Here is a 56,045-nt window from a genome sequence, read left to right as displayed (position 1 = left end):
CTGCTCACGGGTTGGCCGTCAGCGCTTATCAACACGTCGCCGCCTTCGAGCCCGGCATCCCAGGCGGGGCTGCCGCGGTGGATTCGGCTGACACGGGCACCGGGCTGGAATGTATTCTCGCTGGCCAGGCGCAGGCTCACGTCGGACAATTCCATGCCCGCCCAGGCGCGTGTGACCTGGCCGTAATCGATGATCTGATTGCTTACGCGGCGAACCACGGAAGCGGGTATTGCGAAGGAAATTCCCTGGGCGCCTGTCTCCTGGCCCATCGATGCACTGTTGATGCCGACGACCTCGCCGTCCGGATTGATCAGCGCACCGCCGGAGTTGCCGGCATTGATGGCGGCATCGGTCTGGATGAAATCCTCGTAGCTGGTCAGGCTCAGGTGGCCGCGTCCGGTTGCGCTTACGATGCCCATGGTGACCGTATGGCTGAGGCCCAGGGCGTTGCCGATGGCGAGCACGACATCACCCGCGCGCAGATCGTCGTCATCGGCCAGGGTGGCCACGGGCAGGTCGTTCAGTTCGACACGCAGCAGGGCGAGGTCGGTGCCAGGGTCGGAGCCGACGATCGACGCCTCGGCCACTCGTCCGTCCCACAGTGCCACGAGAATGTCGTCGACCTCGGAGATGACATGCCGAGTGGTCAGAATCAGGCCGTCACTGCTGACGATGACGCCCGACCCCAGGCCGCGGCGCGGGCGGGTGACCATGCGATCGCGATAAAGCGCCTGGAACAGCGGGTCGGTGATGTTCTCGCTCATCGGTTCGGTGACCAGAGTGCGCGTGTACACGCTGACCACCGCCGGTGCGGTGCGATTGACGGCATCGGCATAGGTTGCCGGCGCCGGCTCGGTCTGCTGCTGCCAGGCCGGCAACAGGTGGGGCCAGAACCAGACGATGGCGAAAGCCACCGCCAGCCCGATGACAGCGAATCGGGCTGCGAATTGAATGATGCGCGTCATGGATATAGGGCTGCGATGGGTGGAAAATTAAATGGCTGAAGCATTATAGACTGTGACGGCCGTCGGCTTCCGGCGGCGCCGGGGGAGCGCGGACGCAGCCTCTGGCGACCCTCTGGCGGAAGAATAACAGTCCGGAATTGAGTATTTGCTTAATTTTTCGCTAAAATAGTCGGCTGATTGCCTTCTTGCTCCGGAAAATCGGCAGGTCGTGGCCGCTCTCGGCCATGGCCGGCACTTTCGGGTGAAGCGCTGCCGCTTCGACAGGCCCTGGTCGGGCACGGCGGCATCATAATGATTCTGTTATCGGGAGTGTTCCATGTCGGAAACTGATTCGCTTGCTTCCCTGCAGCCGCCGGAAAATCCGGGTCGGCGGCGGTTGTTGACCTGGACGACGGGAGTCGTCGGTGCTGCCGGTGCAGCGGCAGCACTTTGGCCGTTCGCCGCTTCCTGGAAGCCCAGTGCCCGCGCCCGCATTGTCGGTGCGCCGGTGGAGGTCAATGTCGGCGGCATGGAGCCGGGGCAGATCATGCGAGTGGTCTGGCGTGGCCAGACCATCGGCATCATGCGACGCAACGAGCGCATGCTCGATGATCTCGAGCGTCTGAACGACAAGATGGCCGACCCGCAATCGGAGGTGGAGACCCAGCAGCCGCCGTATGCCCAGAACGTGCACCGTTCCATTCGGCCGGAATTCCTGGTGGCCAATATCCACTGCACCCATTTGGGCTGCATTCCGCAGGTGCTGCCCGAAGTGGAGGCCCAGCCGTTCGACGCGGAGTGGCGTGGCGGATTCTTCTGCCCTTGCCACCGGTCGCGCTTCGATCTGGCCGGGCGGGTCTACAGCGGGGTGCCGGCCCAGCTCAACCTGCTGATTCCGCCATACTATTTCGCTAATGACGAAACCATCGTGATTGGTGTCGATCCTGAAGGAGCAGCGTGACCATGGCCAAGCCCGCGAGCAATATCAGCAAGAACGTGCAGGCTGTCGGAGCCTGGGTCGATGAACGCCTGCCGGTCAGCAAGACCTGGCGGGAGCACCTGAGCGAATACTACGCACCGAAGAATTTCAACCTGTGGTATTTCTTTGGTTCCCTGGCCATCCTGGTGCTGGTCAATCAGCTGGTGACCGGCATCTGGTTGACCATGTTTTACACGCCCCAGGCCGATCTGGCCTTCGGTTCGGTCGAGTACATCATGCGCGATGTCGAGTGGGGCTGGCTGATCCGCTACATGCACTCGACCGGTGCATCGTTCTTTTTCATCGTTGTCTACCTGCACATGTTCCGCGCGCTGCTCTACGGTTCTTACCAGAAGCCGCGAGAACTGATCTGGATTCTCGGCGTGTTCATCCTGCTGGTGCTGATGGCCGAGGCCTTCATGGGTTACGTGTTGCCTTGGGGCCAGATGTCCTACTGGGGTGCACAGGTGATCATTTCCCTGTTCGGGGCCGTGCCCTACATCGGCGACGGGCTGGTCGAGTGGATCCGCGGTGACTACATGATCTCCAATGCCACGCTCGGCCGCTTCTTCGCCCTGCACGTGGTGGCCATGCCGCTGGCGTTGCTGCTGCTGGTCGTGTTGCACCTGGTGGCGCTCCACGAAGTCGGCTCGAACAATCCCGACGGCGTCGAGATCAAGAAGCACAAGGACAGCCAGGGGCGGCCGCTGGACGGGATTCCGTTCCACCCGTACTACACCGTCAAGGACCTGTTTGGTGTGGGCGTGTTCCTGATCCTGTTTGCGTTCGTGCTTTTCTACGCACCGGAAATGGGCGGGCTGTTCCTCGAGCCCGACAACTTCGTGCCGGCTGATCCGCTGGTCACGCCCGAGCACATCGTGCCGGTCTGGTATTTCACGCCTTATTACGCCATGCTGCGTGCGATTCCTGACAAATTCTTCGGCGTGATGGTGATGGGCGGCGCGATCTTCGTGTTGTTCTTCCTGCCCTGGCTGGATCGCTCGCGCGTCCGGTCAATCCGTTACAAGGGCTTGCCGAGCAAGATCATGCTGGCTCTGTTCGTGGTCGGCTTTATCCGGCTGGGCATGCTGGCTCTGGGAGATGGCACGCCCATGCAGACCCTCGAGTCGCGCATCTGGACCGTCTACTACTTCGCGTTTTTCGCGCTGATGCCGTTCGTGACCCGAATGGAGAAAACCAAACCGGAACCTGAGCGGGTGACCAAGTGATGAGATTTCGATACCTGATTGTAGCCGTGGCGATACTGGCTTCCGGCATCGTGGCTGCCGCCGGCGGCGGCGAAGGGCTCGAGCATGCCGATATCAATATCCACGACAAGGCATCCCTGCAGCGCGGGGCCGCCCTGTATACCAATTACTGCCTGGGTTGCCACTCAATGCAGTACTTGCGCTACAACCGTCTGACCGAGGATCTGGGGCTGAGTGAGGAACAGATTCAGGAGTTCCTGCTCTACGGCGATCAGGAGGTTACCGACTACCTGGCCAACACCATGGATGCCGGCGAGGCAGAAGAGTGGTTTGGAATTGCCCCGCCGGATCTGACCCTGACGGCGCGCTCGCGTGGGGTGGACTGGATCTATTCTTACCTCAAGGGCTTCTATCTGACCGAGGATGGCTGGAACAACACGGTGCTGGAGAACGCCGCCATGCCGCACGTCCTGTGGGAGCTCCAGGGCATTCAGCGCCCGGTTATCGAAAGCCACACCGACGATGAAGGCGTGGAGCATGTCGAGATCGTGGGCCTGGAGCTCGACGAGCCCGGCAAGCTCTCACCCGAGGAGTACGATGCCCACATGAAGGATCTGGTGGCGTTTATGAGCTACGCTGCCGAACCGGCCGCGCTCGAGCGCGAACGACTTGGTATCTGGGTGCTGCTCTTCCTGGTGGTCTTCACCATGCTGGCCTGGCTGCTCTATCACGAGTTCTGGAAGGACGTAAAGTGATCTTGCCCGGATTGCGGGGGCGACCGTTAACGACGGTTTCTAATGGAGTGACTGGCTTATGATGGCGTTGTATTCATCGGAAAACTGCCTGGATTGTCACCGGGTCCGGTTTGTCCTGGCTGAGAAGGGCATCAATGTGGAGATCATCCACGTCGAACAGGATCGAGCCGCTTCGGCCGACCTCGCCGAACTCAATCCCTACGGCGAGACACCGACCCTGGTCGATCGCGACCTCAAGCTCTACGGCACCTGGGTCGTGACCGAATATCTCGACGAGCGTTACCCGCATCCGCCATTGATGCCGGTTGACCCACTCTCGCGTGCCTATCTGCGTCAGGTGATGTACCGCATCAACCGCGACTGGATCGATGCGGCCAGGATCATCGAAACTTCCGGCGGCCAGAAAAAAGTGGCGGCGGCACGCAAGCAGCTGCGCGAGGAAATCATTGCCTCGGACGAATTGTTCGGGCTCAACACCTTCCTGCTCAGTGATGAACTTTCGCTGGTCGACTGCGCACTGGCGCCGCTTTTGTGGCGCTTGCCTGCCTACGATGTCGACATCAAGCCCAAGAAGGTGCCACACATTGCTCGCTACATGGAGCGCATGTTCGCGCGCGACTCTTTCAAACGCAGCCTGACCGAAGCGGAGCGCGTTCTGCGGGAGGGCGAATAGGGAATGCTCTCGAGCCGTCCTTACCTGGTTCGTGCGATCAACGAGTGGATCGTCGATAGTGGACTGACGCCGCATTTGCTGGTCAGTGCCGACCATGCCGGCCTCGACGTTCCCGAATCCACCATCAAGGACGGGCGCGTGGTCCTCAATATTGCGCCCTCGGCCGTCCGTGACCTGCTGATTGACAGCGAAATGGTCACCTTCGTGGCCCGCTTCGGCGGCGTGTCGCGGGCGGTGACGGTACCAATCAACGCGGTCGAGGCCGTTTATGCCCGTGAAAACGGCCGCGGCATGATGTTCCCGGCCGAAGAGGGCGACGAGACGCCCGAGTCCGAGGCCGCCGATCCGGGTGACGACAACTCGGGGCCGGAGCGCAAGACCAGGCCAAATCTGAAGGTGGTCAAATAGGTTTCAGGTTTCAGGTTTCAGGTCGGCACTAGAACCCTGAACCCCTATTCCGGCTCAATCAGCCGTCCGCCGTCTTCAAGCTCACCCCATACACGCACCAGTTTCCTTCCCGTCAGCGTCAATTCCCCGGCGCGCCTTCCGGCGCCGTCCGGGCTGAATTCGAAGCGATAGCGGCGTCGCCACTCCAGGCCCCGGGTGCTGCGCACTGGCCACAGGCCGCGCAGGGCCACGGTCTGGTCGAGAAGTTGCCATCCCTGACGTTGGCAGAAATCGCGCGCCAGCTTGCGCGCGTAATCACCGGCATTGACCGCCGACCACCAGAACAGCACGGCTGCGGCCAGGATCAGCAGGGCCCCGAAGGGACCTTCCAGGCCACTCATCGGCGGGCTCTCAGCAGCACGTAGACGGCGCCGGTGCCACCGTCGTGCGGCGGCGTCGAGGTGAACGCCGCGACCCGGTCGTGCCGGCTGAGAAGGCGGGCGGTCAGCCGCTTGAGTTGCGGCCCTTCGGGCCCGGAGCGCAGGCCCTTTCCGTGAATGATGCGCACGCAACTGACCCGGTCGCGATCGGCTTCGCTGATGAAGCGTCGGATCGAGGCGCCGGCTGCCTCGAGATTCATCTCGTGCAGATCGAGTTCGTCCTCGACCCGCCAATGGCCGCGCTTGAGCCGCGTCAGTACACGATTCTGCAGGCCCGGGCGCAAGTAGCTGATTTCCTCGCCCGTCTCGACGGCGGCAAAATCGATCGGGGCGTTCGCCAGGTCGTCCATCACGCGTGCTTCGTCGCGTTCACGCTGACTCGGCCGCGGTGGCGGCGGCGCCGGCCGGGAGTTGTCGCGCTCGCTGCGAACTCGGCGCACGGGCCCGACCGCCGAGCGGAACAGGTCGGTGTCGTCGTCGAATTCGTTCATGGTCAATTCTCCCGGGCGGTGTTGGTTTATAGTTGTATCTTTGACCTTCCGGTTCAAGCATGCATATTCTTATTGCCAATGATGACGGGCTGCACGCGCCCGGAATTCGGCTTTTGTCCGAACGCCTGGCCGAGCACTGTGAGCAGGTCACCGTGGTCGCACCCGACCGCGATCGCTCCGGCGCCAGCAACTCACTGACGCTCGATCAGCCGATTCGAGTCGAAAAGCGCCACGAGGGCGTGTTCAAAGTCTACGGGACGCCGACCGACTGCGTCCATATCGCCATTACGGGCCTGCTCGGTGATGAGCCGGACATGGTGGTCTCGGGGATCAATGCCGGTGCCAATATGGGCGACGACGTGCTCTATTCCGGCACCGTGGCGGCCGCCATGGAAGGGCGTTTCCTCGGTCTGCCGGCCATGGCAGTATCCCTGGTCTATACCGACAGCGAGCCGCACCATTATGAATCGGCGGCGGAGGCGGCCTGTCTGCTGATGACTCAGCTCAAGGAGAAACCCCTGCCGGCCGATACCATTCTCAACATCAACGTGCCGGACCTGCCGTGGGAGGAGATCAAGGGATTCGAGACCACGCGCCTGGGACATCGGCATCGCTCGGATGACGTCATCCCGATCGAGGATCCGCGTGGCCGGCAGTTCTTCTGGATTGGCCCGGCCGGGGGCGAGCAGGACAACGGTCCCGGTACCGACTTTCACGCCGCACGCAATCGCTACATATCGGTCACGCCGATTCACGTTGATCTGACACGCTATCAGGCGCTCGACCAGATCAGTCAATGGATCGACGAACTCAATCGCGGGCCCTATCAGCAGCAGCGATGATGGCGGGACGCGCACATAGTGGCATCGGCATGACCTCTGAAGGCACTCGCGAGCGACTGGTTCGCCGTCTGCACGACAAGGGCATCAGCGACGAGCGCGTGCTCGAAGCCATTCGCAATACACCGCGCCATTTGTTTGTCGATGAGGCCATTTCCTCTCGAGCCTACGAGGACACGGCACTGCCGATCGGGCGCGGACAGACGATCTCGCAGCCGTTCGTCGTCGCCATGATGACCCAGGCTGTGCTGGGCGAGGGCCGGCTCGGCAAAGTGCTCGAGATCGGAACCGGCTCGGGCTACCAGGCGGCCATCCTGGCCCGGCTGGCCGACAAGGTGTTCACCACCGAACGCATCGGCGAACTGCAGCGCAGCGCCCGGCAGCGTTTTCATCGGATGGGCCTGCATAACATTTATACGCGTCATGCCGACGGCATGGAGGGCTGGCCGTCGCAGGCGCCTTTCGATGCCATCATGGTGACCGCAGGCGGCCGCATTCCCGACAGTCTGTACGAGCAGCTCGCCGAGGGCGGGGTACTGGTGGCGCCGGAAGACGCCGGGCCGTATCAACAGCTGGTCCGTATCGAGCGCACCGCCCGGGGCTTCGAGCGCGAGGAACTGGGCGCGGTCAGCTTTGTGCCGCTGCTACAGGGACTGGAGTGACGAACGGGCATGTTCAAGGGGCTTTATGATCGCGTCCTGCTCTGGTCACGCCATCGACATGCAAGGCGTTATCTGGCCGGTCTGAGTTTTGCCGAGGCCACTTTCTTTCCCGTGCCGCCGGACGTCATGCTGGCACCCATGGTGCTGGCCGACCGGGCTTCGGCCTGGCGACTGGCGCTGCTGACCACGCTGACTTCAGTAATCGGGGGGCTGTTCGGTTACCTGATCGGGCTGCTCTCGATCGAGGCGGTCCTGCCATTGATCGAGCGCTTGGGGCAACTGGATGCCTATCGGGCTGCTGTTGCCGCATTCCAGGACTACGGCGTGTGGTTCGTCATTCTGGCTGGATTCACCCCGATTCCCTTCAAGATCATCACCATTGCGGCCGGTGCGCTGGGCGCACCATTGATCGGCTTTGTGGTCGGCTCGTTAATCGGACGCGGTGCCCGTTTCTACCTGGTCGCCGCATTGATCTGGGCCGGCGGTGAACGTGCCGCCGAACGCCTGCGCGAATGGATCGATCTCCTGGGCTGGCTGGCAGTCGCCGTGGTGGCCATCGGAGCGCTGGTGTGGTGGTTGTGGTGAGCCGGTATGCGGTGCTCGCCGCGCTTGTCGCCGCGCTGGTCGTTTCGGCCTGTGCACCCTGGCAGCCGGCGCCGGGTAAACCCGGAGGGGGATCAAGGGATGAAGATACACGCCGAGTGATTCAGGCGCCTCCAGCCTTCTACGAGGTGCGCCGCGGTGACACGCTCTATTCGATTGCGTTCCGCTTCGGGCTGGACTGGCGCGCGGTCGCGAACTGGAACCACATCCAGGCACCGTTCACCATTCGTCCCGGCCAGGAACTGCGCCTGCGCGAGCCGCCGCGTGCGCGGCCGACGACTGTCGATCGGCCCGTTGCACAGCCTCGGCCGGCGGAAGAGCAAGTCGCCGAAGAGTCGTCGTCCAGACCGGTTGCCGAATCGAGAGCCGAGCCACCCCCATCGTCGCGCCAGCCTGAGAACACAGCCGCTGTCGATCCGTCGGAGCCGGCCCGCAGTGTGGCCGGGGTCAGCTGGCAGTGGCCCACCCAGGGACGCGTGACCCGCCCCTTCGATGCCGCGGCCACCCGCAAGGGTATCGGTATTGCCGGTCAGGCCGGCCAGACCGTGAAGGCCGCCTCCGGCGGCGAGGTGGTCTACAGCGGCACCGCCCTGATCGGCTATGGCGAACTGATCATCATCAAGCATTCCGACAAGCTGCTCTCGGCCTATGGTCACAACCGGCGGCGCCTGGTCGCCGAGGGCGACCAGGTCCAGCGCGGCCAGAAGATCGCGGAAATGGGGGCCAACGAGCGCGAGGAAACCCTGCTTCACTTCGAAATCCGCCGCGACGGCGAACCCGTCAATCCGCTCGATTATCTTCCGAAGAAATGATGAGCGCCGCCAGCGCGCGACGATTTTCGCTCATCAGAACGTTGAAAGTGCGGGCGGCGGCGTCGAGGGTCATACACTCCACGCCGATACCGTGGCGGATGAAGGCCAGTTGGCTTTCGTGCGGCAGAAATTGTTGTGTCGATCCGGCACCGACCACAACCAGCTCCGGGCCGAGGTCGACCAGGGCCGCGATGTGCTCCCGGTCGAGATCGGCCAGGCGGGACACCGGCCAATCGGGGTCGAGATAGCGGGCGCCCACGACCAGGCTGGCGCTGTACCATTGATCGGTCACGAACACCCGCTGCGGCTCGATACCGCGAATCTGGTGATAATTTCCGGCCGTGTGCTCGGTCAGATCCATGTCACTTCGGCAATTGAATGACGGGCTTTTCCGGGTGGCGCCGGTACAGGCATACGACCTGGCCAATGCGGTGGACCAGTTCGGCGCCGGTGCTGGAAACCAGCTGGTCGATCCAGGCATTGCGTGTTTCGCGCTCGCCACGCAACTTGACCTTGATGAGTTCGTGGTGCTCGAGTGCCTGCTCGACCTCGGCAAGGACGTTTTCGGACAGGCCCTTGTCAGCCACCATGACGACGGGATGCAGGTCGTGGCTGAGACCGCGCAGGTGCTTTTTCTGGTTGTTCTTCAGGGGCATGGGCGGTGCCGTTTGGAATGAGGGGGTAATGGTAACGTGAATTGGGGCGCCGGGCCGTGGTGCGGGGTCAGGTGTCAGGGTTCAGGGTTCAGGAGCCCGAAGCGCGAAGCCCGAAGCGCGAGTGAACTTCCGGAAACCTGAAACCTGAAACCGTTACTATTCTCGAACCAGCGAACAAGCCAACCGATGGACTGGAAAAAACGCCAACAATCCGACCCCTACGTCAAGCGCGCCCGCGAGGCGGGATATCGGGCGCGGGCGGCATTCAAGCTGCTCGAGCTCGATGACAAGGATCGGCTGTTCCGGCCAGGACAGGTCGTGGTCGATCTGGGTGCCGCTCCCGGTAGCTGGGCCCAGGTGGCCAGCGAACGAGTTGGCGAGTCCGGTCGCGTGATTGCTCTCGATATCCTGCCAATGGAGCCTGTCGAGGGGGTGGTCTTCATTCAGGGTGATTTTCGCGAGGACGAGCCGCTGGCCGAGCTGGAAGCGGCCATGGACGGGCGCCGGGCCGACCTTGTGCTGTCCGACATGGCCCCCAATATCTCGGGTATCGGGCCGTCGGACCAGGCCCGCAGCATACATCTGGCAGAGCTGGCGAAGGCCTTTGCCGACGACTGGCTGGCGAGTGACGGGGTGTTCGTGGTCAAGGTCTTCCAGGGCGAGGGCTTCGATGCCTTGCTGGCAGAACTGAGGCAGGACTACGGTGCGGTCCGGACGCGCAAACCGCCGGCCTCGCGCGGTGAAAGCCGTGAAGTCTACCTGGTGGCCCGAAATCGCCGGGCCTGAACGTAACATCGATCGCATTGTCGTAGAATCGAGCAGCCAGACTGCCGCCCAACCGGAGAATCAAGGTTTTGAGTGATTTTGCCAAGAATCTGGTGATGTGGATCATCATCGCCGTCGTGCTGATGAGCGTGTTCAATCACTACTCGCAGCCCGACGCACAGCCGCGCGAAATGAACTACTCGGTGTTCCTCGAGGAGGTCCAGAGTGGCAACGTGGCCCGCGTCGAAATCCAGGAAGGTGCATCCGGCAAGACGATTACCGGCCAGACCAGCGGCGGTGAGCAGTTCCGGGTGATGGCGCCGCGCGATGACGGCCTGATCAAGGACCTGCTCGACAACGAGGTCGAAATCGAGGCGCAGCCGCCCGAGCGGCGTTCGATCATCATCGATATTCTCATCAGCCTGCTGCCCGTGCTGGTACTGGTGGGCCTGTGGGTCTATTTCATGCGCCAGATGCAGGGCGGTGCCGGTGGCCGCGGTGGCGCGATGAGCTTCGGCAAGTCGCGCGCAAAGTTGCAGGGCGAGGATCAGGTCAAGGTCACCTTCAACGATGTGGCCGGCTGCGAGGAAGCCAAGGACGAGGTCACCGAACTGGTCGACTTCCTGCGCGATCCGGGCAAGTTCCAGCGCCTGGGCGGGCATATCCCCAAGGGCATCCTGATGGTCGGACAGCCGGGCACCGGCAAGACCCTGCTGGCACGCGCCATCGCCGGCGAGGCCAAGGTGCCGTTCTTCTCGATTTCCGGCTCGGACTTCGTCGAAATGTTCGTCGGCGTGGGTGCCTCACGCGTTCGCGACATGTTCGAGACCGCCAAGAAGCACGCACCGTGCATCATCTTCATCGACGAGCTCGACGCAGTCGGGCGCCAGCGCGGCGCAGGCCTCGGCGGTGGTCATGACGAACGCGAGCAGACGCTCAACCAGTTGCTGGTCGAAATGGATGGCTTCGAGGGCAACGAGGGCATCATCATGATCGCGGCCACCAACCGCCCCGACGTGCTCGACCAGGCCCTGCTTCGCCCCGGCCGATTCGATCGCCAGGTGGTCGTGCCGCTGCCCGACCTGAAGGGCCGTGAGCAGATCCTGAAAGTGCATATGCGCAAGGTGCCGATTGGCGACGATGTCGATGCGCGCGTAATCGGCCGCGGAACGCCCGGCTTTTCAGGCGCCGACCTGGCCAATCTGGTCAATGAAGCGGCGCTTTTCGCGGCTCGCGAGGACTGCAAGTCGGTGAACCAGCGGCACTTCGAGCTGGCCAAGGACAAGATCATGATGGGCGCCGAGCGCAAGTCGATGGTCATGTCCGAGGACGACAAGCGCCTGACCGCCTTTCACGAGGCCGGGCACGCCATCGTCGGCCGGATCGTTCCCGATCACGATCCGGTCTACAAGGTCACCATCATCCCGCGCGGTCGTGCGCTGGGCGTGACGATGTTCCTGCCCGAGGAAGACAAGTACAGCCTCAACAAGACCCAGCTCGAGTCGCAGTTGGCCAGTCTGTTCGGCGGTCGCGTGGCTGAGGAACTGATATTCGGCAAGGACAAGGTCACCACGGGCGCATCGAACGACATCGAGCGCGCCACCGAGATCGCCCGCAACATGGTCTCCAAGTGGGGGCTGTCGGATGAACTCGGTCCGCTGTCCTACGACGAGAATGAGGACGAGGTATTCCTGGGCCGGTCGGTCACCCAGCACAAGAATATTTCCGACGAGACGCATCGCAAGATCGACCAGGAAGTGCGCCGCATCATCGATAGTGCCTACGGGCGCGCTCATGAGATCCTGTCGGAATACGACACGCAGTTGCACCTGATGGCCGATGCGCTGATGCGCTACGAGACCATCGATGCCAAGCAGATCGACCAGATCATGGACGGCCACGAACCCGATCCGCCGGAGGGCTGGAACGATAGTGAGCCACCGTCCGGCGGTGATGGCGATGACAAGGGCGAGGAGCCGTCGGGAGAGCCGGCGCTCGGATAAGGGCAAGCACCAAATCCCAAGCACCAAATTCGAAACAAATTCGAAATTCCAATGATCGACCGGCCCCTGATCGGGGCCGTCGTAGGTTGGGGGTTACGCGTTCCTGCGCTCTTTTTCCAGCAAAGCCCGCTTCCGTTGGATCCCCCAGCGATAACCCCCCAGTCCGCCGTCAGCGGCCACCACCCGGTGGCAGGGCACGACCACGGCTGCCGGGTTGGCGCCGCAGGCCTGCGCTACCGCCCGCGCACCACCGGGCAACCCGACTTGCCGGGCCAGTTCACCGTAGGTCAGTGTGCGGCCGCGTGGAATCGCGCGCAGGGCGGCCCATACCTTCTGCTGGAACAAGGTGCCGCGAAGATCGAGATCCCACGCCGGCTCGTCGGCATCGGCCCGGTCGATCAGGGCGACGACCGAGTCCAGCACCGCCTGGAAATCCGCGCCCGCCGGTAAGCGCTCGGCCTTGGGAAAGCGGCTGGCCAGTTCCCCTTCGAGCGCGGATTCCTCGTCGCCGAGCAATACGGCGCACAGGCCCCGATCGGTGGCGGCGACCAGTACGCGTCCGAGTGTGCTGGTCGCCAGGGCGTAGTGCAGGCGTTCCCCGGCGCCGCCACGCGACAGGCGCGAAGGCGCCATGCCCAGACCTTCCTGCGCGGCCTGGTGCACGCGGCTGGATGATCCGAAGCCCGATTCGACCGCCGCTTGTGTGACCGGCATGCCCTGGCGCAGCTGTTCGGCGAAGCGCTCGATACGCGAGTGCCGCAGCATTTCGCGTGGACTCAGACCGAAGTGGCGCCGGAACAGCCGTTGGAAGTGGCCTTCGCTGTAGCCTGCTGCTTCGGCCATGCCTGCAACGCTGAGCTCGAAATCATGCGCTGCGGCGGCCAGAATCGCCCGGGACAATTGCTGTTTCTGTCGCTCTGCGGTATCCATGGCGCCAAGCATAGCCCTCGCCGCAGGCCGCCGCATTCCGTTTTCCGACATTCTGGTCCCGCCATCTGCTCAACGGTAGACGGCAGCGAAGGATTAGAATTCGTGTCTGGACTTTTGTCGCGATCACAGTAAACCCGATGCACTCCGAATTGATTGCCCGCATTCATCAGGCGCGGCGCGGTGGAACACCGCTGGTCATGGGCGTGGTTAACGTCACGCCCGATTCGTTCTCCGACGGTGGCCGTTTCCTGGAAGTGGATCGGGCCCTCGAGCATGCCCTGGCCCTGGCCGGGCAGGGCGCGCATTTGCTCGATATCGGCGGCGAATCAACCCGCCCTGGCGCCGAGCCGGTTGCCGAGGATGAAGAACTGGATCGGGTGATCCCGGTGATCGAGCGAATCGTGGCTGAAACCCGGGTGCCGGTGTCGATCGACACGGCCAAGCCGGGCGTGATGCGTCAGGCCGTGGCGGCCGGGGCGGCCATGATCAACGATGTACGCGCTCTGCGCGCAGAAGGGGCGATCGAGGCTGTCGCCGCGCTCGATGTGCCTGTCTGCCTGATGCACATGCTGGGCGAACCGCGCAACATGCAGGACAACCCGCAGTACGACGACGTGGTCGGTGATATCCGTGATTTCCTGCGCGGGCGAGTGGCCGCCTGCGAAGCGGGTGGTATCGGGCGCGAACGCATCGTGCTAGATCCGGGTTTCGGCTTCGGAAAGACGCTGGCCCACAATCTCGAGCTGCTTGCCCGCCTCGACGAGCTGGCCGAAGAGGGACTCCCGCTGCTGGCCGGCCTGTCGCGCAAGCGCCTGCTCGGTACGATCACCGGCCGCGAACGCCCTGACGAACGCGTCGCCGCCTCCGTGGCGGCCCACCTGCTGGCGGCGCAGAAAGGCGCCTCGATTGTGCGTGTCCACGATGTTGCCGAGACGGTCGATGCGCTGAAAGTGTGGCAAGCCGTTCGTGACGCATCCAACAGCCGCTAGAATATGGGCATGGCAGACTTCAAGTACTTCGGAACCGACGGCATTCGCGGGCGTGTGGGTACGCCGCCGATGATGGCCGATTTCATGCTTTCCCTGGGTTGGGCCGCCGGCAGCGTCCTGGTCGAGGAATTCGGCGAGGACGCCGCGGTGGTGATCGGCAAGGACACGCGCATCTCCGGCTACCTGTTCGAATCGGCGCTGGAGGCCGGCTTTTCGGCCGCCGGCGTGGACATCCTGTTGCTCGGTCCGATGCCGACCCCGGCCATCGCCCACCTGACGCGCAGCATGCATGCCGCCGCCGGTATCGTGATTTCGGCCTCGCACAACCCGTTCGAGGACAACGGCATCAAGTTCTTTGACCGCGATGGCCAGAAGCTTGGCGACAGGTTGCAGGCGGCCATCGAAGCGCGATTGGAAGCGCCGTTGATCCAGGCCGCGCCCGAACGGCTGGGCAAGGCGCGCCGCATCGACGATGCCGTAGGCCGCTACGTGGAGTACTGCAAAGGCACCGTCACCTGGGGCACGCGCCTCGAGGGCCTGAAAATCGTGGTCGACTGCGCCAACGGCGCGACCTATCGCATTGCGCCGGAGGTTTTCCGGGAGCTTGGCGCCGAGGTGATCAGCATCTTCGACCGGCCCGACGGGCTCAATATCAACCGCGAGTGCGGTTCGACTCATCCGGAAAACCTTGCCCGCATGGTCACGGCGGAGCGCGCGGACCTGGGCGTGGCTTTCGACGGCGACGGTGACCGGGTGGTCATGGTCGATCACCGCGGCGAGATGGTCGACGGTGACCAGATCCTCTATGTACTGGCCCAGGCCCGTCACGCCGACGGTGTGCTCAAGGGCGGTATCGTCGGGACCGTGATGAGCAACTTCGGGCTCGAGCAGGCCCTGGCCGAACGCGGCATCGAATTCGTTCGCAGCGCTGTCGGTGATCGCAACGTGCACGAAGCCCTGGTCGAACGCGGCTGGGCACTGGGCGGCGAGTCCTCCGGCCACATCCTGTGCCTGGACCGCGCCACCACCGGCTGTGGCATCGTCAGCGCGCTCCAGGTCCTCGAGGTGGTTGCCCGAAGCGGCCGCAAGCTGGCCGACCTGACCGGCGGCATGACCAAGTGCCCGCAGGTGATGATCAACGTGCCCAGCGGCGGCAACGGCCGCGCGGTACTGGACGGCAACGAGGACATCGACTCCGCGGTGCGCCGCGTCGAGGAAGTGCTCGACGGACGTGGTCGTGTCATCCTGCGCCCTTCCGGCACCGAGCCGGTCGTGCGCGTGACGGTCGAGGGCTTCGATTCCAATCAGGTACAACAGCTGGCCGAGGAACTGGCCGGCTCGGTCGAGCAGGCATTAACCTCATGACGACACACGACACCGGTATTCCCGTTCTTTCCCTGGCCGAGTTCGACGGTCACAGGGGCGACTTCAGCGAGCGGCTCGGCCAGGCCTGGCGCGAGTTCGGTTTCGTCGGCATTACCGACCATGGCATCGACGACGCAGTTATCGACCAGGCCTACGAAGCCTTTCGCGAGTTCTTCGCGCTGCCCGATGAGACCAAGCTGCGCTACCACCAGCCCGGCAAGGGCGGGGCACGCGGCTACACCGGCTTTGGCGTCGAGCACGCCAAGGGCCGGGACGTTCCCGATCTCAAGGAATTCTGGCACGTGGGCCGCGAACTGGCCGCCGAAGAGAACCCGCACCCGGACATTCTGCTTCCCAACGTCTGGCCCGAGGAAGTGGCGGATTTTCGCGAGCGGGCCCTGGCGGTCTATAACGCTCTCGAGGCCGTCGGCGACCGGATCCTTTCGGCTGCCGCCTGTGATCTGGGTCTCGAGCCGGACTGGTTTGCCGACAAGACCCACTACGGCAACTCCATCCTGAGGCCGCTGCACTATCCGCCGATCGACAATGCCCCGGAAGGCGCGGTTCGTGCCGCACAGCACGAGGACATCAACCTGATCACCCTCCTGGTGGGCTCACGCGAGCAGGGCCTGGAAGTCCTCACCCGCGACGGGCGCTGGATTGCCGTCACGACCCTGCCGGGCACCATTGTGGTCAACGTCGGCGACATGCTGCAGCGCCTGACCAACCATGTCTATCCCTCGACCACGCACCGGGTGGTTAATCCGCCGGGTGAGGCGGCAAAACGCTCGCGCTACTCGATTCCCTTTTTCCTGCACCCCAATCCCGATTTCGTCATCGAGACGCTGCCGGGCTGCGCGAGCGAGGACAATCCGAATCGCTACGAGCCGATCGCCTCGCACGATTACCTGCTCGAGCGCCTGCACGAGATCGGGCTGCTCAAGTAGTCGCTGATATTTGCCAGCTGTCTGAATGTCTGGGCCGGTTGTTCCTGAAACCGCAGATTACGCAGATTCGCGCAGATTTGAAGAGCGTACCTGGAGATTTGGTCAATCGCTGCAGTGAATCCGCTGACAAGCAGTGCTAATCGGCGCAACCTCTGGATTATTTTCCCAATCTGCGTAAATCTGCGCAATCTGCGGTTTCCTGAGCTGAAGCATTCGCTTGGTACGCGTCTCGGTCGAACTGGCGCAGGCGGCGTCGGAAGTCGGAGACGAATCCCGGCCAGATGGTGGTGTTGCGCCCGCTTCTGGGGTGCAGGTACCAACTGTTGCAGCCGCCGGCATTCCAGACCGAGCGTGACAGGCGCTGCTCGACCCAATTATTCCAGCGCGTCTGTGCTTCCTGTTTGACTTCGAACGCCCCGTTCTCGGCCTCGAGATGGTCTAGGGCCGAGAGCAGGTAGCGGATCTGCGACTCGATCATCAGCAAGACCGAACTGTGGCCCAGGGCGGTGTTGGGGCCGAGCAGGATGAACAGGTTGGGAAAACCATGCACTGTCGTGCCCTTGTAGGCCGCTGGGCCGTCGCGCCAGCGGTCAGCGAGGTCGCATCCGTCGCGGCCAATGAACAGGCCTTCCGGCACCGGCTCGGTGGCGCGGAATCCGGTCGCCAGGATCAGAACCTCGGCCGGGTGATGTCTGCCATCAGCGTCGACCACACCGCTCTCAGTGACGCGCGCCACTGCACGGTCGACCAGGGCAACGTTGTCGCGGTTGAAGGTCGGGTAGAAATCGTCAGACAGGATGACGCGCTTGCAGCCGATATCGTAATTCGGCCGAAACTTCTCACTGATCTCCGGATCCTCGATTTGAGCGCGTCGGTGGCGATTGGCCAGCCAGCGATGTCCCGCACCCAGCCAGTGCCAGCGCAGGAGCGCCGGCACGCGCAGTTCGTTACGCGCGTAGATCGTGAATCGAGCCAGGCGCTGCAGGAGCGGAACGCGGCGGAACAAGCGCCGCCAAATCGGTCCAATCGGCCGGTCACGGCGTGGAATGATCCAGGCCGGCGTGCGCTGGAAGACCGTCAGGTAGCCGGCCCGCTTCGCCACCTGCGGGACGAACTGTGCCGCGGAAGCGCCGGTACCGACAACCGCCAAGCGTTTCCCGTCCAGATCGAGGTCGTCGGGCCACTGCTGGGAGTGCACGACCTGACCGGTGAACTCGTCCAGCCCCGGCAAGTCCGGCCAGGCCGGCCGCGAAAGGCCGCCCAGTGCGCTGACCAAAACGCGGGCCGTATACCGGCGGCCGTGCTGGTCGGTCAGTACCCAGCGCCGGTCCCCTTCGTGCCACTCCGCCCGCGTAATTTCGGTTTCCAGCCTGATCTGCCCGGCCAGTCCGTGTTCGGCGACCAGTCCCTCCAGGTAGGCCTGGATTTCAGATCGCGGCGCGTAGTGTCGTGTCCAGTCCGGATTGGGTGCGAAGGAAAGTGAATACAGCTGCGAGGGCACGTCGCAGGCACAGCCGGGATAGCGGTTGACCCACCAGGTGCCGCCGACGCCAGCGGACTTCTCGAAAACCACGAAGTCATCGCGACCGCTCTGGCGCAGGCGGATGGCTGTCTCCAGTCCGCCAAAACCGGCGCCGATGATGGCAATGGACAGGTGCTGGGCGTCGGCAGGCATCGTTTGATCAGTCTAGCCGAGGGCGGCCGTGCGGGGTGCGCCATTCGCTCATGCGGCTTGTTCTGCGGGGTGGGGGGCATGCGTGCCGAGTCGCTTGCTCATACGGCTGGCTTCGCGGCGTTCGCCGCGAAGTACCCTCCAGTACTCGCCGAATGCGGCGCCGGCGGAACTCGCTCCGGCCCTTCGGGCCTGCGCTCAAACATCCGCCGGCTCGTTTCCGCATTCGGCTCCGTGCTTCGGCTGCGCCGAAATCGCAAACAACTCGGCCCGCACGCCCGAGGTCTTTGTTTGGGTCATTCGAATTTCGATCATTAGAATTTGTTTGAGATTTGGTGCTTGGTGCTTCGAGTTTGTTTGGTACTTGGTGCTTCGAATTTGAAAATTCATGCGCCTGAGCGAAGCCCTCAGATTCTCCCAATTCGCACTTGCCCCTTGGCGAGATTCCTCAGGTGTTCGGCGAAGACCTGACGGCTGGCCGCGGGGATCGTCACAATCAAGGTGACGCCCTCGCTGTCGTATTCCTCGTCGAGCTTGTCGCCCTCGAACTCCGACAGGGCGTGGTGAGCCGCATCGACGAACTCGAACGGCAGGCTCAGTCGCAGCCGGACTTTCGGGATGATGGGCGCCGCCTCGGCGGTGCGCAGGGCTTCGTTGGCCGTACCGCCGTAGGCTCTCGCCAGTCCGCCGGTGCCCAGTTTGATGCCGCCGAAAAAGCGGGTCACCACGACCACCGTGAAATCGTATCCCTGGCTTTCGATCGCCTGCAGGATCGGTCGACCGGCCGTGCCGCCGGGCTCGCCGTCGTCGTCGAAGCGGTAGTTCTGGCCCATCAGCCAGGCCCAGCAATTGTGGTTGGCGGCCGGGTCGGCGACCCGCTCGATGAAAGCACGCGCTTGCGATTCGTCGTCGGCACAGGCGGCATGGGCGATGAAGCGACTCTTCTTGATTTCAGCCTCATGCACGACCGGCTCGATCAGGCGGTAGCTCATTCCAGGCGGGTGTCCCGAGGCGCGTTCAAGACTTCTGCATCTACTTCAAATTCGTCCATCAATATATTGATTTTATTGCCTTTAGTGAATTGATCCCGCTGGGTCAGGGCCTGGCCGCTGTCGCTTCGCACGACGGCGTAACCGCGCTCGAGGACCGCCAGGGGGCTGACGCTGTTGAGCGCGCGGACCACGCTGGCAAGTTGTTGCCGGCGGCGTTCGAGATTAAATTGCGCGGCCCGATCGAGTCGCGTGCGGAGCGTGCTGATCTGTTGTCCCAGTTGCTCGATCTGGCGGCGCGGATGGCGGCCGGCCAGACGGGTCTCGAGCCCTTGCAGGCGCCGCTGGCACGCATCGAGTTGACGTTTGATCGCCCCTTCCGCGCGCCGGCTCAATTCCTCCCGGCGGCGAGCCAGTTCATCCAGCCGTCGCTCGGGATGTTGTTGCTTCAGCCGGCTTTCGGCATGGTCGAGCCGCTGCATGCCTTCCTGCAGTCGGCGCTGCATGCTGCGCCCGATTTCAGTGTCGAGCCGACGCAGGCGTTTCAGCAGTTCCGGGCCGTCGGGTGTGGCCGCCACGGCGGCGGCCGTCGGCGTGGGAGCGCGCAGGTCGGCGACGAAGTCGGCAATGGTGACATCGGTTTCGTGACCGACGCCGCTGATCACGGGAGTCTTGCAGGCGTGAAGCGCGCGGACCAGTTGTTCATCGTTGAAGGCCCACAGGTCCTCCAGCGATCCGCCGCCGCGGGCAAGCAGGATGACCTGGCCGAAGCCGTGCCGGTCAGCGGCCTTCAGCGCGCGCACCAGTTCGGCCGGCGCGGTCTCGCCCTGCACCTGGCTGGGATAGATGCGCACTTTGGCGCGGGGCCAGCGACGGGCCAGGGTCTGCAGGATGTCGCGAATGGCCGCTCCGGATGGCGAGGTGACGACGCTGATCCGTTCGGGCCATGGCGGCAATTCCTGTTTGTGAGCCGGTTCGAACAGCCCTTCGCCCTCGAGCTTCTTCTTCAGTGCTTCGAAAGCCTCGGCCAATGCACCGGCGCCGGCTTCGAGCAGGCCGTCGGCGATCAGCTGGTAGTCACCCCGCGGTTCGTACAGGCCGAGGCGCCCGCGTACCAGCACCTGCATGCCGTTTTCCGGCCGAAAGCCGATGCCGGCTGCGTTGCCCCGAAAGAGGGCACAGCGAATCTGGGCACGTTCATCCTTGAGCGTGAAATACAGGTGGCCGGACGGCGGCCGGGCCAGGTTGGAGATCTCGCCGGAGAGCCACAGCCGGGGAAAGCCCGCCTCGATATGCAGGCGGACCTCACGGTTCAGTTCTGCGGGGCGATAGACGCGGGTTTCGGGTCCGGGGGCGGCCAGTGACATGATGGCCGATTATACGCATCCGGTCGCCGGACCCGCGCTTGACGAAATCGTGACGGCATTGGAGACTGACGGCCCTTTCAGTAACATCAGGACAGCCCATGTACCCTCGCTTCGTGCGCCCTGCAATCGTGCTCTTGCTGACCACCCTGACCCTGCCGGCGTTTGCGGCCGGGGGGCTGGTCAATGCTCGGATTCACACCTTGTCGGCCGACCAGCCGCGGGTTGAAGCCATGGCCTGGGACGAGGAAGGTCGGATTACCTTTCTCGGTAACGCCGAGCAGCTGCGCGCGCAGAATCCGGATCTGGAGCTGTACGACGCCGGCGGCCGAACCGTGCTGCCAGGCCTGATCGACGCCCACGCTCATGTCATGGGTCTGGGCCTGGCGCGGCTGCAGGCCGACCTGGTTCCGGCCGGCAGCGTCGAGGAAGTGATCGAGATCCTGCGCGCGCAGGAGGAAAAGCTGCCGAAAGGCGCCTGGTTGACCGGGCGCGGCTGGGATCAGACGCGCTGGGAAGGCCGGGCGTTTCCCACAGCCGCCGACCTGGACGAGGCCTTCCCCGAGCGACCGGTCTGGCTGGAGCGCGTCGATGGTCACGCAGGCTGGGCCAATTCCGCGGCCCTGAACGAGGCGACCCGCGACTTGGCGGGCGACTGGCAGCCGCAGGGTGGCGACATTCATCGTGATGATGACGGTCAGCCGACCGGTATTCTGATCGACACCGCCATGCGCTTCGTCGAGGACGCCATGCCCGAGCCCGATGCGGCCGTGCGTGAGCAGGCGCTCGAACTGGCGTTGGCGGAGATGGCCCGATTCGGCCTGACAGGTGTCCATGATATGGGCGCCAGCGTCGACGACTTCGATCTGTTCCGTCGTTTCGAGGCAGCGGGTGAGCTCAGTGTTCGCATCACCGCTTTTGCCGATGGCGACGAGGCCATGCTCGACTGGCTGTGTGAAAACGGCCGCTACAACGGTGAACGACTGGCGGCGCGATCGGTAAAGCTCTACGCCGACGGTGCCCTGGGCAGTCGCGGTGCCGCACTGCTGGAAGACTACAGCGACGATCCGGGTAACAGCGGCCTGCTGTTCGAGTCCGACGATGCGCTGCAGGCCCTGGTCGATCGGGCGATTGGCTGTGGCCTGCAGCTGGGCATTCACGCCATCGGCGATGCCGCCAACCGCCAGGCCATCGATGCCCTGGCGGCCGGCCAGGCCAAGGATGCCTCCAATCCCGGCCGCCATCGCATCGAGCACGTCCAGATCATTGATCCCGACGATATCCCGCGCCTGGCCGAGCACAACATCATCGCCAGCATGCAGCCGATCCATGCCACCTCCGACATGCGCTGGGCCGGTGAGCGCCTGGGCGAGGCGCGGCTCGAGGGGGCCTATGCCTGGTCGACCATGCTCGAACACGACGTTCGTTTGGCCCTGGGCTCCGACTTCCCGGTCGAGCCGGTCAACCCCTGGCTGGGCATCCATGCGGCCGTCACCCGCCAGCGTGACGGCCATCCGCCGGGCGGTTGGCGGCCGCAAGAGACCCTGACGCTCGAGCAGGCGCTGCGCGGCTTCACGATCGATGCGGCACACGCCGGATTCGCCGAGCAACAGGTGGGCAGCCTGGAAGTCGGCAAGCAGGCCGATTTCATCATCGTAGATGCCGATCCCTTCGAAGTTGAACCCGCCGACCTGGACGACATCGAAGTGCTGCGCACGGTCCTCGGCGGGGAGACCGTCTTCGAACAGCTGGAGAGAGGGGAACCGCAGATTGCGCAGATTAGCGCAGATTTATGATTGAAAGCATTCAGGGCGCAAAGCCCGGAAGTCAAGGATCTAGCCACATAGCCCTCGACTTTCGAGGGATTTGTAATTGTTTTTCACAATCTGCGTTAATCTGCGCAATCTGCGGTTTCACGAACCATCACGCAACCGGATCGCACCAGTGAGCCACTCTGATAGCAACTCTGAATCCCATCGCCTGATCCTGCGCCAGTCGCGGATCGAGGACTACGACGATATCGCCGAGATCATGGACCGGGTCTACAAGGGCCTGGATGGCGCCTGGACCCGGGAACAGTTCGAGTCGCAGGTCACGCGCTTCCCGGAAGGGCAGATCTGCATCGAGGACAACGGCAAGGTCGTCGCCGCGGCAATCTCCGTGATCGTCAAGTACAGCCGCTGGGGCCAGAACCACCGTTACTGGGACATCGTCGGCAACGGTTACCTGACCACCCACGATCCCAACGGCGATGTGCTCTACGGCGTCGATGTCTTTGTCCATCCCGACTATCGCGATCTGCGCCTGGGGCGTCGCCTCTACGACGCGCGCAAGGAGTTGTGCGAGAACCTCAATCTGCGCGGTATCGTCGTCGGTGGCCGGATTCCGGGGTACAAGCAATACGCCGACGAAATGAAGCCGCAGCAGTACGTGGCCCGGGTGCGGGCGCGTGAACTGGTCGATCCGATCCTGACCTTCCAGTTGGCCAACGACTTCCAGGTGCGTCGCATCGTCAAGGGTTACCTGCCGGACGACAAGGATTCGGCCGGTTATGCCGTGCTGCTGGAATGGGTCAACATCTACCACGACGAGGGTGCCCAGAAGATGATCGGCGGGCGGCCGTCGGACGTGCGAATCGGGGCCGTGCAGTGGCAGATGCGGCCGATGAAGACGCTCGATGATCTCTACGGCCAGATCGAGTATTTCGTCGATGCCGTCTCCGGCTACCAGGCCGACGTCGTGCTCTTCCCCGAGTTTTTCAACGGACCGTTGATGGCGCCCTGGAACGACCAGGGTCCGGCCGAGGCGGTGCGCCAACTCGCCGGCTACACCGAGGCGATCCGCGATCAGATGCTCAAGCTCGCGGTGTCCTACAACATCAATATCATCGCCGGCTCGATGCCCGAGTACGATGGCGAGCGCCTGCGCAATGTCTGCTACCTGCTCCGGCGCGACGGGACCTGGGATCGGCAGTACAAGGTACACGTCACGCCCGACGAGGTCAGCTACTGGGGCCTGAAGGGTGGCGACAAGGTCAAGGTCTTCGACACCGACTGCGGCAAGATCGGCATCCTCATCTGCTACGACGTCGAGTTCCCGGAGCTGCCACGCCTGTTGGCCGACGGCGGCATGAACATCCTGTTCGTGCCCTACTGGGTCGATACCAAGAACTCCTACCTGCGTGTCCGGCGCTGCGCCCAGGCGCGCGCCATCGAGAATGAGTGCTACGTCGTGATCACCGGCTCGGTCGGCAACCTGCCGCGGGTGGAGAACATGGACATGCAGTACTCCCAGGCGGCCGTATTCACGCCCTCGGACTTCGCCTTTCCGCACGACGCCATCGCCCACGAGGCCACGGCCAACACCGAGACCATGCTGATTGCCGATCTCGACCTCGACAATCTGCGCGAAATCCGTTCGCACGGCTCGGTGCGCAACCTGGCCGACCGTCGCCACGACCTCTACGAACTGCGCTGGAAGGATAGCGACGAATAACGGGCTCGTAATGTCCCGATTGTTATGATGGAGACTGGCTTGAAGGCAGGAGATTCAAAGTGAGCGCGCTTACATGGACCATCATCGGTCTGATTGCCGGGGCCGCAATTGGTGCCGGCGCCGTCTGGATATTTGCCGTACGCCGGGCGGGGCCGATGTCGGTGAACGAAATGAAGAAGGAAAACGAGCACTTCCGCGAGGAAGTCAATGCGCATTTCGTTCAGACCGCGGAGCTGATCAACGAGCTGACTGACAGCTACAAGGCGGTTTTCGACCACTTGAGCGATGGCGCTGAGCGCCTGGTCGACAAGGAAGCCGTGCGCGAGCGCATGCCGCAGGTCAGCCACCGCGAGGTCCGCCTGAGACACATCGGCGCACCACCTGACTACCGGCCGTCGGCGCAGTCCACGCAGTCTTCGTCCTCAAAGCCCCCTGCCGACGACGACTCTGAAGACGGCCGATCTTCCTGACCGGCCTGGATCAAAATTTGCGGCTGTAGACGATAGACCAGGAATTGATGCCCTGATTGGGGTCTTCCAGGCCGGCGTTGGAGTAGTGGATGACCCTTAGCCGTAGCGCGTCGCGCTCGCTTAGCTGAACACCGACGGCGAAACGATCCTCGAACTGGGCCTGTGAGCCCAGGCGACGATCACCGACATGATCGTCGCTGAAATACGCCGCCCCGATACCCCCTTCGACGAAGGGTTGCCAGCCATCGGTATTGAAGCGATAGATCAGTACCGGCGAGAACGACACCGAGTGCTCGTCACTGCCGAAGCGCCCGGCTTCCCACCAGGTGTAAGCTACGTTCCAGTACCCGCCCAGGTGGCCGGTTTCACTCTCGAACCAGCGCTGGTTCCAGTCGAAGGCCAGACTGATATTGGCGGTGGTTTCGCCTTCGCTGGTAATGCCCGGTGCGAGCATCAGTTCCGCGGCCCGGAGTGGAAAGGCAAGCGATGCGGTCAGGACCAGTATCGAAATGAGCCGAATATGCATGCGGCAAGTCTCGCGTTTTGGTTCGATGCCAGATTAAACCACAGCATCGTTCCGGCTGCCGAAGTGTTTTTCCAGTCGGGACTGGATCAGATCCCGCGCCTTGCGGAAGCGATCGAGCATTTCCTCTCCAGTGAGCGTGGCTGCGTCCCGGGTGGCCGGATCCGGAACCGGCCAGTGCAGGTGTTCGACGCCGGCTGGCAGGGTGGGGCAGACTTCCTCGGCGCAAAGCGTGATGACCAGGTCCAGGTCGGCCGGATCGAACGCGTCCACTGACTTGGAGTGGTGGCCACCGATGTCGATGCCGACCTCGGCCATCGCCTTGACCGCCCAGGGGTTGACGGTGGTCGGCTCCGAACCGGCGCTCATCACTTCGGCCCGGCCCCCCAGTATCTCGCGGGCCAGCCCTTCGGCCATCTGGCTACGGGCCGAATTGGCGACACACAGGAAGAGGATTCGCTGTTTGCTCATGGGTCGAAAAAACCAGACTGTCCACAGATGAACACAGATGAACACAGATATTGATTAAACAAGTGCCCCGGAAGTCTAATGCGCTTATTCCTGACTTTGCGCCTGCCGGTTGCCGCGGGAAAACGTCCTTTCTTCATCTGTGTTTATCTGTGTTCATCTGTGGACAAAATGAATCTAGAAAGTAGCGCCACCTGATACCTGCGACTGCCTACCGCCCAGGTGCACCCGCCACAAACCACCGCCGCTTCAACCATAGCGCCACGGTGACCAGGCTGATCAACACCGGCACTTCCACCAGTGGTCCGATGACGGTGGCAAAGGCCACGGGCGAGGCCAGGCCGAAGGCGGCGATGGCCACCGCAATGGCCAGTTCGAAGTTGTTGCTTGCGGCGGTAAACGCGATGGCGGTCGTCCTTGGATAGTCCGCATCGATCAACTTGCCCATCCAGAAGCTGACGATGAACATCACCACGAAGTAGATCACCAGCGGCACGGCGATACGCAGGGCATCGAGCGGCAAGCCGAGCACCGCCGAGCCCTTGAGCGCGAACATCGTCGCGATGGTGAATAGCAGGGCGAACAGCGTGATCGGCGCGGTGGTCGGCACGAAGGTGTTTTCGTACCAATCCGTGCCACGCCGCTTGATCAGAATGCGGCGGCTCAGGTAGCCGGCGGCGAAGGGAATACCCAGGTAGATGAACACCGCCTGGGCAATGGTGCCGAAACCGACATCGATGATGCTGCCTTCCAGGCCCAGAAGCGGCGGCAGGACACTCAGGAAGATCCAGGCATAGAGGCTGAAGAAGATCAGCTGGAAGATCGAGTTGAAGGCGACCAGAGCGGCCACGTACTGGTTGTTGCCGCCGGCAAGCTGGTTCCAGACGATGACCATGGCAATGCAGCGCGCCAGCCCGATCAGGATCACGCCGGTCATGTACTCGGGGTGATCGCGCAGGAAGATGACGGCCAGGACGAACATCAGCACCGGCCCGATCAGCCAGTTCTGCACCAGCGACAGCAGCAGCACGCGCTTGTCACGAAAAACCAGCGGCAGTTCTTCGTATTTCACGCGCGCCAGCGGCGGATACATCATCAGGATCAGGCCGGCGGCAATCAGCAGGTTGGTGTGCCCGATCGAAACGGCGTCCAGTGCCGCGGGCAGACCGGTAAAGACCGTGCCGAGCACGGTACCGATCGCCATCGCCACGAAGATCCACAGGGTCAGGAAGCGGTCGAGAAAGGAGAGGCGCTTCTGCGCTTGTTCGGTCACTACACGGAGTTCCTTTCAGAGGTCAGCAGCAGCTTTTCACTTGCGAAATCAGCTCGGATAGTTCGGCCAGGCGCTCGGACGACAGCGAGTAGCACACGCGCGGACGCTCGATTTCTCCGACCACGATGCCGGCTTCCTTGAGAATGCGCAGGTGCTCGGAAACGGTCGATTGCGCCAGGCCGATTTCATCGACGATGTCGCCGCCGATGCATCGTTCGCGTTCGAGCAGCAGGCGAACGATGCGAACGCGCGCCGGGTGTCCGAGTGCGCGGGCTGTTGCCGCGATGGCATCGTCCGAAGCAATCTGGGGATGAGGCATCCGCCGCCATTTCCATAGTAAATCGTCGATGAACGATATATTATCATGCCGACGTTCCCGGGCGTGATTCGATAGACTCACGAACCTCCGCTGCCCCGACACGTGTCCATCGATGCCAGACCGCCATTCCCTGTTCGCAACATCCCCGCGCGGGCTCCAGGACCTGCTTGCCGCCGAGCTCGAATCCATCGGACTGGATGGCGTCCACGCCCAACGCGGGGGTGTGACCTTCGATGGCGATCTGGAGGCGGCTTACCGTGCCTGCCTGTGGTCGCGAATTGCCAACCGGGTGCTGCTGCCGCTGGCCGAATTCGAGGCCGAGGATGACGACGGACTCTATCGCGGCGCTGGAACGATCGACTGGGCGGCGCATCTCGGGACGGACAACACCCTGGCGGTGGACTTCACCGGTATCAAGTCCGCTGTTACGCACAGCCGTTTCGCCGCCCAGCGCGTCAAGGACGCCGTCGTCGATCAAATGCGTGAGACCAGTGGCGGCCGGCCCTCGGTGGATGTGCGCGAGCCGGACGTCCGCATCAATGTCCACATGCACCGCAATCACGTGACCGTGGCCATCGACCTGTCGGGTGAGAGCCTGCACAAGCGCGGCTACCGCGAGACCGGCGTGAGCGCACCGCTGAAAGAGAACCTCGCCGCCGCCATGCTCTACCGGGCTGACTGGCCGGCCATTGCAGCGGGGGGTGGCGGGTTCGTCGATCCGATGTGCGGCTCGGGCACGCTGGCGGTCGAGGCCGCCTGGATGGCTTCCGACACGGCACCCGGGCTGCTGCGCACCCGCTTTGGTTTCCTGCATTGGCGCGGGCACGACGATGCGGCCTGGAAGGGCCTGGTCGACGAGGCCCTGGAGCGCCAGGAAGCGGGCATGGAACGCTTGCCCCCGATCGCGGCCTTCGACAACGACCTGCAAGCCGTGAGGCTGGCCATGGCCAATGTCGAGCGCGCCGGGCTGGGCGGCCGCATTCACGTCGAGCGGCGTGAAATCGCGGCGGCCTCGGTACCATCCGGTGTCGCGACCGGCCTGGTGGCGACCAACCCGCCCTACGGTGAACGCATCGGCGAGCAGCACGAACTGCTGCCCCTGTACCTGCGCCTGGGCGAAACCCTGCGTTCGCGTTTTCCGGGCTGGCGCGCGATGGTGCTCAATGGTGCCGGCTGTCAGATCGGTCTCAGGCCCGACAAGAGCTGGCAGTTCTTCAATGGTCCGCTGGAGTGCAGGCTCGAGCGCTTCGAGATCGGTGATGCCGCTGCCGAATCGACGGGGCGGCAGGCGGCGCCGGACCTGGTCAACCGCCTGCAGAAAAACGAACGTCAGCTCAGGAAATGGCGCGCCCGCGAGGACGTAAGCTGTTACCGGCTATACGACGCCGACATTCCCGAGTACGCCCTGGCGATCGACGTCTATGGCAGCGAATCGGGCGAGTGGCTGCACGTGCAGGAATACGAACCGCCCGGCAGCGTCGATGCGGGCAAGGCGCAGGGACGGCTGCGCGCCGCGCTCAGTGCCATCCCGGCGGCCACGGGGGTGCCACCGGAGCGGATGGTCTTCAAGGTACGCCGCCGCCAGCGCGGCGCCGAGCAGTACAACCGGATGAGTGAGCAGTCACGAACCCTGGTAGTGAATGAAGGGCCCTGTCGCCTGGAAGTCAACCTGACCGATTATCTCGATACTGGCCTGTTTCTAGACCACCGCCCGGTACGCCGCTGGCTGGGCGAGCATGCCGGCGGAAAGCGCCTGCTCAACCTGTTCTGCTACACCGGTGCGGTGACGGTGCATGCTGCGGTGGGTGGCGCGGCGTCCACGACCAGCGTGGACCTGTCGAAGACCTACCTGGCCTGGCTGCGCCGCAATCTGTCGCTGAACGGCCATGATGACCGCAGCCACACAACCATTCATGCCGATGCGCGCGAGTGGCTGGACAAATGCCGGGACGAATTCGACCTGATTTTTCTCGATCCGCCGAGTTTTTCCAATTCGAAGCGCATGGAAGGCAGCCTGGACATTCAGCGCGATCACGCTGGACTGATCGAGCGGGCCATGGCGCGGCTGACGAGTGGCGGGGTCCTGGTGTTCTCCACGAATCTGCGCAATTTCAAACTCGATTCGGCCGTCAAGTCGACCTACGCCGCGGAGGACCGAACGCGCTGGTCAATTCCCAAGGACTTTGAACGCAGCCAGAGAATTCACCAGTGCTGGTTCCTCCGACACAGGCAGTCTTGAGCGCCGGTCTCAGCGTTCAGGCGCAAAGTAGAGCAGCAGCCAGTCGGAGTCGGGACGGAAAGGGTGCTCGCTCGAATAGAGCCTGAACTTGCCGTCCGGCGAAACGCTGCCGATCAGCAGCCAGTCTTCGCCCGGCTCGCCCAGCTTTTCCTCGAGCTGCTCCATGGTGAATTTTTCGCGCAAGCGCGTGGTCTGGAAGACCCAGCCCTCGTTCATTCGGTCGTGGAGCGAGTAAGCATCGATGGGCGGTTCAAAGGCGAAGTAGCCTCGTTGCTGCAGTGTCAGGCGTCGCTGTTCGTCGCTCGACTCCTTGGGCGGTGCGAGCTGGAAAGTCCGGTGGTGGCCGAATTCGCCGCCCATCGCCTTGCAGACCAGGGCGTTGTAGTAATCGTTATCGGTCGCACAGAGCAGGTAGCTCAGGTCCTCGTCCTCCAGCTCGTGCTCGGCGTGCTCGGATAGGACTTCGCCGTAGTAGGTCCGCGTGCCGTCCATGCGGATGGGCTTGAGGCGGTACCAGGAGCCGTCGGCGATCAGCACGTCGATCTTGTGATCCCTGAGTTCGTTGGCCAAGGCCCGGGTCCAGTCGTTGGCACCCACGATCAGCAGGCCGTTCTCCTCTTCTGCGGCCAGGCCGAGCTTGCGGGCCAGCGGGCCGAGCGTGATGCCGTGCACGATGACGGTCACCAGGATGACGAGGAACACCAGCGGCATCAGGATTTGCGCTTCCTCATACCCGGCGGCAACCAAGCCAGGGCCGAAGATACTGGCCGTGGCCGCGGCCACGATTCCGCGCGGCGCAATCCAGGCCATCAAGGCCTTGTCCTGCCAGCGCATGGGCGCGCCAATGGTTGCCAGGAGAATCGTCAGCGGACGCACGACCACGAGTATCGTCAGCACGAACAGCATCGAGGACAGACCGATCAACTGCAGGTGCGAGACGTCGAGCTGGGTAGGAATGACGATGAACAGTACCGACAGAAGTACGACCGTCAGGTTCTCCTTGAAGTGGCGCAGGGGCTCTCGCTCGACCAGCTGCATATTTCCGATCACTACCCCCATGACCGTCACGGTGAGCAGGCCGGCTTCATGCTGAACCAGGTTGCTGGCCCAGTACGCGGCGAGAACCAGCACCATCAACATGGGGGGTTTGAGGTGGGCGGGAACGGCGCCGCGCCGATAAAGCCAGCCGGTCAGCCACCCGCCCAGGCCGCCGAGAAGAGCTGCAATCAAGATCGCCTTGCCCAGGCCCAGAAAGACATCCGACCAGTCTTCGCCATGCAAGGTGAAGTACTGGAATGCCAGTACGGCCAGCAGCACGCCCACGGGGTCGATGACGATACCTTCCCACTTGAGCAGGGAGGCGGAGTCCTTGTTGAGGCGGGCCTGACGCAGGAGGGGCAGAATCACCGTGGGACCGGTCACAACCAGAATGGCGCCGAGCACGATGGCCACTGGCCAGGTCAGGCCCGCCACGTAGTGACCAGCCAGTGCGCCTAGCAGCCAGGCCAGTAGCGGGCCGAGGGTGGTCAGTCGCGTGATGCCGTGGCCAACGCGTCGAAACTCGCCCAGCTTGAGATCCATCCCGCCCTCGAACAGGATGATCGCCACGCCCAGGCCGATCAGTTCAGTCAGTTCCTCGGGTGCGATGGCGATGTCGACCACGCCCGAGACGGGGCCGAGCACCAGGCCACTGGCGATCAGGATCACGATCGCTGGCAGGCGAATCTGCCAGGCAATCCACTGGCTGGCCAGCCCGGCGGCCAGGATGATCAACAGGAGTGTGGCGATGTGCATGGCCCGAGTTTAGCAGTCCATCGGGCGAAAGCCGGACACAAAAAAGCCGGCCCTGCGGCCGGCTCTTTCGTCGGGGATCTGGTGGAGGCGGCGGGAGTCGAACCCGCGTCCGCGAACCATCTGATCCTGGTTCTACATGCTTAGCCCGCTCGATTTTTTCTCATCGTTACGCCGCCCGAGGGGCAGGGCATACGCAACGACCAGTCTCTGTTTGATTTAACGCCATGCCCAGAGACGCGACATGACGCGATCCTGCTAAATGATCTCCGGTCGGAAGCGCAGGCTCAACCGGCGGAGAGCAGGCTGGTTTTTAGGCAGCCAGTGCGTAGTTGTCGTCGTTGGCAACTAACTTTTGTTCAACTTGTTTTACGAGGTGAGTTGAGACCTCGGCATGCCCCAGGGTACGTCCAATCCGCGTCGAAGCCAGAACGCCCCCGAAGTCGTACAGTCAGACTACCAGTCTTTGCCAGAGTTCCGCAACGCGTATGGACTCAAATGCCCGGAGCGGGGTGGGGCAGCGGATTGCCGTCGGCGTCGATCAGGCCGGCGACGCGGTTGCGGCCGGACTCCTTGGCGCGGTAGAGCGCGCGGTCGGCGGACTCGAGCCATTCGCGCAGGCCCAGATCGCGGTCGCGGGCCGCGGCGAAACCGATGCTGACGGTCAGGCGATCGCCGTGCAGGTGGGGCAGGTCAAGCCCGGCGACTTCCGCGCGAATGGACTCGGCCAGGGCCGATGCCCCTTCGGCGTCGCCTTCCATTGCAATGGCCAGTTCGTCGCCGCCGAAGCGGCCGGCCACATCCCGGCGCCCGATCTGCCGGAGAATGACGCCGGCGACGCCGCGCAGCGCATCGTCGCCGGCAATATGGCCGTGCTCGTCGTTGATGGCCTTGAAGTGGTCGAGGTCGATCAGCAGCAGACTGACCGAATCGCCGCCGCCGTGGCGTGCCTGGAGCATCAGTTCGGCCCGCGCCTGCCAGTGCCCGCGGCTGGCCAGGCCGGTCAGCATGTCGATACGGCTCAACTCGTCGAGCTGGCGGTTCTGACGCTGGACCTTCCGTACCAGGCGATAGCCGGTCAGACTGACCGCAATGGTATGGATGAGTAGCAACGGCATGCAGGCCAGGATCACGGACATGCTTGAGTCGGGCTGAAACCGGAAGCCGGTCACCAGCGCACCGCCGAGCAGGCCCGCGAACAGGCCCGGCAATGACCAGAGCCACAGGCCACGAATTCCGGTGCTGATCTTGTCGACCGTTGCCAGGGTAATCAACAGCACGCTGGGCAGCAGGTTGAAGTGCATCAGCGGCGCCCACAACCCGGCCACTGCGGAGTCGATCATCAGGTTGCGCAGCTCGGCGCGGTAGGGGTCGCGGCTGGAGCGGGCCAGCAGCAGGGCAAGTTGCGGCCAGATCAGTGCGCTGAAGGCCAGCAGTGCCCAGCTCGGCCAGCCGGCACCGTTTTCGATCAGCACGGCACCGATCGGCGGCGCGGCCAGGCCCATGCCCAGCATGCGCAGGCGATAGACGCGCCGTGGCATCAGACCGAGGTCACTCAAAAGGGCGGCCTTGCGGTCGCCTGCGGCATCGTTCGTTTTCCCCTTGTTCATTCCGCGTTTCCGGTTGATTCCTCGAAAGGCACTTGTCGCCGTGTCAATGGCTCTTGAGGATGCGGCCCTTCTGCCGCTCCCAGTCCTTTTCCTTCGCGGCCCGCCGCTTGTCATGCTGTTTCTTGCCGTGGGCCACTGCGATCTCGACCTTGACCTTGCCCTGCTTCCAGTACATGGCCGTCGGCACGATAGTCTGGCCCTTGCGCTCCACCAGGCCGATCAGCCGGTCGATTTCCCGTCGGTGCAGCAGCAAGCGGCGCGTGCGCGTCGGGTCGGGGGTGAAATGTGTCGATACCGAGGGCAGTGGCGTGATCAGACAGCCGAACAGGAAGGCCTCGCCGTTCTTGAGCAGCACATAACTGTCGCCGAACTGGATCTTGCCTTCGCGCAGTGCCTTGACCTCCCAGCCTTGCAGGGCAATACCCGCCTCCAGCCGCTCCTCGAGGTGGTACTCGAAGCGAGCGCGCTTGTTGAGGGCAATGGTCGAAGAAGGCTGCTTTTTGGCCACGGTGTACTTTCTTGTTGGTGTTCAGGCGAACGCAGAATGATAACTTGGATGCACTGGCACCATTCGGCAACCCCATCGAGCCGTTAAACTTCACACTTCACACTTCACACTCGTTCAATGCCCGAAATCCACCGCTCAGCCCTAGTGCCCTACACGCCGGATCAGATGTACGGCCTGGTGAGGGATGTCGAAAGCTACCCCAGCTTTCTCGGCTGGGTGCGGTCGGCCGAAGTACACGAGGAGGATCAGCAGCATCAGCTGGCAACGCTTGAAGTAGCGCTTGGCGGCCTGGTGCGGCGATTTACCACCCGCAATACTCTGGTGCCGGGTGAGCGCTTGATCATGCAGCTCGAACGCGGTCCATTCGAGGAACTGGGTGGTGAATGGTCATTCCGGCCGGTGGGTGAGGGCTGCCGGGTCGGACTGGACCTGCGCTTCAGCGCGGCCGGCTCGATCCTGCTCAGGCCGTTTCAGCGCAACTTCTCGCGTATGGCCGATCGCATGGTGGACGATTTCACGCGCCGCGCGGAGCGGGTTCATGGGCGCTAGGAATATTCATATCGAAGTTGCCGCCGCACTCCCCGATCGCCAGCTCCTGCTGTCGATGACCGTGCCGGCCGGAACGACGCTGGCCGAAGCCGTCGCCCGGGCCGATCTGCCGTCACGTCTGCCGGGTCTGGAAGTCGATGAGTCGCGGCTGGGTATTTTCGGCCGCAAATGCCGGCCGGAAACCGTACTCTCCGACGGAGATCGTGCCGAGGTCTACCGGCCGCTGACGGCCGATCCCAAGACGATCCGGCGTGAACTGGCCGAGCTTGCCCGCAGGGAGCAGAAGGCCGCCAAATGAAGGCCGTGGTTCAGGTTCCCGGACCGCCTTGATCATCCTCGCTGCGCAGGCTTTCGAGATCCTGGATCGGGGTTTCCTCGGCGTCCTGCAATTCGTCGAGGGCCTCGCTGGCGATGCTTTCCTCTTCGAGGTAGTTGCCCGACATCGAGGCGAGGGCGCCTTCTTCGAACTCCAGGGTCAGCAAACGCTTGGTGGGTTCGCCGCCGCGTGCCGAGTAAGTATTCATGTAGTCCCAGCGATCCTGGTGGAAGGGGCTGCTGACCGAAGGAGAACCCAGCAGTGACCGTACCTGGCGCTTGGTCATCCCGAGCTCGAGTGCCTCGACATCTTCGTTGTCGAGTACGTTGCCCTGCTGGATGTTCTGCTTGTAGACAATGCTCCCGCAGGCGGTCACCAGTAGCGAGCCGGCCAGCGCAAGAGCGCGAAGGACGATGAGTGTTTTCGAGGCTTCAGACATGGTTGGCAATGATACAGTATGATTCGATCGTCACGGGTTCAATCGCACAGGTTCAACATGGCTGGAGAAAGCAGCGAGCTGAAAAGGGCCGGCCTGAAGGTCACGCATCCGCGGCGACAGATCCTGCGCCTGCTCGAAACCACCGACCAGAAGCACATGACGGCCGATGACATCTATCGTGCCCTGGTCGACCGTGGCGAGGAAATCGGCCTGGCCACCGTCTACCGGGTGCTGTCCCAGTTCGAAGCAGCCCACCTGGTGCGCAAGCACCTGTTCGACGACGGCACCGGGCGCTCGCAGCAGGCCTGCTACGAGTTGGACGAGGGCGATCACCACGACCACATGGTCTGCCTGGAAACGGGCGAAGTGGTCGAGTTTTTCGACGAGGCCATCGAAAAGCGACAGGAAGAAATCGCCGGCGAACACGGTTTTGAAATCATCGACCACTCGATGGTGCTCTACGTCAGACCGAAGAAGGACTGACGCTTTTCTCCAGCATTTCAGCCGCATGCGCCAGCGATTTCTCCGACTCGGCGCTGCCGAGCATGCGTGCGATCTCGCGCCGACGTTCGTCGCCTCCAAGCGCCTGGATCTGCATGGCCGTGGTCTGGCCGGAGCTGTGTTTGGCCACGCTGAACTGGTGGTCGGCGCAGGCCGCGACCTGGGCCAGGTGAGTGACGCACATGGCCTGGCCGTCTCCGGCGACCTCGCGCAGGAAACGGCCGACTGCGTGCGCCGTTTCTCCGCCGACACCGGCGTCCACCTCGTCGAAAATGCGGGTTCGCGGCGTCCGGCCGTGTTCGGCGGCCAGCATCAGGGCCAGCGCCACGCGCGAGAGTTCACCGCCTGAGGCGATTTTCGAGAGCGGCTGCAGGGCTTGTCCGGGGTTGGCGCTGAAGGTGATGGTGACCCGATCGATGCCCTCGGGCGATGGTCGGGCATCGTTGTCGGTGTCGACTTCAAAGGCCAGCCCGGCGGTCGCCATGCCCAGCGCCTCAAGCCGTCGGGCCACGGCCTCAGCGAGTGACTTCGCCGCTTTCTGCCGGGCCTTGCTGAGGGCTTTCGCCGCCTCAAGCCAGGCGGTTTCGGCCCGACCGAGCTCCGCTTCGAGCTCCGCCCGTCGCTGCCCCTGATTCTCGAGCTGCTCCAGCCGCTGCGACAGGGTGTCGGTCAGCGTCGGCAGTTCGGCCGGTCGGATTCGGTGCTTGCGTGCCAGGTCGAGCGCGGTCTCGAGTCGTCGATTGACCTGGTCGAGCCGTTCCGGGTCGCCGGATTCTCCGCTGGCCAGCCGTTCGATACTGGCCAGAGCCTCGTCGATGTTGATACCGGCCTCCTCGAGCATGCCGGCCGTTTCCTCCAGGTCCGGCTGCAATTCACGCACCGGCTCGAGGGCCGCCAGGGCCTGCCGGATCAGGCCGCGCGCGGCCGTTTCGAGTTCACTGTCGAGCGCGTTGCCCGCGCTTGCCAGGGCCAGGCGGATATCGTCGGCGCGAGCCAGGCGTTCCTGTTCGGTTTCGAGCTGCTCGTACTCCCCATTGCCCAAATCCAGTTCGACGAGTTCGCGCACCTGGAATTGCAGCAATTCGAGCTGCTGCGGGTCGCCGGCATTCCGCTCGAACTCATCCATCGCCGCGCGCGCATCCTGCCAGCGCCTGAACGTCTCGCGGACTGTATCGAGCTTGTCGGCGGCGACGCGCGCGTCGAGCAGACGGCGCTGAGTGGCCGCGCGTCCCAGGCGTTGATGCTCATGCTGGCCGTGAATTTCGACCAGGTGCTCACCCAGTTCGGCCAGTTGTCCGACAGTGGCCGAGCGGCCGTTGATCCAGGCTCTCGAGCCGCTGGGGGCGGTCAGCACGCGCCGGATGATCAGCTCCTCGCCCTCGTCCAGAGCCTGCTCGGCCAGCCAGCGCCGGGCACCGTCGTTGTGCGTGAGGGAAAAAACAGCCTCGAGTTCGGCCTGCCTGGCATCGCCGGCAATCAGGCCGGATTCGGCCCGGTCGCCCAGTAGCAGGCCGAGCGCGTCGACCAGGATTGACTTGCCGGCACCGGTCTCCCCGGTGATGGCGGTAAAGCCCGGCTCGATGTCGATCTCGACCTCGCTGATGATGGCGAAATCGCGAATGGCAAGGTGGCGAAGCATGCGAGTTCCGGTCGGACCAGAAGGGCAACAAACTAGCATCAAGCGGGACCCGCGGCAATGCCGGTTGTATTGGCGCCCACCCAACCCCATTGTTGCGCGCAGGATCAAGGTAATTTTGCAGGCACAACGGAGTCACCATGGCGGAACGACACGAACCGGAGCAGACCGAGGCCGAGGAACAGCAACAAGCCCGGGCCGAGGAAGCAGAGGCGACTGAAACGGCCGAGACGACGGCGGAACAGCCGGAATCGGCGGAGCTGGCGGCCGAGGTCAATAAACTGCGCGATGCGCTTTTGCGCACGCGCGCCGATATGGACAACATGCAAAAGCGCGCCGAGCGCGACATGGATCGGGCGCGGCGCTACCAGCATGAAGCGCTGATGCGCGATCTGCTGCCGGTCATCGACGGGCTCGAGCAAGGCCTGGAGAACGCGAGTGAGGAAGACGCGGCGAGCGAGGGCCTGCAATTGACGCACAAGCTGCTTCTCAAGGCCCTGTCCGATCATGGCCTGGAAGTGCTCGATCCGGTCGGCGAGCGCTTCGATCCGCAGTGGCACGAGGCGATGAGCATGCAGCCCAGTGAAGACGCCGAGCCCGACACGGTGCTGATGGTGCTGCAGAAGGGCTACCGGCTCGATGACCGGCTGCTGCGCGCCGCCCGGGTAATTGTTACGGCGGCGCCCGAGAGTGGCAAAGACGATTGAAATGAGGGCTGCCGGGCCCCACTAATCGGGCTAGCAGCGAGTTAATTGTGACAAGCATCGTGACAATCGAATTTCGCACACGAATTTCAAACGAATCGAACGGGAACAGACAACCATGAGCAAGATTATCGGCATTGACCTGGGAACGACCAATTCCTGCGTCGCCATCATGGAAGGCGGCAAGACGCGGGTGATCGAGAACGCCGAGGGCGATCGCACCACGCCGTCGGTGGTCGCTTTCAGCAAGGACAAGGACGACGAAGTGCTGGTCGGTCAGCCGGCCAAGCGCCAGGCCGTCACCAACCCCGACCGCACCCTGTATGCGGTCAAGCGCCTGATTGGCCGCAAGTTCAAGGAAGACGTGGTCCAGAAGGACATCAAGCTGGTGCCCTACAAGATCATCGAGGCCGACAATGGCGATGCCTGGGTCCAGGTGGGCGACAAGAAAATGGCGCCGCCGGAGATTTCGGCGCGCGTGCTGATGAAGATGAAGAAGACGGCCGAAGATTACCTGGGCGAGGAAGTCACCCAGGCGGTGATCACCGTGCCGGCCTACTTCAACGATTCGCAGCGCCAGGCGACCAAGGACGCCGGCAAGATCGCCGGGCTCGAAGTCAAGCGCATCATCAACGAACCGACCGCCGCGTCGCTGGCCTATGGTCTGGACAAGGAAGGCGGTGATCGCAAGGTTGCGGTCTACGACCTCGGCGGCGGCACCTTCGACATCTCGATCATCGAGATCGCCGACGTCGACGGTGAAAAGCAATTCGAGGTGCTGGCGACCAATGGCGATACGTTCCTGGGCGGTGAAGACTTCGACCTGCGCCTGATCGACTACCTCGCCGGCGAATTCAAGAAGGAGCAGGGTTTCGACCTGCACAACGATCCGCTCGCCCTGCAGCGCCTGCGCGAGGGTGCCGAGCGCGCCAAGATCGAGTTGTCCTCGGCGCAGCAGACCGAGATCAACCTGCCCTACATCACGGCCGACCAGTCGGGCCCGAAACACCTCAACATCAAGGTCACGCGCTCCAAGCTCGAGTCACTGGTCGAGGACCTGGTCAAGCGCTCGATCGAGCCCTGCCGCACGGCGCTCAACGATGCCGGCTTGAAGGTCGACGAAATCGACGAGGTCATCTTGGTCGGCGGCCAGACGCGTATGCCGGCAGTACAGAAGGCCGTCATCGACTTCTTCGGCAAGGAGCCGCGCAAGGACGTCAATCCTGACGAGGCCGTGGCCGTGGGTGCCGCTATCCAGGGTGGCGTACTGGCCGGCGACGTCAAGGACGTGTTGTTGCTCGACGTCACCCCGCTGTCGCTGGGCATCGAAACCCTCGGCGGCGTGTTCACCAAGCTGATCGAGAAGAACACCACCATCCCGACGCGCGCCGCGCAGGTTTTCTCGACCGCCGAGGACAACCAGTCGGCCGTGACCGTACACGTGCTTCAGGGCGAGCGCGAACAGGCCTCGGCCAACAAGTCGCTGGCCCGCTTCGACCTGACCGGCATTCCGGCCGCACCACGCGGCGTGCCGCAGATCGAGGTCACCTTCGACATCGATGCCAACGGCATTCTGCACGTCTCGGCCAAGGACAAGGCCACCGGGCGTGAGCAGAAGGTCGAGGTCAAGGCCGGTTCGGGTCTGTCCGAGGAAGAAATCGAAAAGATGGTCCAGGACGCCGAAGCCCATCGCGAGGAAGACAAGAAGTTCCATGAGCTGGTTGCCGCGCGCAACAACGCCGATGCGGTGGCACATGCCACACGGACCAGCCTGAAAGAGAATGGCGAGAACCTCGACGAGGGAACGAAGAAGCAGATCGAGGACGCGCTGGCCAAGGTCGACGAAGCGATGAAGGGCGACGACAAGGACGCCATCGAATCGGCCGTCAACGAACTGCAGCAGGCCGGTGCCGAACTCTACAAGGCCGCAGCCGAAAAGGCCCAGGCCGAAGAGGGTGGTGCGGAGTCTGCCAGTGAACCCGGCGGCGAGTCGACTTCCGGCGAAGAGGAAGTCGTCGACGCCGAGTTCACCGAAGTGGACGACGACGACAAGAAGTGACTTTCGCGATTTTCGAATCGCGAAAGTCATCCCGGACAGCGCACAGCGCTGATCCGGGATCTCCGTCGGAAGGCAGAATGCTCATCGGAGCCGGGCAGCGCACAGCGCTGATCCGGAATTTCGCACTGCTGCAGAAGCCGTGATTCGACAATCCAGTGCCATCTGACAAATGCGAGGTTCCGGACATCGGCTGACGCCGATTCCGGGACGACCAGACGACGAACCAACGATATGACGATCCGGTATGCCCGCTGACTACTACGAACTTCTCGGCGTTTCACCCGACGCCTCGACCGACGAGATCCGCAAGGCGTACCGGCGCAAGGCGCGCAAGTACCATCCGGACCGCAACCCGGACGATCCCGACGCCGAGAACAAGTTCAAGGAAGTACGCGAGGCGCACGATGTGCTCAAGGACGAGCAAAAGCGTGCCGCCTACGACCGCTTCGGCCATGCGGGTGTCAATGGCATGGGCGGCGGCGCCGGAGCGCAGGGCGGCTTCGGTGATATCAACGACATCTTTGGTGACATTTTCGGTGATATCTTCGGCGGTGGCCGACGCCGCCAGAGCCAATCACGGCGTGGCCAGGACCTGCGCTACACCCTGGAGCTCGACCTGGAAGAGGCCGTCGCCGGGATCGAAAAGGAAGTCAGCCTGCCGACCCTGGGCGAGTGCCAGACCTGCGATGGCTCCGGTTCGCGCAGTGGTCGCCTGGACGTCTGTTCCACCTGCGGCGGCCAGGGCCAGGTCCGTATGCAGCAGGGCTTCTTTTCAGTCCAGCAGACCTGCCCCGCCTGTCGCGGCAGCGGTCGCACCATCAAGGATCCCTGCGATGACTGCAATGGTTCCGGCCAGGTGCGCGAGACCCGCACCCTGCAGATCAAGATCCCGGCCGGCGTCGATACCGGCGACCGCATTCGCCTGAGCGGCGAGGGCGCAGCCGGCGCGCAGGGCGGCATGGCCGGTGATCTTTATGTGGATGTCCAGGTCCGTCCCCACCCCCTGTTCCAGCGCGACGGCGACGATCTGTTCTTCGAGGTGCCGATCAGCATCACCACCGCGGCGCTGGGTGGCCAGCTCAAGGTGCCCACGCTCGACGGTTCGGTCATTCTCAAGATTCCGCCCGAAACGCAGTCCGGCAAGGTCTTCCGTTTACGCGGCAAGGGGGTGCAGTCGGTTCGCTCGCGCTCGTCCGGCGATCTGCTGTGCCGGGTCGAGGTCGAGACCCCGGTCAATCTCTCGCGCGACCAGAAAGAATTGCTCAAGCAACTGCAGGAGTCACTCGACGACCAGCCGGAACAGAGCCCCCAGTCGAGCGGCTGGACCGACCGGGTCAAGAGTTTCTTCGACCGAATGGGCTTCTGAACTTAAATGTTCGCTTGTTGGCTGGTTGGCTTGTTATCTGGTTGAAGCGCTCGACTTTGTCATCCCGGTCATCGCTCAGGCGATGACCCGGGATCTAGCACGTCTCGGGAAAGCACAGGCTTGATCGGGCGTAGAGGAAACCAAGAGCCCCTAAATTTCCAGCTTTGACGGGCCATAGCTTTCTGCGCCGACTCGGATGCGGTAATCTTGCTGCATGAGCCTGCAAATTCTTTTAAGCGGTGCCACCGGTGCGGTCGGCCGGGCGATTCTCGACGCCATCGAAGCCGATGAACATCTCGCCGTGGCCGGCGAGGCGACGCAAGGCCGTTTCTTCGAGCCGGATGTCGATGCCGACGTCATTGTCGATTTCTCCCATCCCGAACTGCTCGAGAAGGTGTTGCGCTTTGCCGTGCGACGGCGTATCCCGCTGGTGACCGGCACCACGGGGCTGGAGAAGGACCTGCAGATCTCGTTGGAGGAAGCGGCGACGGTTATCCCCGTCTGCCAGGCCGCCAATTTCAGCGTGGGCGTGAACCTTCTGGTCCGGCTTGCACGCCAGGCCGCCGGGGTGCTCGGCGAGGATTTCGACATCGAGATACTCGAGGCCCATCACCGCCGCAAGCTCGACGCCCCCTCGGGGACCGCGATCTGGTTGGGCGAGGCAGTGGCCGAGGCACGTGGACTCGATCTCGCGCAGGCCGCGGTCCATGATCGCAGCCAGGAGCGACATCGGCGGGAACGTTCGGAAATCGGTTTTCAGGCCATTCGTGGCGGTGACGTGGCGGGTGAGCACACCGTCTATTTCCTGGCCGACGGCGAACGCCTGGAACTGGTCCATCGCTCGACCGACCGCCGCGTCTTTGCCCGCGGCGCCCTGATGGCGGCCCGTCGGATCATCGATTGCCCGGCCGGCATGCTGGACTTCTCAAGCCTGGCACTCGACGCGCGTTGAGTCCGCCCAAAAAGGTTTGACACCCCCAGGGTCCTTGGCTAAAATGCCCGGCTTGTCGTGGGGCCATAGCTCAGCTGGGAGAGCGCTACAATGGCATTGTAGAGGTCGGCGGTTCGATCCCGCCTGGCTCCACCAAATTAGGTTTCTGAAAGCATCTCGGAAAGACGTTTTCAGTCCCCATCGTCTAGAGGCCTAGGACACTGCCCTTTCACGGCAGCGACCGGGGTTCGAATCCCCGTGGGGACGCCACCATAGAAAAAGCCCGCCTTCGCGCGGGCTTTTTTTATGGTGGCGTCCCCACAATGGGATCGAACCCAGCAACCCGAAGCGACAAACACTAGCATTCCTCGTACCTTTCCGAAGTCGTGAAGTCTTCGGCCGCCCGTGTATGGGTTCGAACCGAGGGCCGCAAAGCGGCCCGAGCTCGCTGAAACGCGAAGCGTTTCAGCCATCCCCGTGACGGTCGCATGCCGCTCAACGCGGCAGGCGACCGTGGCCAGGATGAACCCCCAATGGAACGTAGCCTCAGCTCCCTCCGATCAGCTTCTCTAAGCTTACCCTGCGGCCTCCAACCGATAACGACACCACGACCCGAGCTCGCTGACGCGAAGCGTCAGCCATCCCCGTGACGGTCGAATGCCGCTCAATGCGGCAGGCGGCCGTGGCCTTCACTCCAACGCCGAATCAATCTCCCCCACCGGCGTCAACAACGAAACCCCCACATGCAACACCAGCGAAACCAACGCCCCGATGACAATCACCGGAAAGCCGCCAATCACCGGCAGTCCCGAAAACTCGACCCAGCCAAGCTCGCCAGCCACGCCGACGGCCGAACCGCCGATGATCGCGGCAATAGCCCCGGCGGCATTGCCGCGTCGCCAGTACAGACCGAGAACCACCGGGATGAATACGCCGGCGGCATAAAGCGTGTAGGACATCAGCAGCAAGCCGATGATCGCCTCGAAGGCCAGCGCCATCCAGAGCGCCAGCACGCCGATGATCACCGTGACCACGCGCGACATGGCGAGCAATCGCCTGCTGTCCATCTCGGCATCCGGATTGATGACCTTGACGTAAAGATCGTTGGTCACGTGCGATGTGCCGGCCATCAGCAGGGAGTCGGCGGTGGACATGATGGCCCCGATGATCGCCGCTATAACAATGGCCGCGGCAAAGTCAGGCAGCACTTCCGCGATCAGTTTCGGAATGGCCTGGGCGGCTTCGATCTCGACGCCGAAAAGCGCACGGGCGGCCATGCCGGTGATGACCGGAAAGACGGCAAACAGGATCAGCAGCAGTCCGGCCAGGATGGCCGCGCGCCGGGCGGTATTCTCGTCTCGGGCGGCAAACAGTCGCTGGTAGAAATCCTGGCCGATCAGCGTGTACATCATGGTCGGCACGATGGCGGCCAGCACCAGGCCCAAGCCGGCCCCGAGCGGGCTGAAATAGGCATCGGTGGAAACCGTCAGTTCCAGCTCCTCGATGCCGGCCCGAATGCCGTCGATACCGCCGGCTTCGCCCAGCGCCATGAAGGCCGCTACCGGCACGCCGATGAAGACGATGGCGAGTTGCACCGCATCGGTCAGGGTCACGCCCCACAGGCCCGACAGGGCGGTGTAGACGATGAACAGGCCGGTCGCGGCAATCGCCGCCCAGGTGGGATCCAGGCCCATGATCGAGAGTGCGCCTTGCGCTGCCCAGACCTGGGCGCCGATGATGCCGATAATGGCCACCAGCGAGAGCAGGGCCCCAAGGACGCGAACCAGATTGCTGTTGTAACGCAGCGCCAGAAAGTCGGGCACGGTAAACATCGCCAGGCGGCGCATCCTGCGCGCCGCGACCAGGCCCAGTACGACCAGCGACAGCCCGACGCCGGCGGCGTAGGCAATCCCCGTCAGGCCGTAGTCGAAACCCCATTCCCCCGAGCCCATCACGAAGCCACCGCCGAAATGCGTCGCGCATAGTGTGGCTGTGGCCAGCAGGAGCCCGAGCCGGCGTCCGGCCAGCAGGAAATCCGTGGTGTTGCCGATGAAGCGCGTGGCATACACGCCCACGGCGAAAATTACGATGAAGTAGACGATCAGGACGAGGATTTGAAGATCGGGCATACGCAGTTCCAGTAGTCTGGTCGGGTGGGCGCAATTCGACGTACTTGCCGAGTGATCGTCGATGCCCGGGTATCTGAATCAGGGTACACTTTAGCGGCAAGTCAAAAACAAGATGGGGAAACAAATTGATCGTTTCCGTCGGACGGCTTTGCCGGCCACCGTTCGCCTTTCCTGCCTGCCGTCTGCCATGCCTGTTCAAGCTGGTCGTCGTTCTGCTCCTGATCCCTTGCCTGACTATGTGGCAGGCCAATGCAATTGCCACGTCGCTTTCGAGTGCCAATGCGCCACGGCTGATGTCCGTCACCATCGACGATTTGCCGGTCGGGCCGCCCGGCCGGCATACGCTTGATCAGGAACAGCGGATCACTGAAGAACTGTTGTCGCTGCTGGTGGAGCGCGGCGTGCCGGCAATTGGTTTCGTCAACGAGAACAAGCTCGAGACTGACAGCGAGGTGGACGATGATCGCGTGGCCCTGCTGGAACGCTGGCTCGATGCGGGCATGGCTTTGGGTAACCACGGCTACTCGCACCTCAGTCTGCATCGGGTCGAAGTGGAAGCATGGATTGAGGATGTCCTGCGCGGCGAGCGCGTGAGCCGACCGCTGGTCGAGTCGCACGGCCGCGAATTCAAGTGGTTCCGCCATCCCTTCCTGCACGCCGGGGAGTCTGTTGAGGTCCAGGACAGAACCCGGGAGTTCCTGCATTCACATGGCTACCGGATCGCTCCGGTCAGCATAGACAATAGCGAGTGGATCTACGCCGATGTCTATGCCAACGCCTGGAACGCCGGAGACCAGGTGCTGATGCGGCGCGTGGGTAAAGATTATGTGAGATACATGCTGGAAGTGGTTAATTTCTATGAGAATCAATCACGCCAAATTGCTGGCGAACTGATTCCCCAAACGTTGCTGATCCATGCCAACGCGCTGAATGCAGATTGGCTGGGCGACCTGCTGGATGCGCTGTACGAACGGGGCTACCGCTGGGTGGACATCGAATCGGCGACCCAGCATCCAGCCTACTCGCGGGCTATCGATGGCTACACCGGGCCGGCCGGCATCACCTGGCTACATCGCTGGGCTATTACGGCCGACATGGATCGCAAGATCTTCCGGGGCGAGCCGACGCCGCCAGACTGGATTGAAGAATTGCGCTGAAAATGCTTCAGGGCGAGGTGATCAGCATCGCGCCGTCGGGGAGGCCGGCCTCCAGCGCGCGACAGTCGCCAGGTAGTGACATGCGCGACGTCGATGGCGTGGGATCCCAGCCCGGCATGCGACCGGGTTGCGGTTGGATCGGAACCCAGACACGGCAAGGCCCGGCTGTTTCCCACCAGGGGGTATTGTCCTCGGCCAATTGTGGCGCCGAAGGTGAAGTACTTGCACAAGCCGATACCAGCGCGGCGGCGGAGAAAACCAGAGCCATTTTCGTCGGGCTGAAGCGCATGCGGTTCGTCCTTGCCTGAACTGGGATCATGGTAGTCGCTCGCGACTGATCTTTCCAGATTGCGCGGATTAGAAGGGCTGCGGCTGGCCCGGAGAGTGAGCCAGCCGCAGGACGGGAATTACGTCGAGCGCTTGCGCTCGATCCAGTCGTCGACAACTTGCTCGAGCAGGGTTAGCGGCAGCGCGCCGTGGCCCAGGATCTGGTCGTGAAACTCCGGCAGGCTGAACGCATCCCCCAGTTCGCGCCGGGCGCGCTCGCGCAGCTCCACGATCTTCATCATGCCCACCTTGTAGGACAGTGCCTGCCCGGGCATGACCAGGTAGCGCTCGATCTCGGCTTCCACTTCGCCCTCGCCCATGCCGGTGTTGGCCAGCATGTAGTCGATGGCTTCTTCCCGCGACCAGCGCTTGTGGTGCATGCCGGTGTCGACGACGAGACGCACGGCCCGGAACATCTCGGCCTGCAGGCGCCCCAGGTTGTCGAGCGGATCGTCCTGGAAGCCGATCTCCCAGGCCAGTTGCTCGGTGTACAGCGCCCAGCCTTCGGAATAGGCGGTAAACGGCAACAGCCGCCGGAACATGGGGATGCCCTCGAGTTCCTGCGTGATGGCGATCTGGAAATGATGGCCGGGGATGCCCTCGTGGTAGGCGAGGGTGCGCATGCCGAATTTTGGGATCTCGCTGACGTCGCGCAAATTGGCGAAGAATACGCCCGGGCGCTCGCCGTCGAGCGAAGGCCGTTGGTAATAGGCGCCGGCCGATGTTTCCTCGGCGAATTCCGGCACGCGCTTGACCTGCACACCGGTTTCGGGCCGCAGGTTGAAGTATTCGTCCATGGCCGGATCGATTTCGTCGATGATCGCCTGGTAGTCGGCCAGGATCTGCTCGCGCCCTTCCTCGGTGTCGGGATAGAGCTGGTCCGGTCGCTTGGCAAGCTGCTGCACGCGTTCGCCGATCGTGCCTTCGGTGAGGCCTTCGGCACGCAGAATGGCGTCCATCTCGCGGCCGATGCGTTCGACTTCGCTCAGGCCGATTTCGTGGATCTCGTCGGCGCTCATGTCGGTGGTGGTGTGCTGCCGGATAGCCTGGCGATAGAACGCATCACCCTCGGGCAGGCGCCAGACACCACCGTTGCTGGTGGCCTTGGTTTCGAGATCGCGCAGGTAGGCCAGCAGTTCCTCGTAGGCCGGGTAGACCGATCGTTCGACGGCGTTCACGGCCTGCGCGTGCAATTCATCGCGGCGCTTGTCGTCGAGTTCCGACGAATCGATTTCGGCTAATTTGTCGTCCAGGCTGCTCACCAGCAGGTGTTCTTCTGGCGCGCTGTCGAGAAAGCCCTCGATCTGGTCGATGACCTTGGTCACGGCAAAGCGTGGCGGCAGGATGCCGCGTTCTTCCCGCACCCGAAGTCCCTCCAGCACGCCGTCGAACTTCTCGTCGAACTGATTCAGGCGTGCAATGTAGTGCTCAGCGCCCAGCTCGTCCTCGACCACGTGCTGCTGCACCATGAAGTCGGGCAGGTTGCTCTGTACGCCAAACATCTGGTTGACCGGGAAATTGTGAAAACGCCAGCGGTCGGCCTCGGCCAGCTGGTTCGACATGAAGAAATCGAATACATCGTAGGACAGCAGATCCTGCCCCTCGTAATCGCTGCGGTCGTAGCGCTTGAATACCTCGTGCTCTTCGCGCCAGTAAGCCAGCATGTCCTCACCGGCTTGCGGTGAGGCATCGCTCAGCTCGGCGTTGTGGCCGCGAATCCCGAACTGGTCGAGAATGCGCAGCGAGGTCAGCATCTCCGGCTGCTGCAGGCTGAACTTCAGGAAGGCACGCGAGTAGAACCAGTCGATCGACAGCGGCTTGAAGTACCAGAAGTTGACGAACAGCAGGCTGCCGGCGACGATCAGTGCGGCGAGACTGATGCCGCCCCATTTGAGAAACTTCTTGAACATGAAATTCGGTCCTTGCAGTCTTTTGTCCGAAGCTTAGCGGCGGGGGGCGGTCATTACACCGGCCAAAAGTCATGCTGTCCCCGTATTCAGATTGCACGCCGCGATGTCATCTCCGACCGACTGCAGCCGGAAACCGGGTCAGGCAGACAGGCCGGAAAGTCGGCTTCAGCCCGTCGTGGGTGCGGTGTCGGCGAACGCCGGGTATGTCCTCATGCGCTGAAGAAAGCTCTCGAGCCGGGGATGATCGGTGAGGCTGATGCGCTTCCGGAATAGCCCCCAGTCCAGGAAGCAGCCCAGGCGCAGTTCGCCGTCGGTGTAATGGCTCGACTGCGCGGGCAGGGTGGCGGCAAAACTGTCCAGGGCGTCGAGCGTGTCGCGAACGCGTTCGCTCTGGCGGCCGAGATAGCCGCTTTGCTCCGGCGTGAGGCCGTCCTTCTCGAGCAGGAACAGGTTGATGGCGGTGTCCAGCGCGGTGTTGGTCAGCGCGAACAGATCGCAGTCGTCGATATTCGGCAGGAAATCCTGGCCGGCCGATTCGCGGACGAATTTGAGGATCGACAGGGAGTCGTTGAGAACGCGGTTGCCGACTTTCAGGAACGGCACCCGCTTGGCCGGCGCCAGCCGGGCGCTTTGTGCGTAGTCGGTTTGGATCAGTTCGAAGTCCTGTCCGGTTTCGACCAGCGCGATGCGGCAGTGGCGAACATAGGGAGACGTGTAGGTGCCGTAGAGTTGCGTGGCCATCGGGCGGTCCTCCGGGTCTTGGGGTTGCTGCGCTGATGGTCCTCAATCTACCGTATGATTTGCGGCCATGTCCGCCTATTTCGTCATCATCTCCCTGATCGTGGTCGGGCGTTTGCTGGCGTCGCTGTTTCCGGCCAGCGCGCCGGAAGTGCTCAACCGCGTCGTGATCATGCTGTGCCTGCCGGCGCTGATCTTCATTCATGTGCCTACGCTGGAAGCCAGCACGGCGTTGCTGCCGTTGGTGATCGTGCCCTGGGCCCTGCTGGCGGTGAGTATCGTGCTGGTGCTCTTGTTGGCGCGCTGGCTGGACCTGCCGCGTGAGGCCGTGGCCGTCCTGTTATTGCTGCTGCCACTGGGCAATACGTCATTTCTGGGCTTTCCGCTGGTCGAGGCCTTACTGGGAGCCGAGTCGGTTCGCTACGCCGTGGTCTATGATCAGTTCGGTTCCTTCCTGATCGTGTGTACGCATGCGTTGTTCGTGTTGGCCTGGTTCGGCAGCGGGCAGCGCCCGGCGGTGAGCGACATGATCAAGAGGATTGCGACTTTCCCGCCCTTCATCGCCCTGGTCGGCGCGCTTTTGCTGGGCAATGCCTGGTTTCCGGACTGGCTGATGGCGCTGGCCGACAATTTTGCCGACATGCTGCTGCCGCTGGTGACCCTGGCCATCGGCATGAGCCTGCGCCTGCGGCTCGTGCCCGAGTACCGCCGGCCGCTGGTCATCGGCCTGCTCAGCAAGCTGCTGATCCTCCCGGCGGTGGCACTGGGGATCATTCTGCTGCTGGATACTCGCCCGGATATTGCCCGGGTGGCATTGCTGGAAGCGTCGATGCCGCCGATGATTACCGCCGCGGCACTGTTGTCATCGGCTCGGCTGGCGCCGCCGCTGGCTTCGGCCCTGGTGGCCTGGGGTGTCCTGTTGTCGGCCGCAACGGTTCCAATGTGGTACCTGCTGGCCATGCGGCTGTTATCGTGATGCCATGACCATGCAGCAACGGGGGCAGGCACACAGAAGACTGCGCCGGGCGACGGCGGCGGCCCACCACCAGCTCGACCATCACCCGCTGCTGCAGCGCTTGCTTGGCCCGGATCTCAGGCATGATCAGTACGCGGAGTCACTGGCGGCCTTGTACCGTCCGCACGCCCAGCTTGAACGACTGGTTCATGAAAGCCCGCAGCATGCCGAGTCGGCATTTGAATTGTCTGCGCGTGTCGAGCGACTGGAAGCGGATCTGCGCGAATTGGGCTGGTCCGTTCCCCCGATCCCGCAAACCCCGCCGGACCCGTCGGAAGACCGTGCGACCTGGTGGGGCAGGGTTTACGTGCTGGAGGGATCGCGTCAGGGCAGTGCGGTGATTGCGAGGTGCGTCCAATCCAGTCTGTGCGATACCGTACCGTGTCGATTTTTCGGTCAGGCCACAATTTCGGACGACCACAAGACCTTGCTGGCGACCCTCGAACGCGAACTGGAAAGTCATGCAGCTCTCGAGCAAGCTGTCGCAAGCGCTCGAGCAGCATTTGCCGCCTACAAGGCCGACCTGGATGCCTTTGCATGCGGGAAACGCGACGTCGAAATGCGATAAATTGGCTGCCAGTGGCGGCGCATCGAGAGAAATAGGGAACATGGACGAGCGGGAACTTCAATCCGCGCTCGAAGCCTGTGAGCGAGAGCCGGTGCATATCCCGGGAGCGATTCAGCCGCACGGCGCGCTGATCGCCATGGATGAAAATCTCCAGCGGGTGCGCCAGGTCAGCGCCAATCTCGAATCCATTGTCGGTGTGGCGGTCGAGGATGCGCTAGCCATGACCCCCGAGCGCCTGTTGACTCGCCGCTGGCTCGATCAGATCCGCACCCAGCTCGATTCACCCAATCGCTACGGCGCGCTGATGGTATCGCTGCGTATTGGCGGTCGGGCGCGGCGTTTTCGTCTGCTGCCCTATCGCAGTGGTTCACGCGTGGTGGCTGAACTCGAACCGATGTCTGGCCATCCTGAACGCTGGCTTTTTGGTGCCCTGGCTGACTGGCAGACCGAGTTGTCCGGTTACAAGACGCGTGACGGCCTGCTCGGGGCGCTGGTTGCCCTGGTGCGTGATCTGGCCGGCTACGATCGGGTGATGGTCTACCAGTTCGATGAGGACTGGAATGGCAGCGTCGTCGCCGAAAGTCTCTCTGAGGGTGCCAACAGTTATCTCGGCCATCACTTTCCGGCCAGCGACATTCCTGCGCAGGTGCGTCGTCTCTATAGCATCAAACGCGTGCGCGATATCCCGGATGCAAGCGCCGAAGCCGTTCCGCTGGTGCCGGCGATCGACCCGGTTGACGACTCGCCCCTCGATCTTTCTCGCGGCATACTCCGAGCGGTTGCACCCATTCATGCCACGTATCTGGCCAACATGGGTGTGGCGGCGTCGATGTCGATTGCATTGCACCTGGATCGCCGTTTGTGGGGGTTGTTGGCCTGCCATGCCGTGTCGCCCAATGTGTTGCCGCCGGCCTTGCGCGACGGCCTGCGTGCCATGGTCCAGACGGCCTGCTTCCAGCTTGAACTGATTCAGGCCCGTGAGGAAGCCGTACTGATTCAGCGGGCCAACGACAGTCGCGACATGCTGGTCGATCAGCGCGGGGAATTCTCGGAGCCGGAAGACATTGTGGCGCGGCACGGACCCGCCTGGCTGGAGGTCTTTCGAGCCGGTGGGGCGGTGCTGTTGGCCGGAGATCGGGTTGCCACCGTGGGCAAGGTGCCGGATGCCGAGTCCATCGAAGCCATCGTCGACTGGCTGGGCAAGCATCATTCGGGTGAGCTGGCCTGGTCATCAAACGAATTGGGTCGAACCGGCCTGGCGGCGCTTTGCCAACCCGTCCGGGCCGCCGGGATGCTGGCCGTCCCGCTGCCGATACGAAACCCGCGCCACGCCTGGCTGCTGTTCTTTCGGCCGGAAAAGGCGGAAACCCGAGTCTGGGCGGGTAACCCCGAAAAGGCCGTCGACCGGGAAAGCGGCCGGCTGTCGCCGCGCCAGAGCTTCGAATCCTGGAAGGAGACCGTGCGCGGGCAGAGCGCCCCGTGGCGGCCGGTGGAACTGCGCGCCGTCACTGACCTGGCCAGCGACCTGGCGGTGCTGATCGCCGCCGGTGAGATCAGCCGGCTCAATCAGCGGCTCGAGCGCCTGGCCACCAGTGACCATCTCACGGGGCTGTGGAATCGTTATCGGATGGAGGAGGCCATCGACCATGAAATCTCGATGGCTGAACGCTACGGCCGGCATTGCGCGGTGATCATGTTCGATATTGATCACTTCAAGCGCTTCAACGACACCTGGGGACATGACGCCGGTGATGAAGTGCTTGTGGCGGTCGCACGGTCCGTCTCGGCCCAGCTGCGCGACACCGATCACGTGGGCCGCTGGGGCGGTGAGGAATTCATCGTGCTGGCGGCCAATACCGCCCTCGAGGGCGCGACTTGCCTGGCTGAACGATTGCGCGTGGCAATCGAGGCCCTGTTGATCCATGACTACGGCCCGGTGACTGCCAGCTTCGGCGTGGCCGTACACGGAGAAAACGAGCAGCGTCGGGATCTGCTCAAGCGCGCCGACCTCGCCCTGTACGATGCCAAGGAGGGTGGCCGAAATCGGGTGGAAATTGCGGGGGATTAGCTAAGGGTCGCTTTCGCTGGTGATGCGTGGGTTCGGGCCACCCGAAGTCCGGGTGGCCCTGTCCATCTTGCGCCTTGCGGGCTTATTCCTGGAAGCGGTCGTGCAGCAGGCCGTCTTCGCGTACGAGGAACAAGCTGGAATCGACTGGCGCAATGCTCTGCGATGTGGCTCTAAGCTGGTACTGGCCCAGCATGTCGAGCCTCAGGTCGGAGAATATGGCGAAGCCGTCTTCCGACAAGAGCGTCGTCGTTCCGCTCAGTGTGGCACCTGCGGGACCATCGATGATTTCGATGGTGATATTGGCGTCGTAATCCAGTACCGGATCGCCGAACTCATCCACGAACTCCACGATGACCGGGCCGCGTACCGGAAAATCCTGGACGCTGTTGGCCGGCTGTGTTTGGAATGCCAGGGCTGAGGCCACACCCACGTCTCCAGAGGTCTGCACGAACACCACGCTGGCGGTGTTGCCAATGGGGTTGCCATCAAGGGTGCCGGTGATCTCGGCCGTGCCCACGGCGGTCTCGGAAGTCAGTGTGGTGATGAACTGGCCATTGGCATCGGTCGTGCCGCTGGTGTCGCTCAGCGTGCCCAGCGTGGTCGACAAGGTGACCGGCAGGCCGGATTCAGCCATCGGCTCGCCGTCGGCATCACGGACTTGCACGGTGACGGCGGTGCTGGAAATACCATCGGCTTCCAGCTCGTCGTCGGCGGCCTCGATGGAGGACGAGCTTGCCTCGACGACGGTGTCAACGAAGTCCACGGTGGCCGTGTTGCTGATGGCTTCGCTTGCCAAGGTGCCGGAAACCGTGGCGGTACCCGTCGCCAAGGAGGTCAGCGTGGTGATGAACTGGCCATTGGCATCGGTCGTGCCGCTGGTATCGGCCAGTGTACCCAGCGTGGTTGACACGGTGACGGCATGACCGGGCTCGGAGGCCGGGTTGCCGAAGGCGTCCTGTGCCTGAACGGTGATGGTGGCGGACGAAGCGCCGTTGGCGATGACTTGGCCCGGATCCGCGCTGATCTCGCTGTTGGTGCCGGAGACCGCTCCGGCGTCGATGCGGAACGAATCGGAGACCGCCGCGGTCAGGCCCGAGGTGTTGGCGGTAAGCGAGTAGTTACCGACCAGATCGATGCTCAGGTCGCTGAAGCTGGCCAGGCCGTTGACTGCCGAAACGGTGAGTGTGCCCGACAGGGTGGCATCGCCGGCTTGCGTGAGCTGAACGGTGATGCTGTTGCTGGCGCTTCCAACCCGGTTGCCATTTGCGTCTACGACTTCGATAGCCGTGGAAAACGGTACGCCGGCCTGGCCGTCGGCTGGTTGCTGAGCAAAGCGCAGCCGTGTTGCCGCACCGGCCACGTACTCGACCTGGGCGGTGTTGCCGATGTCATCACCCAGCACCCGGCCGGAAATGGTGTCGATACCGGCTGTGGTCGGGGCGGTGAGCGTGGTGCTGAACTGTCCATTGGCGTCGGTCTGACCGCTGGCGGGGGCCAGCGATCCAAGCTCGGCAAAGACCTCTACATCGACGCCGGCTTTCTCAACTACAGCGCCGCTGGCATCGCGCAACTGCACGGTGACGGTGGTGCTGTCGGTGCCGTTGGCAGTCAACTGGCTGGCGGCGGCGGTGATGGTGGATTCCAGCGGATCGATGTTGGAGTCGACGAACTCGACGCTGGCGGTGTTGCCGATGGCGGCGCTGTCCAGTGTGCCGGTGATTTCGGCCAAGCCGGTTGTTATCGATGAGGTCAGGCTGGTCTGGAAGCGGCCGTCGCCGTCGGTCACGCCGGATTCCGAGCCCAGGCTGCCCAGCGTCGTGGACAGTTCGACGGGCAAGCCGGCCGCGGCGACCGGGTTGCCGAACTCATCGCGCACCTGGACGGTAATGGCGGTACTCGAAGCGCCGTCGGCCGGCAATTGGCTGTCGGCTGCGGAAATCGTGGAACCCTGGGCGTCGGCTGCACCGGCGACGAAATTCACCGTGGCCGAACCTTCGATATCGAATCCGTAAATGGTGCCCGTGACGGTGGCGGTGTCGGCGGTCGTCGATGACTGAAGCTGCTGGGTGTAAGTGCCGTCGCCGTTGTCGACGACCGATCCGAGCAGGGTGCCGGCATCGGTTTCGATGATGACTGTGGCGCCGCCGGTGCTGATGTTGTTGCCGTCCGAATCGCGGGCCTGGACGGTGATCGTCGAGGTCGATGCGCCGTCGGCAGTGATCTCGATCGGGTCGGCGCTGATCAGGCTGTTGAACGGGTCGGTGAGCGAACCGACGCGAGCGCGCACGGCCACGGTGTGGGTGATCCAGGGCGGAGAGCCGTCGGCAAAGCCCAGGACGACGTCGTTACCGGTGGAAGTCGGGGCATCGTCGACCCGGTAGTCGCGCAGGGCGACCGTGACCGGGTCGGGATTGTTGACGTTGTAACGCAGCGTCGTCGATCCGGGCTTTCTGACGTCCGCAACCGCGCCGATCGAGTAGAGATTGATGACGTTGCCCGGGTCGGGCACATCCACGCCTGGAACCTTCATCGCGGTGCTGTTGCCGTGCTCGGAGGCGATGGCCTGGACCGGGTTGTTGAAGTCCACCCCCGAGTACCGGGTGATGGCGCCGATGGCGGAGATATCCTGGTCGAACACCCACTGGAAGGCCGTGCCCGGTGCCGGGATCGTGCCGGGATTGCCGACGATCTGGTAGAACACGGCGTGGCCGAGGGCGTTATCGCGATCCTCGCGAACCAGCAGCTGCCAGTCTTCGGGTACATCGGTGATATTGACGCTGCTGCCGCCGGTAAAGGCAATCTGGGCGATCAGGAAATCTCCGAGGTTGATCGATTCGGGCACGGTAATGCCGATCTGGCCGTTGGCCACGCTCACCGCGGTGTTGTGACCCAGGTAATCGACTGGCTCGTAGTCTTGCGCTACGGCCGAGACGGTGAACGCCATCAGGCAGCTGGCCAGGAATGCGTAGGTCAGAGTAGCGGAGGTCCTGCGAACGGACTGCAGGGCCCGTACGGGCAGATTGACAGACATGGTGATCCCCTTTTTTCAGTTGAAATGCTTCAAATCCCCTCTGGCACTTGGGCCCGCGGGCATTGCAACAGTCCCGGCCGAATCCACCTTTCGAGCCGGAAATGACGCAACTTAGCGGGAATTTATACCAGAAATGTGAAGTATGTCAAATAATGGTGTCGGGGATTTGATGGGGTGGTGGAAGGGGGTTCCACTCTGCTGTCCCTCATATTCGTCATCCCGGAAGCTGCGCCAGCAGCTATCCGGGACGACGAGGCAAGGAATTGGGTTAGAACGGCGCGTGCCCCGGCGTCCGCGGAAAGGGAATGACGTCGCGGATATTGGAGAGTCCGGTGATGTAATTCATCAGGCGCTCGAATCCCAGACCGAAACCGGCATGCGGGACGGTGCCGTAGCGGCGCAAGTCGATGTACCAGCTGTAGGTTTCGGCGTTCAGGTCATGCTCGGCCATGCGGCGCTCGAGCACGTCCAGGCGTTCCTCGCGCTGCGAGCCGCCGATAATCTCGCCGATTCCGGGGGCGAGCACGTCCATCGCGGCGGCGGTCTTGCCGTCGTCGTTCAGGCGCATGTAGAAGGCCTTGATCTCGTCGGGGTAGTTCTTGACCACGACCGGCGCCTTGCAGTGCTGTTCGGTCAGGAAGCGTTCGTGCTCGGTCTGCAGGTCCAGGCCCCATTCGGCGGGGTATTCGAATTTCTTGCCGGAGGCCTTGAGGATGTCGATGGCCTCGGCGTAGGCCATCTGCACGAACTCGGTCTTGACGAGCCGCTCCAGGCGCGTGACGGCCTCGGGTTCGATGCGTTCAGCGAAAAATGCCATGTCCTCGCCGCAGCGCTCGAGCACGCGCGTGAACACGGCCTTGAGGAAATCCTCGGACAGGTCGGCCAGGTCGTCGAGATCGGCGAAGGCGACCTCCGGCTCGACCATCCAGAACTCGGCCAGGTGGCGGGCGGTGTTGGAGTTTTCCGCCCGGAAGGTCGGGCCGAAGGTGTAGACCTTGCTCATGGCCAGGCAGTAAGCCTCGACATTGAGCTGGCCGGACACGGTCAGGAAGGCTTCACGTCCGAAGAAATCCTCACCGAAGTCGACCTTGCCGTCGTCGCGCCTGGGCAGGTTCATCAGATCCAGTGTCGAAACCCGGAAGAGCTGGCCGGCTCCCTCGGCGTCGGACGAGGTGATGATGGGCGTATTGACCCAGTAATAGCCCTGCTCGTCGAAAAACTCGTGGATGGCGCGGGCGGCGGCGTGGCGCACGCGGGTGACCGCGCCAAAGGTGTTGGTGCGCGGCCTGAGGTGAGCGATGCTGCGCAGGAACTCGAAGCTGTGCTTCTTGGGCTGAACCGGGTAGGTGTCGGGGTCGGCCACCCAGCCGATCACCTCGATTTCCCCGGCCTGAATCTCGAGCGACTGGCCGCGGCCCTTGGATTCGACCAC

General features: G+C 63.3%; 52 protein-coding genes, 2 tRNA genes and 1 other RNA gene (2 of these 55 running past the window's edge). 31 read left to right on the top strand and 24 right to left on the bottom strand.

Translation table 11 applies throughout. From position 1 onward, the window contains the following. Positions 1-965, bottom strand: partial view of a trypsin-like peptidase domain-containing protein gene (locus G4Y73_RS08485; protein WP_164231108.1) — the 5' portion only. The gene continues 130 nt to the left of window position 1, outside the view; 965 of the gene's 1,095 nt are visible here — the first part of the coding sequence; the start codon lies at positions 963-965; its stop codon lies beyond the left edge, outside the window. Positions 966-1,281: 316 nt separating this feature from the next. Between G4Y73_RS08485 and petA the strand changes: the two genes are divergently transcribed. From petA to G4Y73_RS08460, 5 genes are read left to right on the top strand one after another with little or no spacing between them, the layout of a single operon-like run. Next, positions 1,282-1,905, top strand: a complete 624-nt coding sequence (gene petA, locus G4Y73_RS08480) for a ubiquinol-cytochrome c reductase iron-sulfur subunit (protein WP_164231107.1) — start codon at positions 1,282-1,284, stop codon at positions 1,903-1,905. Between the two features lie 2 nt (positions 1,906-1,907). Continuing rightward, complete coding sequence (locus G4Y73_RS08475; protein WP_164231106.1) at positions 1,908-3,152, top strand: cytochrome bc complex cytochrome b subunit; 1,245 nt, start codon at positions 1,908-1,910, stop codon at positions 3,150-3,152. Then, on the top strand, positions 3,152-3,886 hold the full coding sequence (locus G4Y73_RS08470; RefSeq protein ID WP_164231261.1) for a cytochrome c1: 735 nt from the start codon (positions 3,152-3,154) through the stop codon (positions 3,884-3,886). Before G4Y73_RS08475 ends, G4Y73_RS08470 begins: the two co-directional genes overlap by 1 nt. 58 nt (positions 3,887-3,944) lie before the next feature. Further along, entirely contained in the window at positions 3,945-4,559 is a 615-nt protein-coding gene (locus G4Y73_RS08465; protein WP_240451144.1) for a glutathione S-transferase N-terminal domain-containing protein, read from the top strand. 3 nt (positions 4,560-4,562) lie between these two features. After that, positions 4,563-4,967: a ClpXP protease specificity-enhancing factor gene (locus G4Y73_RS08460; protein WP_164231105.1), complete on the top strand. Its 405-nt coding sequence runs from the start codon at positions 4,563-4,565 to the stop codon at positions 4,965-4,967. Positions 4,968-5,011: 44 nt separating this feature from the next. On the opposite strand, the gene G4Y73_RS08455 is transcribed toward G4Y73_RS08460, so the two are convergent. Together G4Y73_RS08455 and G4Y73_RS08450 are read right to left on the bottom strand one after the other, a co-directional pair. Continuing rightward, entirely contained in the window at positions 5,012-5,347 is a 336-nt protein-coding gene (locus tag G4Y73_RS08455; RefSeq protein ID WP_164231104.1) for a DUF3301 domain-containing protein, read from the bottom strand. Further along, positions 5,344-5,877 (bottom strand): Smr/MutS family protein, encoded by a 534-nt coding sequence (locus tag G4Y73_RS08450; protein WP_164231103.1) that lies wholly within the window; start codon positions 5,875-5,877, stop codon positions 5,344-5,346. Before G4Y73_RS08450 ends, G4Y73_RS08455 begins: the two co-directional genes overlap by 4 nt. Positions 5,878-5,936: 59 nt before the next feature. Here G4Y73_RS08450 and surE point away from each other — a divergent pair, with 59 nt between their 5' ends. From surE to G4Y73_RS08430, 4 genes are read left to right on the top strand one after another with little or no spacing between them, the layout of a single operon-like run. Next, entirely contained in the window at positions 5,937-6,719 is a 783-nt protein-coding gene (gene surE, locus G4Y73_RS08445; RefSeq protein WP_164231102.1) for a 5'/3'-nucleotidase SurE, read from the top strand. After that, positions 6,719-7,378, top strand: a complete 660-nt coding sequence (locus tag G4Y73_RS08440) for a protein-L-isoaspartate(D-aspartate) O-methyltransferase (RefSeq protein ID WP_205596570.1) — start codon at positions 6,719-6,721, stop codon at positions 7,376-7,378. The genes surE and G4Y73_RS08440 overlap by 1 nt, the downstream gene beginning before the upstream one ends. Positions 7,379-7,387: 9 nt before the next feature. Continuing rightward, positions 7,388-7,963, top strand: a complete 576-nt coding sequence (locus G4Y73_RS08435) for a YqaA family protein (RefSeq protein WP_164231100.1) — start codon at positions 7,388-7,390, stop codon at positions 7,961-7,963. Continuing rightward, positions 7,960-8,793 (top strand): peptidoglycan DD-metalloendopeptidase family protein, encoded by an 834-nt coding sequence (locus G4Y73_RS08430; protein ID WP_164231099.1) that lies wholly within the window; start codon positions 7,960-7,962, stop codon positions 8,791-8,793. The genes G4Y73_RS08435 and G4Y73_RS08430 overlap by 4 nt, the downstream gene beginning before the upstream one ends. On the opposite strand, the gene G4Y73_RS08425 is transcribed toward G4Y73_RS08430, so the two are convergent. After that, entirely contained in the window at positions 8,762-9,154 is a 393-nt protein-coding gene (locus tag G4Y73_RS08425; protein ID WP_164231098.1) for an MTH938/NDUFAF3 family protein, read from the bottom strand. The two genes, G4Y73_RS08430 and G4Y73_RS08425, sit on opposite strands and share 32 nt — an antisense overlap. Before the next feature lies 1 nt (position 9,155). Continuing rightward, on the bottom strand, positions 9,156-9,449 hold the full coding sequence (yhbY, locus tag G4Y73_RS08420; RefSeq protein ID WP_164231097.1) for a ribosome assembly RNA-binding protein YhbY: 294 nt from the start codon (positions 9,447-9,449) through the stop codon (positions 9,156-9,158). Between the two features lie 186 nt (positions 9,450-9,635). Here yhbY and G4Y73_RS08415 point away from each other — a divergent pair, with 186 nt between their 5' ends. Together G4Y73_RS08415 and ftsH are read left to right on the top strand one after the other, a co-directional pair. After that, the gene (locus G4Y73_RS08415; protein WP_164231096.1) at positions 9,636-10,235 is read left to right on the top strand and encodes an RlmE family RNA methyltransferase; all 600 of its coding nucleotides are present in this window, start codon (positions 9,636-9,638) and stop codon (positions 10,233-10,235) included. Between the two features lie 68 nt (positions 10,236-10,303). Next, entirely contained in the window at positions 10,304-12,217 is a 1,914-nt protein-coding gene (gene ftsH, locus G4Y73_RS08410) for an ATP-dependent zinc metalloprotease FtsH (protein WP_164231095.1), read from the top strand. 93 nt (positions 12,218-12,310) lie between these two features. Here the strand turns inward: ftsH and G4Y73_RS14200 are convergent, their stop codons facing one another. Then, positions 12,311-13,147 carry a methylated-DNA--[protein]-cysteine S-methyltransferase gene (locus G4Y73_RS14200; RefSeq protein ID WP_164231094.1) on the bottom strand — a complete coding sequence of 279 codons (837 nt, stop codon included), beginning with the start codon at positions 13,145-13,147 and terminating at the stop codon, positions 12,311-12,313. Positions 13,148-13,284: 137 nt separating this feature from the next. On the opposite strand from G4Y73_RS14200, the gene folP reads away from it, so the two are divergent. From folP to G4Y73_RS08390, 3 genes are read left to right on the top strand one after another with little or no spacing between them, the layout of a single operon-like run. Next, entirely contained in the window at positions 13,285-14,136 is an 852-nt protein-coding gene (gene folP, locus G4Y73_RS08400) for a dihydropteroate synthase (RefSeq protein ID WP_164231093.1), read from the top strand. Between the two features lie 9 nt (positions 14,137-14,145). Then, positions 14,146-15,501: a phosphoglucosamine mutase gene (gene glmM, locus G4Y73_RS08395; protein WP_164231092.1), complete on the top strand. Its 1,356-nt coding sequence runs from the start codon at positions 14,146-14,148 to the stop codon at positions 15,499-15,501. After that, positions 15,498-16,448, top strand: a complete 951-nt coding sequence (locus tag G4Y73_RS08390; RefSeq protein WP_164231091.1) for an isopenicillin N synthase family oxygenase — start codon at positions 15,498-15,500, stop codon at positions 16,446-16,448. The genes glmM and G4Y73_RS08390 overlap by 4 nt, the downstream gene beginning before the upstream one ends. A 157-nt stretch (positions 16,449-16,605) precedes the next feature. Here the strand turns inward: G4Y73_RS08390 and G4Y73_RS08385 are convergent, their stop codons facing one another. From G4Y73_RS08385 to xseA, 3 genes are all read right to left on the bottom strand, one after another. After that, on the bottom strand, positions 16,606-18,123 hold the full coding sequence (locus G4Y73_RS08385) for an NAD(P)/FAD-dependent oxidoreductase (protein WP_164231090.1): 1,518 nt from the start codon (positions 18,121-18,123) through the stop codon (positions 16,606-16,608). 404 nt (positions 18,124-18,527) lie between these two features. Beyond that, positions 18,528-19,112, bottom strand: coding sequence for a YigZ family protein (locus G4Y73_RS08380; protein WP_164231089.1), 585 nt, complete (start codon positions 19,110-19,112; stop codon positions 18,528-18,530). Then, positions 19,109-20,476 (bottom strand): exodeoxyribonuclease VII large subunit, encoded by a 1,368-nt coding sequence (gene xseA, locus G4Y73_RS08375; RefSeq protein ID WP_164231088.1) that lies wholly within the window; start codon positions 20,474-20,476, stop codon positions 19,109-19,111. The genes G4Y73_RS08380 and xseA overlap by 4 nt, the downstream gene beginning before the upstream one ends. Positions 20,477-20,574: 98 nt before the next feature. Here xseA and G4Y73_RS08370 point away from each other — a divergent pair, with 98 nt between their 5' ends. The 3 genes from G4Y73_RS08370 (at position 20,575) to G4Y73_RS08360 (ending at position 24,438) form a co-directional block, all read left to right on the top strand. Next, the gene (locus tag G4Y73_RS08370) at positions 20,575-22,269 is read left to right on the top strand and encodes an amidohydrolase (RefSeq protein WP_164231087.1); all 1,695 of its coding nucleotides are present in this window, start codon (positions 20,575-20,577) and stop codon (positions 22,267-22,269) included. Positions 22,270-22,504: 235 nt separating this feature from the next. Then, positions 22,505-23,968 (top strand): bifunctional GNAT family N-acetyltransferase/carbon-nitrogen hydrolase family protein, encoded by a 1,464-nt coding sequence (locus G4Y73_RS08365; RefSeq protein WP_164231259.1) that lies wholly within the window; start codon positions 22,505-22,507, stop codon positions 23,966-23,968. Between the two features lie 59 nt (positions 23,969-24,027). Then, positions 24,028-24,438 (top strand): DUF1043 family protein, encoded by a 411-nt coding sequence (locus G4Y73_RS08360; RefSeq protein ID WP_164231086.1) that lies wholly within the window; start codon positions 24,028-24,030, stop codon positions 24,436-24,438. 10 nt (positions 24,439-24,448) lie between these two features. On the opposite strand, the gene G4Y73_RS08355 is transcribed toward G4Y73_RS08360, so the two are convergent. The 4 genes from G4Y73_RS08355 to G4Y73_RS08340 all read right to left on the bottom strand — a co-directional run bounded on the left by G4Y73_RS08355 (position 24,449) and on the right by G4Y73_RS08340 (position 27,021). Further along, positions 24,449-24,964 (bottom strand): acyloxyacyl hydrolase, encoded by a 516-nt coding sequence (locus tag G4Y73_RS08355; protein ID WP_164231085.1) that lies wholly within the window; start codon positions 24,962-24,964, stop codon positions 24,449-24,451. A gap of 33 nt (positions 24,965-24,997) precedes the next feature. Further along, positions 24,998-25,432: an arsenate reductase ArsC gene (locus tag G4Y73_RS08350; RefSeq protein WP_164231084.1), complete on the bottom strand. Its 435-nt coding sequence runs from the start codon at positions 25,430-25,432 to the stop codon at positions 24,998-25,000. Between the two features lie 208 nt (positions 25,433-25,640). Continuing rightward, positions 25,641-26,702 carry an ACR3 family arsenite efflux transporter gene (gene arsB / locus G4Y73_RS08345; protein WP_164231083.1) on the bottom strand — a complete coding sequence of 354 codons (1,062 nt, stop codon included), beginning with the start codon at positions 26,700-26,702 and terminating at the stop codon, positions 25,641-25,643. Between the two features lie 22 nt (positions 26,703-26,724). After that, a complete protein-coding gene (locus G4Y73_RS08340; RefSeq protein WP_164231082.1) occupies positions 26,725-27,021 on the bottom strand; it encodes a metalloregulator ArsR/SmtB family transcription factor in 297 nt (98 codons plus the stop codon). Between the two features lie 112 nt (positions 27,022-27,133). Here G4Y73_RS08340 and rlmKL point away from each other — a divergent pair, with 112 nt between their 5' ends. Next, a complete protein-coding gene (rlmKL, locus tag G4Y73_RS08335) occupies positions 27,134-29,260 on the top strand; it encodes a bifunctional 23S rRNA (guanine(2069)-N(7))-methyltransferase RlmK/23S rRNA (guanine(2445)-N(2))-methyltransferase RlmL (protein ID WP_164231081.1) in 2,127 nt (708 codons plus the stop codon). 9 nt (positions 29,261-29,269) lie between these two features. On the opposite strand, the gene G4Y73_RS08330 is transcribed toward rlmKL, so the two are convergent. From G4Y73_RS08330 to smpB, 4 genes are all read right to left on the bottom strand, one after another. After that, positions 29,270-31,054: a sodium:proton antiporter gene (locus G4Y73_RS08330; RefSeq protein WP_164231080.1), complete on the bottom strand. Its 1,785-nt coding sequence runs from the start codon at positions 31,052-31,054 to the stop codon at positions 29,270-29,272. Positions 31,055-31,133: 79 nt separating this feature from the next. Further along, positions 31,134-31,490, bottom strand: a transfer-messenger RNA (tmRNA) gene (ssrA, locus tag G4Y73_RS08325). A 55-nt stretch (positions 31,491-31,545) separates the two neighbouring features. Next, positions 31,546-32,661: a diguanylate cyclase gene (locus G4Y73_RS08320; RefSeq protein ID WP_205596520.1), complete on the bottom strand. Its 1,116-nt coding sequence runs from the start codon at positions 32,659-32,661 to the stop codon at positions 31,546-31,548. A gap of 43 nt (positions 32,662-32,704) precedes the next feature. After that, positions 32,705-33,169, bottom strand: a complete 465-nt coding sequence (smpB, locus tag G4Y73_RS08315) for an SsrA-binding protein SmpB (protein ID WP_164231079.1) — start codon at positions 33,167-33,169, stop codon at positions 32,705-32,707. A 117-nt stretch (positions 33,170-33,286) separates the two neighbouring features. On the opposite strand from smpB, the gene G4Y73_RS08310 reads away from it, so the two are divergent. Then, positions 33,287-33,718 carry a type II toxin-antitoxin system RatA family toxin gene (locus G4Y73_RS08310; protein ID WP_164231078.1) on the top strand — a complete coding sequence of 144 codons (432 nt, stop codon included), beginning with the start codon at positions 33,287-33,289 and terminating at the stop codon, positions 33,716-33,718. After that, the gene (locus tag G4Y73_RS08305) at positions 33,708-34,016 is read left to right on the top strand and encodes an RnfH family protein (protein WP_164231077.1); all 309 of its coding nucleotides are present in this window, start codon (positions 33,708-33,710) and stop codon (positions 34,014-34,016) included. Before G4Y73_RS08310 ends, G4Y73_RS08305 begins: the two co-directional genes overlap by 11 nt. A gap of 10 nt (positions 34,017-34,026) precedes the next feature. On the opposite strand, the gene bamE is transcribed toward G4Y73_RS08305, so the two are convergent. After that, positions 34,027-34,473 (bottom strand): outer membrane protein assembly factor BamE, encoded by a 447-nt coding sequence (gene bamE, locus G4Y73_RS08300; RefSeq protein ID WP_164231076.1) that lies wholly within the window; start codon positions 34,471-34,473, stop codon positions 34,027-34,029. A 57-nt stretch (positions 34,474-34,530) separates the two neighbouring features. On the opposite strand from bamE, the gene fur reads away from it, so the two are divergent. Beyond that, positions 34,531-34,956, top strand: coding sequence for a ferric iron uptake transcriptional regulator (gene fur / locus G4Y73_RS08295; protein ID WP_164231075.1), 426 nt, complete (start codon positions 34,531-34,533; stop codon positions 34,954-34,956). Here fur and recN read toward each other — a convergent pair. Then, positions 34,937-36,613 carry a DNA repair protein RecN gene (gene recN, locus G4Y73_RS08290; protein WP_164231074.1) on the bottom strand — a complete coding sequence of 559 codons (1,677 nt, stop codon included), beginning with the start codon at positions 36,611-36,613 and terminating at the stop codon, positions 34,937-34,939. The two genes, fur and recN, sit on opposite strands and share 20 nt — an antisense overlap. A gap of 137 nt (positions 36,614-36,750) precedes the next feature. Between recN and grpE the strand changes: the two genes are divergently transcribed. The 6 genes from grpE to G4Y73_RS08260 all read left to right on the top strand — a co-directional run bounded on the left by grpE (position 36,751) and on the right by G4Y73_RS08260 (position 41,940). Beyond that, positions 36,751-37,317: a nucleotide exchange factor GrpE gene (gene grpE / locus G4Y73_RS08285; RefSeq protein ID WP_164231073.1), complete on the top strand. Its 567-nt coding sequence runs from the start codon at positions 36,751-36,753 to the stop codon at positions 37,315-37,317. 115 nt (positions 37,318-37,432) lie between these two features. Further along, positions 37,433-39,373: a molecular chaperone DnaK gene (gene dnaK, locus G4Y73_RS08280; RefSeq protein WP_164231072.1), complete on the top strand. Its 1,941-nt coding sequence runs from the start codon at positions 37,433-37,435 to the stop codon at positions 39,371-39,373. A gap of 244 nt (positions 39,374-39,617) precedes the next feature. Further along, positions 39,618-40,739, top strand: a complete 1,122-nt coding sequence (dnaJ, locus tag G4Y73_RS08275) for a molecular chaperone DnaJ (protein WP_164231071.1) — start codon at positions 39,618-39,620, stop codon at positions 40,737-40,739. 214 nt (positions 40,740-40,953) lie between these two features. Beyond that, positions 40,954-41,691 carry a 4-hydroxy-tetrahydrodipicolinate reductase gene (dapB, locus tag G4Y73_RS08270; protein WP_164231070.1) on the top strand — a complete coding sequence of 246 codons (738 nt, stop codon included), beginning with the start codon at positions 40,954-40,956 and terminating at the stop codon, positions 41,689-41,691. Between the two features lie 59 nt (positions 41,692-41,750). Continuing rightward, a tRNA-Ala gene (locus G4Y73_RS08265) sits at positions 41,751-41,826 on the top strand. 38 nt (positions 41,827-41,864) lie between these two features. Next, positions 41,865-41,940 (top strand) — tRNA-Glu (locus tag G4Y73_RS08260). A gap of 419 nt (positions 41,941-42,359) precedes the next feature. Here G4Y73_RS08260 and G4Y73_RS08255 read toward each other — a convergent pair. Further along, on the bottom strand, positions 42,360-43,799 hold the full coding sequence (locus G4Y73_RS08255) for a sodium:solute symporter family protein (RefSeq protein WP_164231069.1): 1,440 nt from the start codon (positions 43,797-43,799) through the stop codon (positions 42,360-42,362). 125 nt (positions 43,800-43,924) lie between these two features. Between G4Y73_RS08255 and G4Y73_RS08250 the strand changes: the two genes are divergently transcribed. Then, entirely contained in the window at positions 43,925-44,956 is a 1,032-nt protein-coding gene (locus G4Y73_RS08250) for a polysaccharide deacetylase family protein (protein ID WP_164231068.1), read from the top strand. Positions 44,957-45,363: 407 nt separating this feature from the next. Here G4Y73_RS08250 and G4Y73_RS08245 read toward each other — a convergent pair whose 3' ends face one another. Further along, positions 45,364-47,193 (bottom strand): DUF885 domain-containing protein, encoded by a 1,830-nt coding sequence (locus G4Y73_RS08245; RefSeq protein ID WP_164231067.1) that lies wholly within the window; start codon positions 47,191-47,193, stop codon positions 45,364-45,366. Positions 47,194-47,358: 165 nt separating this feature from the next. Further along, positions 47,359-47,934: a glutathione S-transferase family protein gene (locus tag G4Y73_RS08240; RefSeq protein ID WP_164231066.1), complete on the bottom strand. Its 576-nt coding sequence runs from the start codon at positions 47,932-47,934 to the stop codon at positions 47,359-47,361. 67 nt (positions 47,935-48,001) lie between these two features. Here G4Y73_RS08240 and G4Y73_RS08235 point away from each other — a divergent pair, with 67 nt between their 5' ends. The 3 genes from G4Y73_RS08235 to G4Y73_RS08225 are packed head-to-tail and all read left to right on the top strand — an operon-like array spanning position 48,002 to position 51,582. Beyond that, the gene (locus G4Y73_RS08235; RefSeq protein WP_164231065.1) at positions 48,002-48,907 is read left to right on the top strand and encodes an AEC family transporter; all 906 of its coding nucleotides are present in this window, start codon (positions 48,002-48,004) and stop codon (positions 48,905-48,907) included. Between the two features lie 4 nt (positions 48,908-48,911). After that, positions 48,912-49,514 carry a biliverdin-producing heme oxygenase gene (locus tag G4Y73_RS08230; RefSeq protein WP_164231064.1) on the top strand — a complete coding sequence of 201 codons (603 nt, stop codon included), beginning with the start codon at positions 48,912-48,914 and terminating at the stop codon, positions 49,512-49,514. 40 nt (positions 49,515-49,554) lie between these two features. After that, positions 49,555-51,582 (top strand): sensor domain-containing diguanylate cyclase, encoded by a 2,028-nt coding sequence (locus G4Y73_RS08225; RefSeq protein ID WP_164231063.1) that lies wholly within the window; start codon positions 49,555-49,557, stop codon positions 51,580-51,582. A gap of 82 nt (positions 51,583-51,664) precedes the next feature. Here G4Y73_RS08225 and G4Y73_RS08220 read toward each other — a convergent pair whose 3' ends face one another. After that, entirely contained in the window at positions 51,665-54,613 is a 2,949-nt protein-coding gene (locus tag G4Y73_RS08220) for an Ig-like domain-containing protein (RefSeq protein ID WP_164231062.1), read from the bottom strand. A gap of 268 nt (positions 54,614-54,881) precedes the next feature. Beyond that, positions 54,882-56,045, bottom strand: the 3' portion of a protein-coding gene (gene asnS / locus G4Y73_RS08215) for an asparagine--tRNA ligase (RefSeq protein ID WP_164231061.1). It continues 237 nt past the right edge of the window; 1,164 of the gene's 1,401 nt are visible here — the last part of the coding sequence; the start codon falls outside the window, past its right edge; its stop codon occupies positions 54,882-54,884.

Origin of the sequence: Wenzhouxiangella sp. XN201 (assembly GCF_011008905.1) — a bacterium.
Taxonomy (GTDB): domain Bacteria; phylum Pseudomonadota; class Gammaproteobacteria; order Xanthomonadales; family Wenzhouxiangellaceae; genus Wenzhouxiangella.
This window is presented reverse-complemented; position numbering and strand designations above follow the sequence as displayed.

Bases quoted from the DNA above. Each gene is read 5' to 3' on its own strand.
- petA (WP_164231107.1), top strand. From the start codon at position 1,282: ATGTCGGAAACTGATTCGCTTGCTTCCCTGCAGCCGCCGGAAAATCCG.
- G4Y73_RS08475 (WP_164231106.1), top strand. From the start codon at position 1,908: ATGGCCAAGCCCGCGAGCAATATCAGCAAGAACGTGCAGGCTGTCGGA.
- G4Y73_RS08470 (WP_164231261.1), top strand. From the start codon at position 3,152: ATGAGATTTCGATACCTGATTGTAGCCGTGGCGATACTGGCTTCCGGC.
- G4Y73_RS08465 (WP_240451144.1), top strand. From the start codon at position 3,945: ATGATGGCGTTGTATTCATCGGAAAACTGCCTGGATTGTCACCGGGTC.
- G4Y73_RS08460 (WP_164231105.1), top strand. From the start codon at position 4,563: ATGCTCTCGAGCCGTCCTTACCTGGTTCGTGCGATCAACGAGTGGATC.
- G4Y73_RS08455 (WP_164231104.1), bottom strand. From the start codon at position 5,347: ATGAGTGGCCTGGAAGGTCCCTTCGGGGCCCTGCTGATCCTGGCCGCA.
- G4Y73_RS08450 (WP_164231103.1), bottom strand. From the start codon at position 5,877: ATGAACGAATTCGACGACGACACCGACCTGTTCCGCTCGGCGGTCGGG.
- surE (WP_164231102.1), top strand. From the start codon at position 5,937: ATGCATATTCTTATTGCCAATGATGACGGGCTGCACGCGCCCGGAATT.
- G4Y73_RS08440 (WP_205596570.1), top strand. From the start codon at position 6,719: ATGGCGGGACGCGCACATAGTGGCATCGGCATGACCTCTGAAGGCACT.
- G4Y73_RS08435 (WP_164231100.1), top strand. From the start codon at position 7,388: ATGTTCAAGGGGCTTTATGATCGCGTCCTGCTCTGGTCACGCCATCGA.
- G4Y73_RS08425 (WP_164231098.1), bottom strand. From the start codon at position 9,154: ATGGATCTGACCGAGCACACGGCCGGAAATTATCACCAGATTCGCGGT.
- yhbY (WP_164231097.1), bottom strand. From the start codon at position 9,449: ATGCCCCTGAAGAACAACCAGAAAAAGCACCTGCGCGGTCTCAGCCAC.
- G4Y73_RS08415 (WP_164231096.1), top strand. From the start codon at position 9,636: ATGGACTGGAAAAAACGCCAACAATCCGACCCCTACGTCAAGCGCGCC.
- G4Y73_RS14200 (WP_164231094.1), bottom strand. From the start codon at position 13,147: ATGGATACCGCAGAGCGACAGAAACAGCAATTGTCCCGGGCGATTCTG.
- folP (WP_164231093.1), top strand. From the start codon at position 13,285: ATGCACTCCGAATTGATTGCCCGCATTCATCAGGCGCGGCGCGGTGGA.
- glmM (WP_164231092.1), top strand. From the start codon at position 14,146: ATGGCAGACTTCAAGTACTTCGGAACCGACGGCATTCGCGGGCGTGTG.
- G4Y73_RS08390 (WP_164231091.1), top strand. From the start codon at position 15,498: ATGACGACACACGACACCGGTATTCCCGTTCTTTCCCTGGCCGAGTTC.
- G4Y73_RS08385 (WP_164231090.1), bottom strand. From the start codon at position 18,123: ATGCCTGCCGACGCCCAGCACCTGTCCATTGCCATCATCGGCGCCGGT.
- G4Y73_RS08380 (WP_164231089.1), bottom strand. From the start codon at position 19,112: ATGAGCTACCGCCTGATCGAGCCGGTCGTGCATGAGGCTGAAATCAAG.
- xseA (WP_164231088.1), bottom strand. From the start codon at position 20,476: ATGTCACTGGCCGCCCCCGGACCCGAAACCCGCGTCTATCGCCCCGCA.
- G4Y73_RS08370 (WP_164231087.1), top strand. From the start codon at position 20,575: ATGTACCCTCGCTTCGTGCGCCCTGCAATCGTGCTCTTGCTGACCACC.
- G4Y73_RS08365 (WP_164231259.1), top strand. From the start codon at position 22,505: ATGGACCGGGTCTACAAGGGCCTGGATGGCGCCTGGACCCGGGAACAG.
- G4Y73_RS08355 (WP_164231085.1), bottom strand. From the start codon at position 24,964: ATGCATATTCGGCTCATTTCGATACTGGTCCTGACCGCATCGCTTGCC.
- G4Y73_RS08350 (WP_164231084.1), bottom strand. From the start codon at position 25,432: ATGAGCAAACAGCGAATCCTCTTCCTGTGTGTCGCCAATTCGGCCCGT.
- G4Y73_RS08340 (WP_164231082.1), bottom strand. From the start codon at position 27,021: ATGCCTCATCCCCAGATTGCTTCGGACGATGCCATCGCGGCAACAGCC.
- rlmKL (WP_164231081.1), top strand. From the start codon at position 27,134: ATGCCAGACCGCCATTCCCTGTTCGCAACATCCCCGCGCGGGCTCCAG.
- G4Y73_RS08330 (WP_164231080.1), bottom strand. From the start codon at position 31,054: ATGCACATCGCCACACTCCTGTTGATCATCCTGGCCGCCGGGCTGGCC.
- G4Y73_RS08320 (WP_205596520.1), bottom strand. From the start codon at position 32,661: ATGAACAAGGGGAAAACGAACGATGCCGCAGGCGACCGCAAGGCCGCC.
- G4Y73_RS08310 (WP_164231078.1), top strand. From the start codon at position 33,287: ATGCCCGAAATCCACCGCTCAGCCCTAGTGCCCTACACGCCGGATCAG.
- G4Y73_RS08305 (WP_164231077.1), top strand. From the start codon at position 33,708: ATGGGCGCTAGGAATATTCATATCGAAGTTGCCGCCGCACTCCCCGAT.
- bamE (WP_164231076.1), bottom strand. From the start codon at position 34,473: ATGTCTGAAGCCTCGAAAACACTCATCGTCCTTCGCGCTCTTGCGCTG.
- fur (WP_164231075.1), top strand. From the start codon at position 34,531: ATGGCTGGAGAAAGCAGCGAGCTGAAAAGGGCCGGCCTGAAGGTCACG.
- recN (WP_164231074.1), bottom strand. From the start codon at position 36,613: ATGCTTCGCCACCTTGCCATTCGCGATTTCGCCATCATCAGCGAGGTC.
- grpE (WP_164231073.1), top strand. From the start codon at position 36,751: ATGGCGGAACGACACGAACCGGAGCAGACCGAGGCCGAGGAACAGCAA.
- dnaK (WP_164231072.1), top strand. From the start codon at position 37,433: ATGAGCAAGATTATCGGCATTGACCTGGGAACGACCAATTCCTGCGTC.
- dnaJ (WP_164231071.1), top strand. From the start codon at position 39,618: ATGCCCGCTGACTACTACGAACTTCTCGGCGTTTCACCCGACGCCTCG.
- dapB (WP_164231070.1), top strand. From the start codon at position 40,954: ATGAGCCTGCAAATTCTTTTAAGCGGTGCCACCGGTGCGGTCGGCCGG.
- G4Y73_RS08255 (WP_164231069.1), bottom strand. From the start codon at position 43,799: ATGCCCGATCTTCAAATCCTCGTCCTGATCGTCTACTTCATCGTAATT.
- G4Y73_RS08245 (WP_164231067.1), bottom strand. From the start codon at position 47,193: ATGTTCAAGAAGTTTCTCAAATGGGGCGGCATCAGTCTCGCCGCACTG.
- G4Y73_RS08240 (WP_164231066.1), bottom strand. From the start codon at position 47,934: ATGGCCACGCAACTCTACGGCACCTACACGTCTCCCTATGTTCGCCAC.
- G4Y73_RS08235 (WP_164231065.1), top strand. From the start codon at position 48,002: ATGTCCGCCTATTTCGTCATCATCTCCCTGATCGTGGTCGGGCGTTTG.
- G4Y73_RS08230 (WP_164231064.1), top strand. From the start codon at position 48,912: ATGACCATGCAGCAACGGGGGCAGGCACACAGAAGACTGCGCCGGGCG.
- G4Y73_RS08225 (WP_164231063.1), top strand. From the start codon at position 49,555: ATGGACGAGCGGGAACTTCAATCCGCGCTCGAAGCCTGTGAGCGAGAG.
- G4Y73_RS08220 (WP_164231062.1), bottom strand. From the start codon at position 54,613: ATGTCTGTCAATCTGCCCGTACGGGCCCTGCAGTCCGTTCGCAGGACC.